48 protein-coding genes and 2 pseudogenes (1 of these 50 running past the window's edge) are annotated in these 57671 nt (G+C 37.1%); 10 read left to right on the forward strand and 40 right to left on the reverse strand.

Translation table 11 applies throughout. The annotated features are described in order from the left end of the window. Positions 1 to 113: 113 nt before the first annotated feature. The 6 genes from ACTNEP_RS08795 to ACTNEP_RS08820 form a co-directional block, all read right to left on the reverse strand. Positions 114 to 1064, reverse strand: coding sequence for a carbohydrate ABC transporter permease (locus ACTNEP_RS08795; protein ID WP_441161504.1), 951 nt, complete (start codon positions 1062 to 1064; stop codon positions 114 to 116). Positions 1065 to 1122: 58 nt separating this feature from the next. Further along, positions 1123 to 2415 carry an ABC transporter substrate-binding protein gene (locus tag ACTNEP_RS08800; RefSeq protein WP_441161505.1) on the reverse strand — a complete coding sequence of 431 codons (1293 nt, stop codon included), beginning with the start codon at positions 2413 to 2415 and terminating at the stop codon, positions 1123 to 1125. A 542-nt stretch (positions 2416 to 2957) separates the two neighbouring features. Next, positions 2958 to 4130, reverse strand: a complete 1173-nt coding sequence (locus tag ACTNEP_RS08805) for an MFS transporter (RefSeq protein ID WP_441161814.1) — start codon at positions 4128 to 4130, stop codon at positions 2958 to 2960. Positions 4131 to 4439: 309 nt separating this feature from the next. After that, positions 4440 to 5018 (reverse strand): YdcF family protein, encoded by a 579-nt coding sequence (locus ACTNEP_RS08810; protein ID WP_441161506.1) that lies wholly within the window; start codon positions 5016 to 5018, stop codon positions 4440 to 4442. Positions 5019 to 5100: 82 nt separating this feature from the next. Next, positions 5101 to 6063 carry a D-2-hydroxyacid dehydrogenase gene (locus ACTNEP_RS08815; RefSeq protein ID WP_441161816.1) on the reverse strand — a complete coding sequence of 321 codons (963 nt, stop codon included), beginning with the start codon at positions 6061 to 6063 and terminating at the stop codon, positions 5101 to 5103. A gap of 383 nt (positions 6064 to 6446) precedes the next feature. Continuing rightward, a complete protein-coding gene (locus ACTNEP_RS08820) occupies positions 6447 to 7757 on the reverse strand; it encodes an MFS transporter (RefSeq protein ID WP_441161508.1) in 1311 nt (436 codons plus the stop codon). An 800-nt stretch (positions 7758 to 8557) separates the two neighbouring features. On the opposite strand from ACTNEP_RS08820, the gene ACTNEP_RS08825 reads away from it, so the two are divergent. After that, entirely contained in the window at positions 8558 to 8878 is a 321-nt protein-coding gene (locus ACTNEP_RS08825) for a helix-turn-helix domain-containing protein (protein WP_441161509.1), read from the forward strand. Between the two features lie 79 nt (positions 8879 to 8957). On the opposite strand, the gene ACTNEP_RS08830 is transcribed toward ACTNEP_RS08825, so the two are convergent. The 3 genes from ACTNEP_RS08830 to ACTNEP_RS08840 all read right to left on the reverse strand — a co-directional run bounded on the left by ACTNEP_RS08830 (position 8958) and on the right by ACTNEP_RS08840 (position 15710). Then, entirely contained in the window at positions 8958 to 9710 is a 753-nt protein-coding gene (locus ACTNEP_RS08830) for a helix-turn-helix domain-containing protein (protein WP_441161510.1), read from the reverse strand. A gap of 868 nt (positions 9711 to 10578) precedes the next feature. Further along, positions 10579 to 12243 (reverse strand): hypothetical protein, encoded by a 1665-nt coding sequence (locus ACTNEP_RS08835; protein WP_441161511.1) that lies wholly within the window; start codon positions 12241 to 12243, stop codon positions 10579 to 10581. 128 nt (positions 12244 to 12371) lie between these two features. Next, on the reverse strand, positions 12372 to 15710 hold the full coding sequence (locus ACTNEP_RS08840; protein ID WP_441161512.1) for an adhesive domain-containing protein: 3339 nt from the start codon (positions 15708 to 15710) through the stop codon (positions 12372 to 12374). Between the two features lie 303 nt (positions 15711 to 16013). Here ACTNEP_RS08840 and sda point away from each other — a divergent pair, with 303 nt between their 5' ends. From sda to ACTNEP_RS08865, 5 genes are all read left to right on the forward strand, one after another. Beyond that, positions 16014 to 16145 carry a sporulation histidine kinase inhibitor Sda gene (sda, locus tag ACTNEP_RS08845; protein ID WP_441161513.1) on the forward strand — a complete coding sequence of 44 codons (132 nt, stop codon included), beginning with the start codon at positions 16014 to 16016 and terminating at the stop codon, positions 16143 to 16145. 622 nt (positions 16146 to 16767) lie between these two features. Continuing rightward, positions 16768 to 17607 carry a BglG family transcription antiterminator LicT gene (gene licT / locus ACTNEP_RS08850; protein WP_441161514.1) on the forward strand — a complete coding sequence of 280 codons (840 nt, stop codon included), beginning with the start codon at positions 16768 to 16770 and terminating at the stop codon, positions 17605 to 17607. 126 nt (positions 17608 to 17733) lie between these two features. Continuing rightward, entirely contained in the window at positions 17734 to 19596 is a 1863-nt protein-coding gene (locus ACTNEP_RS08855) for a beta-glucoside-specific PTS transporter subunit IIABC (RefSeq protein WP_441161515.1), read from the forward strand. A 137-nt stretch (positions 19597 to 19733) separates the two neighbouring features. Next, positions 19734 to 21155 carry a glycoside hydrolase family 1 protein gene (locus tag ACTNEP_RS08860; protein ID WP_441161516.1) on the forward strand — a complete coding sequence of 474 codons (1422 nt, stop codon included), beginning with the start codon at positions 19734 to 19736 and terminating at the stop codon, positions 21153 to 21155. A 13-nt stretch (positions 21156 to 21168) separates the two neighbouring features. Next, complete coding sequence (locus tag ACTNEP_RS08865; RefSeq protein ID WP_441161517.1) at positions 21169 to 22608, forward strand: glycoside hydrolase family 1 protein; 1440 nt, start codon at positions 21169 to 21171, stop codon at positions 22606 to 22608. Between the two features lie 453 nt (positions 22609 to 23061). Here the strand turns inward: ACTNEP_RS08865 and ACTNEP_RS08870 are convergent, their stop codons facing one another. From ACTNEP_RS08870 to ACTNEP_RS08915, 10 genes are all read right to left on the reverse strand, one after another. After that, positions 23062 to 23793 (reverse strand): hypothetical protein, encoded by a 732-nt coding sequence (locus ACTNEP_RS08870; RefSeq protein ID WP_441161519.1) that lies wholly within the window; start codon positions 23791 to 23793, stop codon positions 23062 to 23064. A gap of 205 nt (positions 23794 to 23998) precedes the next feature. Continuing rightward, positions 23999 to 24586, reverse strand: coding sequence for a class I SAM-dependent methyltransferase (locus ACTNEP_RS08875; protein WP_441161520.1), 588 nt, complete (start codon positions 24584 to 24586; stop codon positions 23999 to 24001). A gap of 23 nt (positions 24587 to 24609) precedes the next feature. Next, positions 24610 to 25521, reverse strand: coding sequence for an NAD(P)/FAD-dependent oxidoreductase (locus ACTNEP_RS08880; RefSeq protein ID WP_441161521.1), 912 nt, complete (start codon positions 25519 to 25521; stop codon positions 24610 to 24612). A 75-nt stretch (positions 25522 to 25596) separates the two neighbouring features. Continuing rightward, complete coding sequence (locus tag ACTNEP_RS08885; RefSeq protein WP_441161522.1) at positions 25597 to 26031, reverse strand: Rrf2 family transcriptional regulator; 435 nt, start codon at positions 26029 to 26031, stop codon at positions 25597 to 25599. A gap of 703 nt (positions 26032 to 26734) precedes the next feature. Further along, positions 26735 to 27733, reverse strand: coding sequence for a 4-hydroxythreonine-4-phosphate dehydrogenase PdxA (gene pdxA / locus ACTNEP_RS08890; RefSeq protein WP_441161524.1), 999 nt, complete (start codon positions 27731 to 27733; stop codon positions 26735 to 26737). Further along, a complete protein-coding gene (locus ACTNEP_RS08895; RefSeq protein WP_441161526.1) occupies positions 27726 to 29021 on the reverse strand; it encodes a four-carbon acid sugar kinase family protein in 1296 nt (431 codons plus the stop codon). The genes pdxA and ACTNEP_RS08895 overlap by 8 nt, the downstream gene beginning before the upstream one ends. A gap of 29 nt (positions 29022 to 29050) precedes the next feature. After that, a complete protein-coding gene (locus ACTNEP_RS08900) occupies positions 29051 to 30037 on the reverse strand; it encodes a 2-keto-3-deoxygluconate permease (protein ID WP_441161527.1) in 987 nt (328 codons plus the stop codon). A 204-nt stretch (positions 30038 to 30241) separates the two neighbouring features. Beyond that, complete coding sequence (locus tag ACTNEP_RS08905; protein ID WP_441161528.1) at positions 30242 to 31972, reverse strand: PrpR N-terminal domain-containing protein; 1731 nt, start codon at positions 31970 to 31972, stop codon at positions 30242 to 30244. A 141-nt stretch (positions 31973 to 32113) separates the two neighbouring features. Beyond that, on the reverse strand, positions 32114 to 33346 hold the full coding sequence (locus ACTNEP_RS08910; RefSeq protein ID WP_441161529.1) for an MFS transporter: 1233 nt from the start codon (positions 33344 to 33346) through the stop codon (positions 32114 to 32116). Between the two features lie 65 nt (positions 33347 to 33411). Then, positions 33412 to 33981: a metalloregulator ArsR/SmtB family transcription factor gene (locus tag ACTNEP_RS08915; RefSeq protein ID WP_441161531.1), complete on the reverse strand. Its 570-nt coding sequence runs from the start codon at positions 33979 to 33981 to the stop codon at positions 33412 to 33414. 257 nt (positions 33982 to 34238) lie between these two features. Here ACTNEP_RS08915 and ACTNEP_RS08920 point away from each other — a divergent pair, with 257 nt between their 5' ends. Together ACTNEP_RS08920 and ACTNEP_RS08925 are read left to right on the forward strand one after the other, a co-directional pair. Beyond that, positions 34239 to 34808: a DUF4256 domain-containing protein gene (locus ACTNEP_RS08920; protein ID WP_441161532.1), complete on the forward strand. Its 570-nt coding sequence runs from the start codon at positions 34239 to 34241 to the stop codon at positions 34806 to 34808. 171 nt (positions 34809 to 34979) lie between these two features. Further along, positions 34980 to 35399 (forward strand): VOC family protein, encoded by a 420-nt coding sequence (locus ACTNEP_RS08925; protein WP_441161533.1) that lies wholly within the window; start codon positions 34980 to 34982, stop codon positions 35397 to 35399. 586 nt (positions 35400 to 35985) lie between these two features. Here ACTNEP_RS08925 and ACTNEP_RS08930 read toward each other — a convergent pair. From ACTNEP_RS08930 to ACTNEP_RS09010, 17 genes are all read right to left on the reverse strand, one after another. After that, complete coding sequence (locus ACTNEP_RS08930; protein WP_441161818.1) at positions 35986 to 36417, reverse strand: RpiB/LacA/LacB family sugar-phosphate isomerase; 432 nt, start codon at positions 36415 to 36417, stop codon at positions 35986 to 35988. A 45-nt stretch (positions 36418 to 36462) separates the two neighbouring features. Then, complete coding sequence (locus ACTNEP_RS08935; protein WP_441161534.1) at positions 36463 to 37473, reverse strand: LacI family DNA-binding transcriptional regulator; 1011 nt, start codon at positions 37471 to 37473, stop codon at positions 36463 to 36465. A 99-nt stretch (positions 37474 to 37572) separates the two neighbouring features. Continuing rightward, entirely contained in the window at positions 37573 to 38457 is an 885-nt protein-coding gene (locus ACTNEP_RS08940) for a carbohydrate ABC transporter permease (RefSeq protein ID WP_441161536.1), read from the reverse strand. Positions 38458 to 38469: 12 nt separating this feature from the next. Beyond that, entirely contained in the window at positions 38470 to 39360 is an 891-nt protein-coding gene (locus ACTNEP_RS08945) for a carbohydrate ABC transporter permease (RefSeq protein WP_441161538.1), read from the reverse strand. A 220-nt stretch (positions 39361 to 39580) separates the two neighbouring features. Next, positions 39581 to 40909 (reverse strand): ABC transporter substrate-binding protein, encoded by a 1329-nt coding sequence (locus ACTNEP_RS08950; protein WP_441161539.1) that lies wholly within the window; start codon positions 40907 to 40909, stop codon positions 39581 to 39583. Positions 40910 to 41045: 136 nt separating this feature from the next. Further along, positions 41046 to 41909: an NAD(P)-dependent oxidoreductase gene (locus ACTNEP_RS08955; protein ID WP_441161540.1), complete on the reverse strand. Its 864-nt coding sequence runs from the start codon at positions 41907 to 41909 to the stop codon at positions 41046 to 41048. Between the two features lie 44 nt (positions 41910 to 41953). Beyond that, the gene (locus ACTNEP_RS08960) at positions 41954 to 42649 is read right to left on the reverse strand and encodes an RraA family protein (RefSeq protein ID WP_441161541.1); all 696 of its coding nucleotides are present in this window, start codon (positions 42647 to 42649) and stop codon (positions 41954 to 41956) included. A gap of 111 nt (positions 42650 to 42760) precedes the next feature. After that, positions 42761 to 43723: a 2-hydroxyacid dehydrogenase gene (locus ACTNEP_RS08965; protein ID WP_441161542.1), complete on the reverse strand. Its 963-nt coding sequence runs from the start codon at positions 43721 to 43723 to the stop codon at positions 42761 to 42763. A gap of 39 nt (positions 43724 to 43762) precedes the next feature. Next, on the reverse strand, positions 43763 to 45253 hold the full coding sequence (locus tag ACTNEP_RS08970) for an aldehyde dehydrogenase family protein (RefSeq protein ID WP_441161543.1): 1491 nt from the start codon (positions 45251 to 45253) through the stop codon (positions 43763 to 43765). Positions 45254 to 45272: 19 nt separating this feature from the next. After that, on the reverse strand, positions 45273 to 46436 hold the full coding sequence (locus ACTNEP_RS08975) for an iron-containing alcohol dehydrogenase (protein WP_441161544.1): 1164 nt from the start codon (positions 46434 to 46436) through the stop codon (positions 45273 to 45275). Positions 46437 to 46462: 26 nt separating this feature from the next. Beyond that, positions 46463 to 47530, reverse strand: a complete 1068-nt coding sequence (locus tag ACTNEP_RS08980) for an Ldh family oxidoreductase (RefSeq protein ID WP_441161545.1) — start codon at positions 47528 to 47530, stop codon at positions 46463 to 46465. Continuing rightward, positions 47527 to 48204: an RraA family protein gene (locus ACTNEP_RS08985; RefSeq protein WP_441161546.1), complete on the reverse strand. Its 678-nt coding sequence runs from the start codon at positions 48202 to 48204 to the stop codon at positions 47527 to 47529. The genes ACTNEP_RS08980 and ACTNEP_RS08985 overlap by 4 nt, the downstream gene beginning before the upstream one ends. Before the next feature lie 52 nt (positions 48205 to 48256). After that, positions 48257 to 48952, reverse strand: coding sequence for an RraA family protein (locus tag ACTNEP_RS08990; protein WP_441161541.1), 696 nt, complete (start codon positions 48950 to 48952; stop codon positions 48257 to 48259). Positions 48953 to 49164: 212 nt separating this feature from the next. After that, entirely contained in the window at positions 49165 to 49866 is a 702-nt protein-coding gene (locus tag ACTNEP_RS08995; protein WP_441161547.1) for a YesL family protein, read from the reverse strand. 342 nt (positions 49867 to 50208) lie between these two features. Further along, the gene (locus tag ACTNEP_RS09000) at positions 50209 to 50832 is read right to left on the reverse strand and encodes a nuclease-related domain-containing protein (RefSeq protein ID WP_441161548.1); all 624 of its coding nucleotides are present in this window, start codon (positions 50830 to 50832) and stop codon (positions 50209 to 50211) included. After that, on the reverse strand, positions 50816 to 51121 hold the full coding sequence (locus tag ACTNEP_RS09005; protein WP_441161549.1) for a nuclease-related domain-containing protein: 306 nt from the start codon (positions 51119 to 51121) through the stop codon (positions 50816 to 50818). Before ACTNEP_RS09005 ends, ACTNEP_RS09000 begins: the two co-directional genes overlap by 17 nt. Positions 51122 to 51231: 110 nt before the next feature. After that, positions 51232 to 52758 carry a glycine betaine uptake BCCT transporter gene (locus tag ACTNEP_RS09010; RefSeq protein ID WP_441161550.1) on the reverse strand — a complete coding sequence of 509 codons (1527 nt, stop codon included), beginning with the start codon at positions 52756 to 52758 and terminating at the stop codon, positions 51232 to 51234. 917 nt (positions 52759 to 53675) lie between these two features. On the opposite strand from ACTNEP_RS09010, the gene ACTNEP_RS09015 reads away from it, so the two are divergent. Continuing rightward, complete coding sequence (locus ACTNEP_RS09015; protein WP_441161552.1) at positions 53676 to 55517, forward strand: family 43 glycosylhydrolase; 1842 nt, start codon at positions 53676 to 53678, stop codon at positions 55515 to 55517. Between the two features lie 173 nt (positions 55518 to 55690). On the opposite strand, the pseudogene ACTNEP_RS09020 reads toward ACTNEP_RS09015, so the two are convergent. Continuing rightward, positions 55691 to 56029, reverse strand: a pseudogene (locus tag ACTNEP_RS09020) (glutaminase); the annotation flags it as partial. Here ACTNEP_RS09020 and ACTNEP_RS09025 point away from each other — a divergent pair. Next, on the forward strand, positions 56030 to 56302 hold the full coding sequence (locus tag ACTNEP_RS09025) for a hypothetical protein (protein ID WP_441161553.1): 273 nt from the start codon (positions 56030 to 56032) through the stop codon (positions 56300 to 56302). Positions 56303 to 56345: 43 nt separating this feature from the next. On the opposite strand, the pseudogene ACTNEP_RS09030 reads toward ACTNEP_RS09025, so the two are convergent. The 3 genes and pseudogenes from ACTNEP_RS09030 to ACTNEP_RS09040 all read right to left on the reverse strand — a co-directional run. Then, a pseudogene (locus ACTNEP_RS09030) lies at positions 56346 to 56549 on the reverse strand (Gfo/Idh/MocA family protein); the annotation flags it as partial. Positions 56550 to 56786: 237 nt separating this feature from the next. Continuing rightward, positions 56787 to 56978 carry a DUF2264 domain-containing protein gene (locus ACTNEP_RS09035; protein WP_441161554.1) on the reverse strand — a complete coding sequence of 64 codons (192 nt, stop codon included), beginning with the start codon at positions 56976 to 56978 and terminating at the stop codon, positions 56787 to 56789. Further along, on the reverse strand, positions 56923 to 57671 hold the 3' portion of the coding sequence (locus ACTNEP_RS09040) for a DUF2264 domain-containing protein (RefSeq protein WP_441161555.1). It continues 262 nt past the right edge of the window; 749 of the gene's 1011 nt are visible here — the last part of the coding sequence; the start codon falls outside the window, past its right edge; its stop codon occupies positions 56923 to 56925. The genes ACTNEP_RS09035 and ACTNEP_RS09040 overlap by 56 nt, the downstream gene beginning before the upstream one ends.

A 57671-nucleotide genomic window follows, 5' to 3' on the forward strand; every position in this document is an offset into this window, starting at 1 on the left:
GGTCATTGTTTCGTGACGTGACACTCTCTATACTACCAAGGAGGGCTTTTTTTGTGTAACTCCAAATAACCTCATCTAGGGTCAATTTTTCTTATTACAGGAATGCTCCTTTTTTATTTACCTTGGTAATGAACCCACCGCTTAGATGAACCGAAAATGACAGCTGTTAACAGCATGATAACGATAAATAAAATCCATGCCATTGCTGACGCATACCCCATCTTGAAATATTTAAAAGCATTGTCATACAAATACATCACATAAAAGGTTAGCGAGTTATCAGGTGTTCCCTGACCTTGTGTCATTGTATATGGCAAGGTAAATTGTTGGAAAGCCCCTATAGCACCCATTACCAAATTAAAGAAAATAACAGGTGTTAATAGTGGCAATGTTACTTTATAGGTTTTCTGCAACCAGCTTGCACCATCCACTTCGGCAGCCTCATATAATTCCTGAGGAATATCTCCGAGACCTGCTAAATAAATAATTACAGGCTGTCCAATTGCCCATAAAGACATCAATATTAAGGAAGGCTTAGACCATGTCACACTGCCTAACCAATTAGGTCCTGTAATACCAATTACGTCTAATACACCATTTACTAAACCAAATCCAGGATTTAAAAGCCACATCCACAATACTGCTAATGCTACGTGAGGAACTAAGGTTGGCAGAAAAAAAATAGTCCGATAAACCGCCATACCTTTCACTCTCATATTCAACATCATTGCTAATGCAACACCAATGATAATACTTAAAGGCACAAAATAAACAGCAAAATAAATTGTATTATAAATAGATTTCCAAAATAGTCCATCACTCATTAATTGCTTGTAATTAGCTAAACCAACGAATTCGCCAGGACTTAATATGCTGTATGTAGTAAAGCTAAAATAAATAGAAGAAAAGAGTGGGAACGCATAAAATAGAATTAAACCTATTACCCATGGCGAAGCAAATAACCAACCATTAATAGATGATTTGCTGATTTTAGATCTCTTCATAGGAACTTCCAAACTATCCTGTACTAAAGACTGATCAGATTCCTCCATCTTTATCTTCATTTGGACTACCTCCCTTATTTAAGAGATAAAGGAGAAGTGTTACCTTCTCCTTTAGTAACTATTCTTTTAACGCATCTGTAACTTGCTGGGTTACATTTTCTAAATTCTCTTTCGGTGTGCCATTTCCACGGGTTGAGGCTTCCACCGCATCTGCTAATGCATTCCAATAAAGGGAACCTTCTGTCATTACTGGACGAGAATGAGACTCAGGTAAGATATTAATAAATGCAGCAAAAATTGGATCCTCGTTATAGCCTAATGATTCATTAACAGATTCGATAACGGAGAAGTCCCTACTTGTTTCACTGAAAATCCTTTGACCTTCTTCACTTCCAAAGAATTTTAAGAATTCCCAAGCACCTTCTTGATTGTTTGCGCCTTTTGGTATAACCACGGACCATCCACCAGACCATGTCTTGAAATTGTCCCCAGTAGGAGTGGGAATTGGCGTCACACCATAGTTTAAATCTGGAGCAAATTTCTCTAAAGCTGCTACACCAAAGTTACCATCAATTTTCATACTAATTTGACCTGATACAAATGGATCCATGGCACCTGATCCTTGAGAATCTGTGAAACCTGCAATATCTTCAACACCATACTTTTGACCAAACTCTGTCATCCACTCCAGTGCTTCCACATTTTTGGGATGATCTGCAGTTACTTCCATTGTTTCTGGATCATAGAAATCCCCTCCAAATGACCAACCCCAGCTATAAAACCAACCTTGCCCAAACCAGGGAATAAAACCAATTCTTTCAAAACGATTCCCTTCTTTTATCGTTAATTTTTCTGCAGCTTCTTCCAGTTCAGCAATCGTTTTAGGAGGATTTTCTGGATCTAAACCTACTTCTTCAAAATGATCTTTATTATAAAAAAGCAATCGCGAATCGGTGGTTGTTGGAATTGCATACAAATCTCCTTCATAACTAACTTCTTCCCAAGCAAAATCATAATAATTTTCTTGACTTATCCCATCTTGTTCAGCTAGTTCTGTCAGTGGTTCTAAAGATCCCTGAGCAGCCCATGCAGCTACTTCAAATCGGTCAAAATAGGCAACATCAGGAGGATTTCCACCGGCAATGGCTGTTAATAATTTCTCATTTTGGCCCTCACCCTGATTCGCTACATAAGTTGCTTCAATGTTAATATCTGGGTTTTGCTTCTCAAATTCTTCTATAACGTATTCCACCGCCTCACCAGAGGTATCTGTCATAGAATGCCAGAATTCCACAGTGTTTTCATTACTAACACTCCCGCCACTTTCATCATCTGAAGAACAAGCAACTAAAGCCATCACAACCACTAAACAGATACTAAACATTAACTTATTTAAAATTGAATTGCTCATTTTTACCCCCCTATTTTTATGATTATTGAAGTAGAGCTAACCAAAACCAATCTCCCTCCTTCCAAAATATGTATACAATAACATATGTTATATCATTTTAATTCTTTATCATGTAACCGCTATCATCAATTATACATAATCTACCATATGTGTCAATGATATATTTATATGTTTTTATAATAAATAATATATATTCTATCAAAAAACCGTATGAATAGCTATAAATAAACTAATGAAATTATCATAAAGATTTACCACTTCATTCAAACACCATGCTTTTATATATAAAAAAATAAAATGATATATCTTTAATATATAAATATGTCATTTATTCAGAGATATGCAGTCTCTCATAGAATAATAGAAATTTTTTTTCGATAGTCTGTTTAAACAGAAAAAGTTATAAGCGAATTAATACTTGTGCAAGTTCGGAGCTACAATCGAAAAGGAAAGATTTCAGCACACAAAAATAGCTGTTGAGAAATACACTCTCAACAGCCTAAAACTTCCGATTATCTTTATTTCCCAACTTAAAACGTCTATTAAACCGCTTCTTGTTTCCTAACTTTCTTATCTTTCACCAACAAAGATACATATAGTATAATCGCGATCACAATGGATATAGCACCTGTAACATAAATGTAGTTGTAACCTAACATCGATGCAATAAAACCAAAGCCTATCGCACCAACTCCTACACCTAAGTCAAAGAAGGAAAAGAAAGTTGCATTTGCCATTCCTTTTCGGTTAGCTGGTGATTGATTGACCGCCCATGCCTGAAGTGCTGGTTGAACCGTACCAAATCCTAAACCATACAAAGCCCCAGCAACATATAAAACAAAAGAATTTGGCAGCCATGCTAATAATACCATTGCCACCAATATCATCAACGTACCAGGAATAAACACGACAATGTGCCCTTTTCGATCATACAATTGCCCAGCGAAGGCTCTTGTGATCATTAAGAAAATTGCATAAATAAAAAAATAAATCTCAATTCCTGCAATTCCTTCCTGCTCTGTATACAATGGTAAAAAGGAAGCAATTCCACCAAAACAGAACGTTATAAAGAATAACAACAGCGATGGTCGTAATGCGCTTTTCTCCAACACATCAAATCTCGGAGGAACCACTTTTTTCGCCTCAGGATCCACAGGCTTGTACGTAATCTGGCTCGACAACATTAATGCTACTATCCCTAATGACGCACAAATTAAAAACAATGTTGTAAATGAGATGTAACCATATAACGTGAGACCTAATGCCGGTCCGATTGCAAGAGCAATATTACCCGAAAGACCGAAATAACCCATTCCTTCACCACGTCTGCTCTCTGGAATCAAGTCCGTCGCAATAGTACCAGTAGCGGTTGTAGAAAATCCCCAGCCTAATCCCTGAACACAACGCATAATAAACAAAAAGACAATACTTGTAATAAACGCATAGGATCCAATAGAAATAACAAATATTCCAAGACCAATCATGTATACAAATTGTCTTCCTCTAGACTCCAACGCATGACCTGCAGTTGGTCGTAAAAGTAACGCCGAAAATGTAAAAATTCCTGTAATAATGCCAATAAACTGATCACTGCCACCCAATTCTTGGACAAACAACGGTATGGTCGGTAAGGTCATCTGAAAACCTAAAAAGATAAAAAAATTTGCCATACAAATTAAGGCAAAATCCTTTGTCCAAATCTTCTCTTTTTTCATCTGCGATTGACTCACAAGTAAGGACTCCTTTATTTCGATAGTCGAAATATATTATAACGCAAGATACACTTCGATAAAAACATTATGCACCTTCCTGGCGTATATTCATTTGATTTTTTGTAGACACTGGGATATGTAAACATCAAAAAGAGGGTTGTGCAAATATGTGGTGGATTGTCGGCGGTTTACTGTCGTTAATTACATGTATGTTATACTGCTGCCTAGTTGTAGCAGGTCAGTATGATAAAGAAATGGAAAAGTATTTAAAAGGAAAGTAGCGTCTAGAGCGCGACTTCCCTTTTTTTACTTTTATAGCCGGAAAAGCTCCCAAACAAATTTTAATACTTCACTCGCTCCATGCTTTCGCGATTCATGGTCCTTCCACCAATCCCATTCATAAACGTCTTCCCGGACAGGGACAGAAATGACTTCGATATTTTCATCTTTTAATGTTTTGGAAAAAATCCATTTCGCCCGTGCGGAGTGATATTTATTGGTTACGACAATCAAGGTGTCGACGTCCAACTGCCGTAGCAAGGGAATCGATAGTTCTGCTTCTTCTCTCGTACTCGTCACTTCTTTAAAAGAATAAATAGCATCCTCAGGGACATCCAATTCTATTAGATGTTCCGTCATAATTTCAGATGAGTAGGTTTCCCATCCAACAAGTGCCCCGGTGACAATAATGGTATCACTCCATCCCTCATGATAGAGCTTAGCTGCCTCGCTTTCTCGCTCTCCTTTTCCACCACTTAATACTAAAATCGCATCTGCTTTTTTCGGTTGTTGTTCTAATACGATGATTTTATGTAGATTGATCAAGACTATTATGCAAACTAGCAGTAAAAATAAAGGTAATGAAAGAAACAAGGCTTTTCTCCAATCCATCCAGTCACCTCCGCTCTAAAGACGAATCTGCTATTCTAGCTTATCATCCGCACATATGAAATTCCAGCGGCAGGTTGGCTATTTAATATCCCTTGTCGTAATCTACAACATTTACATTCGGTGTACCATTAGCGAGGTAATGTCTGATATTTGGAATAAATATATCACGTACTACACGCTGGTCATAATGTTCTGTTGCTCCTGCACTATGTGGTGTAACAATAACATTATCCATCTCCCATAATGGGCTTTCTACTGGTAACGGTTCCGTCGCAAACACATCAAGACCTGCCCCTGCAATCTCCTCATTTTCCAAAGCATGAATAAGCTCATCTTCGTTCACAATTGGACCTCTTCCAATGTTAATCACAAAAGCGCTATTTTTCATTTGACGAAATGCATCTTTCCCAAACATGCCAGTTGTCTCTTCTGTCAGTGGGAGTGTGATCACGACAAAGTCACATTGAGGTAAAAAGTCAGCCAATTGATCAGGAGTGTACATGTCATCAACATATTCTGCCGGCTTACCAGAATGACGGACTCCGAGAACTTTCATGCCAAAGGCCTTGGCAATTTTTGCCGTTTCTTGGCCAATAGCGCCAACACCTAAAATGCCAATTGTCTTACCATGAATTTCTAGCTTCAATCCCGCATCGTGCCAGGTTTTCTCTTGCTGTTGGCGTACATATGCATGGATTTTTCGAGTTAATCCAAGCATAAGAGCAAAAATTGTTTCAGAAATCGGATAAGCATGCACACCGGTAGCACTCGTCACTATTACATCTTTTTGCTGTAAAGCATCAAGTGGAAGGCTGTTTACCCCTGCACTCCATGTTTGAATCCACTTTAGGCGTTCATTCTTTTTAAGCAAAATCGGAGCAACTGCCCTTTTCCAGTGCAGTACTACTTCTGCCTGAGCCAATTCGTCCTTGATCTTCTCCGTATCTTTGTTTGCGATTACCTCCCAATCCGGTATTTCCTGCTGAATTTCCTTGAGCAAAATATCATCTAAATCCAAGTTAATAACTAATGTCCTTGACATAATAAAAATCCCCCTTCATTAACTAGGTATTAACGCTGCTCTGTATTTTTCCAATGTTTATTTGTAGTTTATCATTTTTTCACTAATAATCCATTGGAAAAAAGATTAAATTCGCCCCTGATTTTTATAAAAATTAGCATCCATTTGATTGTTGGGCATCTTTGTTTATGCTTTCCTAATAAGAAAGAAAAACCGGGTATCCACCCGGTTACTGGCATATTAAACCTCGAATTGCAAAGGATTTGTAGATTACATCTATTTATTCAACAAATCTTTTCTCTCTCTTCTTGAATTTGTTCATTATATCTGTTTTTTCAACAAAACTTTGCTTGCACCCAGAAGATTTGTTGATTATCCTCAAACAATCGATACTAACTTCTAGCATGTCATTGGCTAGAGATGGAAGATAAATGTGAATTTGCCTGCTCCCCATATCGTTCTTCTTCAATCTGTTCTAAAGTTTTCCCCCGTGTTTTTGGTGTGAGCGCAACACCGATCACCATATGAATGATCAAAAATCCTATCATCACAACTCCTGCAATCGCAAAGCTGAGCGTATCCATAATAATTGGTAAAATGAAAGACCAAATAGCAATACCGGTGCGTACAATAAAATACATAAAACCTTGAGCCGTTGCGCGATAACGGGTAATAAATAGCTCACTCGTCCATAATGCATAGAACGCTTGTGCACCAATCCCTGCTGCTGATCCCCATATCACCACAAAGGAGATTAAAGAAATCCAATTCATCGGCATGAAAGTTAAAATCAACCAAGCCACGATTCCCATGACAGCGCCTAAACCAAATAAGAATCTTTGACTTATCTTATCTGCCAATTTCATGAAACCAAAGAATGTTGTCAAAACCGTAAACATCCACAAAAAGGCTTGAAGTAAATTCGCTTGCCCATTCGTTAAACCACCAACATTCTCATAAATATAAGGCATGAAATATCCCATTGCTCCGGCAGTTAAGTTCCAGAACAAATAGATACCGATTAATAAAAAGAGAGCTTGACGATTTACTTTTAAAGAAAAGAGGTCTTTCAATGAGCTCTGTACTAATTTTTGTCCTTTGCGTTCCTGTTTTTTCTTCTCATTATCTTCAGACCAAATCTTCGACTCTGGTAATCCTCGTCTTAAATACCATGTTACAAATGCTACAACAAACAAGTGAAAAAAGATGAGACGCGAACCAAGTAATCCTAATGGCTCTAAGAGAACAGCTAAGAAAAAGGTAATCATTGGACCAATTGACCATGCCAATTGCGCCGCTCCCACTCGTGCTGCTCTTTGCTTAGAGGGTGCTTCCTCTGCAATATATGTCCAAGATACTGGTACTGCTACACCAACTGCTACCCCAGTAATGATGGTACCTATCAATAACATAGGAAAATTTACTGATGCCATGATCAGCAAAACACCAAACATATATACAAGTAAATCATAGTTAAAAACTATTTTTCTGCCAAATTTGTCTGTAATATAACCACCTAATAGCGCACCGACTGCTGCTCCTAGCGCATTCGCACTTAAAGCGCTTAACAAGCCGACACCAATACTGTCAATTCCTAGATATGCTTGCCAAAGTGTAAGACTGCTGGCAGCTGCGATAATTGCTCCAGCCTCGATATAATTTGCCATTGCAATAGCAATCGTTGCTTTCCAACCAGTTGTCACTTTTCCTTTCCCCATCAAAGAACCCCTCCGTTGTATTCGTTTTCATATTTGCATTTCATTAGGGATTAGTCACCGCTAATAACTAGGTGAATAATTATCGATCAATTGAGCCATCTCTAATCATGCTGTTGATCCTCCTAAGTCTCTATGTGATTTTAATATGTTCTTCACTTTATAAAATTAACACCCATATTTTTGGTAATGCTTTCATCTGAATATTACAAAAAAACAAAGGGAAAGTCAATATTATTAAAGAAAAATAAAAACAAAACAAACAATGTTATTTTGTTTTGTTTTTGAAAAAGGAAAAGATAAAAGAATTTTTCCCTCTTTTTAATTTCAAGAATATGTTACTAGCTGAAATAGATGTATATAGTTTTCATATTACTAGCCAAAATATCTATTAAGTTTTACAATATAGGTAAATAGAATTAATACTAAAGTGATAATACACCTCATTTTACAAATAAGCTTTTGCACATTATCCTTCTCCTTCATATCGTAGTATTTGGTGTCTTTTTTATGGGAGATTTAATTAACTGCTCGAAGTAAGCATGTATGTTTATACCAATGAAGGGAGTTGATCATTCTACTTACACGTTAGGAAAATAAGCTATCAGGGTAAAGTGTAATTATATAAAACCGGAGATTAACTTAATTCTTCCCATTAATGGGTGAAGTATATCTCTCAGTTAATAGGGGATAATTTAGTAAACATATAATTTATTTTAAGGAGTAGTATGTTATGAACAATTTTTATCGTGATATGTCCAATCTATATAAGCACTATAATAAAACAGAGAAAAGGGATAATGATGAATGAATTAAAAATCGGAGAACGACTAAGATTATTAAGAAAGTCCTTAAAGCTAACAACAAAGGAAGTTGCAGATCGAGTAAACGTTTCTCAATCGTATATCAGCCAATTCGAAAATAATCATGCCGTGCCTGATGTAGATATGCTATACAAGATATTAAAAGCACTTGATACAGACTTAGCAACTTTTTTTTCTTATACCGAAGAAGATTATCATATTTCAGAGGATTTAGTTCAACTTATTGAAATTAGTAAAAAATTAACACCTGAAGAAAGAGTTAAGTTAACAGAATTTCTTTCATTATTGAAAAAAAAATGAATAGAAGTAACCGTTCATTGGCCAACGAATGGTTACTCCCGCTATCATAAAAGGTGATAATCAAGTATTTTGCTTTTATTCAAATACAACGTTTTCGGTATTCCTTAGGTGTACATCCAACAATTTTCTTAAATTGAACAGTGAAATAACTTTGACTTTCAAATCCGCATAAATGAGCTATTTCGACAAACAAGTAATCCGAATGTTTGATAAGATGTTTCGCTTTTTTTATACGCTCTTCTAAGATGTATTGTTGAATATTTTTATTTGTTTCACGTTTAAATAAAGCGGATAAATAATTTGGATGGCGGCCACAATGTAAGGCCAAATCCTCCAACGCAATTTGTTGAGATAAATGTTCTTGAACATAATTAACAATCATCAATGATGGTTTGCTCAACCCTTTCACTTTATTTTGTTTTATCTTCCTAAAAATAAGTAATATTACTTTTAATTCAAGTTCAACCAATATTTCTTTGTTTATTGGAGCTTGCCGATTCTCTATTTCTCGCACTATCTTTTCTTTTAATACAGCCATTTCTTGTGGGTTACAACCTGCTTCTACTGCTGCTAGCGTTAAATTGGCTACTAAGACTATTAAATTATTTTTCACACATCTATTTTTCGATTGTGCCAATTTTTGAAAGAATTTCTCCCGATATTTTTTATAAAATTCTACTGAGCCCCAATCTCCATTTCTAAATAGCGTCAAAAACTCTACTTCTTTAGAAAAAGAATGACTTATATTACTTTCAGACAGTAAATACTCTTGCCGCAGGTTATTGTTTACTGATAGATATTTTAGATTAAAACTATCATTTATATCCTTCATTTAAGCAATCCCTTCTACTTGATGTTCTATAAGTCGCCTACACTCTATCAAATGACTTTTTAGATAGTAATGATAAAATATAATGGTTTATTTCTTCATTTCTAGTACGAAAGGAGTGACGCCTTACAAAGAAACTTCCTATTACTATTGGATATACCATATACATAGCTAATGTTAGAAAGAAATAGCTATTAACATATGAACTCTTCCGTAATCAGGGTGCTTTCTAGTAACAATTGCTTATGGAATTCAAATAATTTAATGGCTCTTTTAATAAAAATTCAAAAGTTGGATTTCTTCTTATAGAGTATGCTTCAAATTGAATAAATGGTACTAGCATGGCACAGCATATTGCACCAATTGATAACCCGATAAAAAAGGCTAAATACCATAGATAAATTATCCAGTTGGTTTGACCTGTTTTGTTCAGAATGTAGAGGAACTAGTGAGGATATGATAAATACGTGCCTTATCTATTTCTTTTATGATTCGTTTACCATTATCTAATCCTCCTGAATATAATGCATACAGACTTCTTTTATCACAAAAGTAACCTATTGTATCAAATATTATGACTTCAGTTATACTTGATTCACGTATTTAATATGTAAAATCTAGTAGACACCTCCTTGTAATCTTCAATTTGGAATAATTTCTTTATAATTGCAGAGCCTAATGCATATAAATCTAGTACTTTTGTCAAATTATCCCGAATAAGGATGTAATTATATATAAATATATAGTATTTATGGATAATTTTATGACAAATAGTAATAATATGTCAAATAATAATTACTATTTGTTATATTTAATCATGATTAAAGCCTTTCTCATCTTACTTAAGGCCTATTTAACTGTAATAAGATCATCATCCTTGATGAAAGGTTTTATAATATGCTATATACCCCGATAAATTATGCTCTACGTCATCAATACGAGCTCGAAATGAATGGTGACGAATAAAATATCCCCCTGATATTCGGTCGGGTTTCTTGTAGTACATAGCTAGTTCCGGATAAAAATAACCATTTCTTTGATACTCAGCGCGTTTGTGTATAGTATCAAGAAGCTTTTGTTCATTGAAATTTTTTAATAGGTGATCAGACTCTAATTGTTTAATTCTGTTTATCATCTGATATGCTGCTAGAGTCAATTCTAAAAAAGTTGGAAATGTAGTAATACGGTGATAAATGAAATCCAACCTATCATTCACATTTTTCAGACCAAATTCAAAATATTTATCCTCTGGACAATATTTAGTTAATTCATTTGTACAATAACTTAACCAGTGGTCATGATATTTCCAATAGTTATTCTCGAGAAAATAATCAAAAGCCTTTTTCACCATTTTTAAATACTGCTCATTTTCAGTGTGTTGATAGAGTCGCATTAATGCAAATGCTGCTTCTCCATCATAGTAAACAATCCGGTGTTTATCTTTAATGTCCAGGGTAGGAAAGTTCAATACATGATCAAAGGAGCCATCTTTATTTTGCATCCTTTTAATACCTGCAGCCAATTTTTCTGCCATTTTAATATGACGATCATCTTGAAACACGTCAGTGAATTTAGTAATAGCTAAAATTGCTGCAGCATTTCCACCTAGTTTTATCTCAACACCACCTGGAACTTTTTCCAACAGAAACGCTTCTGTATCAGTCTTGCTCGTATCTACACAATTATTAAGTAGGTACTGTAAGCCTCTTATAATTGCTAGTTTCAATTCTTTTGTTGGAAACAATTCATATGTCTCACACATAGAGTAAAGCGTACTGGCATGGCGTAATGTATTATAGTGTTGAATTTCTTTATCAAAACAAGAAAAATACCCATATATAAATACACCTGACTGTTTTGAGAGACGAACTAAATAGTCTCGTCCGCCTTTAATCAGCTCCTCTAGTTCCTTCTTATCTAATGGGGTTAATCGCCTTCCGTTATTCCATTCATCCATGTGTAGCTCATGGCAGTTTTCCCCTTCGATTATATATCCCTTAGTCATAAAGGTATAAATAGACTTCACCTCTGAAAAACTTAACGCTTTTAAATTTGGTCTGTATTTTTTTATGTAAAATTGGAGATTTCTCTCGTCGATATAGCCCCGTTTACTTTTGGGGTCAATTCGGATAATGGCGTTTCCGTTCAATTCCTGTTCTATAAAAGCATACTGAAATTGATTGTCAAAGCTAATTCCATATCTAAAATAATTTTTTTTCGTTTTTGTAATAGATTCTGCAAATTCTATATTATTTTCCTTTTTAATGTGCTTGACTATATCCACTTTCAAAAGTGACGGTTCCCTTGATTTAGCTTGAACATATGTGAAACCTTTGCGCTGAAGTGCTTTCCATGTATTCTGGAAAGAAGTATTTTTTTCCACTAAAACAGAAGCACGTTCACCCTTGTAGCCAATCGATAAAAACAGAATGGTATCTTCTAATTCGTGTAAATCCTCTTTCTCTAGGATAAACTGATATAATTGTTCCATCTGTATGTTGTATTGATTTTTTACATTAGCTTTCAATTTTACCATTATACTTTTCCTCCCTTTTCAGATGAATGTGACTTATATCGTCTAAGAAGCTTTCCTAAATAGTTATATACCATAGTTTTAAAGCAGGGGAGCAAATGCACCAAAGCATTTGCTCCCTAGCTCTTTAATTATGATTGTTTGCGACGTCCAAATATTCTAGCAGCAATACCTGCTAATAGAGCACCAAGTCCTCCTGCAAAGTAAGCCCATGTATTGGTAGCTGTATCTGGAAGTTTGTTACCCCCTGATCCATCACCTTTTGATACAGAAGAGCCTCCTTTGGAAGAACCGCTTTCTACCTCTAGATTGGTATCAGTATCGTCATCCGCTTCAGCGTCTGCGTCGGCATCTGCATCTGCATCTGCATCACCATCAGTAGGATCTTCTGGTACAATAACTGATTCTAGATCATTTACATTTCCAGCTTCATCTACTGCAATGATAGTCAGTATGTCTCCTACTTCAACAGCATCGGCTGAAACAAGGAGTGTATATTTACCAATTTCAGCATCGTAAGCAACCTCAGCAAGAGTTACTATTTCTCCATCACTATTTTCAATATAAATGTCAGCCAATTGCTCACTAGTTTCAAATGAAATTTTATAACCAGTTTGACTGTCACCTTCGATAGTAATATTCTCTATTACTGGTACTTCTATTTCTGGTTCAGTCGGGTCATCACTTCCATCCGATACTGTTACAAATACGGACTCACCTTGATTTCCATCTTCATTTACTTGATATAATTCTACAATCGTACCTGCTAACAAAGGTTCATCTAATTCAAGGGTAAATGGTGTACCATCGTTTGGAATTACTGTAGCAAATGTCTGGAAATCGGGATCTACCACTTCAACTTTACCAATTATTTCGCCATCAACTACCGCATAAATAGTTGCTCCCTCTAATCCAACACCGGTAATAACATCATCACCATCATAGATGTCATTCACCTCTGGAGCAGCTGGATAAATATCGATATCCGCATCCGCGTCGGCATCGGCGTCTGCATCCGCATCTGCATCTGCATCGGCGTCAGCATCCGCATCAGCGTCGGCATCTGCATCGGCGTCGGCATCCGCGTCGGCATCCGCGTCGGCATCCGCATCCGCATCCGCATCAGCGTCCGCATCGGCGTCTGCGTCGGCATCCGCATCAGCGTCCGCATCGGCGTCAGCGTCAGCATCCGCATCCGCATCCGCATCGGCATCCGCATCGGCATCGGCATCGGCGTCAGCGTCAGCGTCAGCGTCAGCATCCGCATCGGCATCGGCGTCTGCGTCGGCATCAGCATCAGCGTCCGCATCGGCGTCTGCGTCGGCATCCGCATCAGCGTCCGCATCGGCGTCAGCATCTGCATCTGCATCTGCATCAGCGTCCGCATCTGCATCAGCGTCGGCGTCGGCATCAGCATCAGCGTCCGCATCTGCATCAGCATCCGCATCGGCATCGGCGTCGGCATCCGCATCCGCATCGGCATCCGCATCCGCATCCGCATCGGCATCGGCATCCGCATCGGCATCCGCGTCGGCATCTGCATCCGCATCGGCGTCGGCATCCGCATCCGCGTCGGCATCGGCATCGGCGTCAGCATCCGCATCCGCATCGGCATCCGCATCGGCATCGGCGTCTGCATCGGCATCAGCGTCAGCATCCGCGTCCGCATCGGCGTCAGCGTCTGCATCGGCATCCGCATCGGCATCGGCATCCGCGTCGGCATCAGCGTCTGCATCGGCGTCAGCGTCCGCATCGGCATCCGCATCGGCATCGGCGTCGGCATCCGCATCCGCATCGGCATCGGCGTCTGCGTCCGCATCGGCATCGGCGTCCGCATCTGCATCCGCATCGGCATCCGCATCAGCGTCCGCATCGGCATCCGCATCTGCATCGGCATCGGCATCGGCATCGGCATCGGCGTCAGCATCCGCATCAGCGTCGGCATCAGCGTCGGCATCAGCGTCGGCATCAGCATCGGCGTCAGCATCCGCATCGGCATCGGCATCGGCGTCAGCATCAGCGTCGGCATCAGCATCGGCGTCAGCATCCGCATCGGCATCGGCATCGGCGTCAGCATCGGCATCTGCATCGGCGTCTGTATCATCAGGATCTTCAGGTAGAATAACAGTGATTGGATCACTTTCATTCTCCGCTTCATCTCTAGCAATAATTACTAGTTCATCACCAATCTCAACTGCATCTGCAGGCACGCTTAATGTAAATGTTCCATCTTCTTCAATAGCAACTGTACCTATTTCATTTCCGTCTGTGTCATATACTGTTACTGTATCTCCTATTTCACCTTCTCCAGACACAACATACCCATCCGTACTGTTTCCATCAATTTCTACAGATCTAACTTCTGGAACTGTTACATCTTCATTAAATGTGATAGTATCGGAATCCTCTAAACTACTTAATAATGCTGTATCAATAACTGAATCACTAATTCCTGCACCATATATAGTAACATCACCGTTGCTAATTCCAGTAGGTTTTGCAATAGTTGCTGATACATTAACTGTTGTAGTACCTAATACTTGAGCACTAGCCAAATCATTAGCAATGTTTACAGTACCATCTGCTAAACCATTTGCCAAATTACTAACTAAAGAAATCGCTTCCTCTTTGAAAGGATCTACTACTATTGTGATTAATTGATTTAAAATGGTACCTACTAATGGAGCGTCTGATGTTACACTAATATTATCGATAGCAGTTAATACGTCTTGTATTGCTGCATTTACTATGTCTTGTACTGCAGTTTCTAAATGATTGCCTAAACCATCAGAGAAAGACACAACAATTGTGCCATCTTCATTCACTGTTGCAGTCACTTGATCCTGATAGTTTAATAGATCTGCTAATGCATTGTTTAGGTTATTGAGATTTTCAATAGCATTACTTAATTCGGCTACTCCATTAACTTCAATAAGACCTGAGAATGGTCCACCACTTACGAAACTATCAATTTCTTCAAGTAACGAAGACGTTAAACTAGTTAGTACCCCAGTTAATCCACCGATAGCATCATCTAATAGAGGTAAATCATCCATTGTTAACGGTAAAACTTCAACAGAAACATCTGCATAATCCTCAACAGTTAGCAAGCCTGCTAATTCTTCTGCATAAAATATAACTGTGCGTTCAGGTCCAATAACTTCAGCATTTATGCCTGTACCAGTAAGTCCTAAATCCAACGTATAATCATCAGCGTTTTCTATTAATTCAGCTGTAACTTCAACATCAGATAATAATTGGACTTCAGCTAAACTAGCAGCATGCACTTCTGATTGAGAGCTTGAAAAATATTTTCCTAAGTACCCATCAATCGTTACCGGTGTTGTAGAAGCTATAAGTACAGCAACTGCAGAAGTAGCAATCATTTTTTTGGTGCTAGACATTCTTTGTCGGTGACGATTATTCATTTTTTTACAAAAATCAATATTCTTTTTACCTTTTGGACGCATCGCTTTTCCTCCTTAAGTAATTTAGATTATGGGTATTTCTTTCTCCTCCCTGTAATTTTTCTTACTTTTAAATAACCCATATCTAAATACTAAAGGGACAATTAATTAGTTAATTTCATTTTTTTAACATTTTTTTAAGTATATTAATACAAATTGAATTTTCTGATTATTTTTTATTTATTTCTACAAAAAATGCAGGTATATTTTTTATAGTAGTACTTTTTAATTATAGTTTCGACATTTTCAGTTAATTGTGGTTGAGATAGAACGACGATAAAAGATAAAACAACAGGAGGAATTGTAATGAGTATGAATATTCTTACAAATGAAATGTTAATTGAACTTTATTATGCCGCAAAAAAGCATAAAGTTAATAAGGAATTTATTAAATTATTAGAAGTTGAACTGAGTAATAGACGAATAAGAATTGATTGAAAAGCTTAATAACATTTTCTATTTCCGTATCAAGGTTCATAAGTAAATTCACCTTAATTTGTTCTCCTTTCTCATTTTATAAATAATGGTTTCCTACACAAATACAATTTAACTTGTCCAAGTTGAATCATGGCTGGATTTTCTTTATCCAGATAGAAAAGGCGATAGCGTTAGTTAAAAAAGCCTAATTAATGATCTCGCTAGATTGCTGGTGTCGAAACGATAACATGGTGACTTAACTGGTGCTAACTCATTGCTTGGCATAGTACTTCAATATGCCTCCTAAGATTCAAATCCTTCTTCTTCTATTCTGAGGGATTAATTAGCACAAATAAATAGCTTCCATTTTGTTTAACCTGTCCAATCACCTTTCAGTGCAATTTATAATGTGAATAAAAAATAATTGACGAAATGAGTCTAATATATTACAATGCTAATTAAGAAAACGTTTTTATTACAATTTAATTATTTCAGGGTGTTACTGAAAAGGCATAACCTGAGTTACTTTTTATTTCGACAAGGTAAAAATCCTTGGAGGGTAAATAGTAGTCTCAGGTTTTTTATTTTGAATAATTTATCTTAAGTGCACTTAACCTAAGGTCACCGCTGAAGGAGTGATTACATGAAACTAAAAAAATCATTAAACAATAATGTTGTCTTGGCCAAGACAGATAAGCATCAAGAAGTGGTTGTTTTTGGAAAAGGTATCTCCTTTAACCTAAAACCAGGTGATGAAATCGATTCAAATAAAATCAGTAAGATTTTCACATTACAAACGAGAGATTTATCCATGCAAATGGCAAACCTATTAAAGGAAGTGCCAGTAGAATATGTGGAAATTGCGCAAAACATTATTGCCTATGCAAGAGAGAAATTAAATATCATGATTAGTGATTATACTTTACTAACGTTAACTGATCATATTAACTTTGCTATTTCCAGATATAAAAAAGGCGAGGAAATACGAAATGTTTTGTTATGGGAGGCTAAGAAATTCTATAAGGCTGAGTTTGAAGTTGGCCTAAAAGCCCTTGAAATAATCAAAGAAAAAACTGGCATAATCTTTAATGAAGATGAGGCTGGATTTATTGCTATGCACCTTGTCAATACCCAAATTGAAGGCAATGAAATTAATAAGACAATTAAGATTACCAAAATCGTCCAAGATATTTTAGGCATTATTAAATATCATTTTAAAATGGAATTTAACGAAGATTCCTGGAATTACGGTAGACTTGTGACACATCTAAAATTTTTTGCTCAAAGAATTTTAGCAAAGGACCGTATGGATAACGATGATGACTTATTCTCACAAGTAAGACAGAAATATCCAGAGGCATTTGCTTGTGTGAAGAAAATCGAAACATATGTATTAAATGGTTATAACAGACAAATCGCTGATGCTGAAATGGTTTATTTAGTGCTACACATCTCTCGTGTTACAAGTCGTGGAAACAATTAAATAGAACAGGGTGTTACCTTAGGGGCATAACCTGTGGTGGTAAAAGATGACCATGTGTAAATGTACATTCATCTTTTACTCCCTCGGTTATGCCTTTTTCATTTTATAAGCTTAGGAGGAAATAATATGGCTGATTATCGTCAATTAGCAGAAGCTATCGTCCAAGGTGTCGGTGGTGAAGAAAATATTGAAAGCCTTTATCATTGTATGACTAGACTTCGATTTAAATTAAAAAATGGAAATAAGTTTAATCAGAGTGAATTAGAGCAATTAGATGGGGTAGTTTCTGCCTTAATAAGTAATGGGCAGTATCAAATCGTAATCGGTAATGCCGTAAAAGAAGTTCATGATACGATTATGAGCTCTTATCAGATTAAAAGTGAGGGCTCTTCCAAACAGAAGGAAGAAGGTAAAAAAGGGAACATTATTGCCAAATTATTTAATGTCATGTCTAGTATTATTACACCAATTGTTCCAGTATTAGCTGGTTCCGGTATGTTAAAAGCCTTACTGGTTATTTTTACTACCTATTTTGGAATGTCGGAAGAAGGCAGTACCTATTTAATCTTAAACGCAGCTTCCAATGCTGTTTTCTACTTCTTCCCGCTCGCTTTAGCAGTTTCCGCTGCAAAAACCTTTGGAGTTAATACGTTTGTAGCCTTGGCAATTATGGCTGCATTATTAGAGCCGAATTTCACTGGGTTAATGAATGAAGTAGGCGACATTGTTGATTTTGCAGGTCTGCCAATCGTTTTAATGGAATATAACGGCCAAATAATTCCCGCAATTTTAGCCATTTGGTTATTCTCTTATTTGGAACGCTTTTTAAACAAATATATACCTTCAGTTATACAAATGTTTGCTGTTCCAATGATTTCATTGTTAATCATGGTTCCTTTAACTGCAGGGATTATTGGACCATTTGGTGTATATACAGGTAATGCAATAGCCGATTTTATTGATTTCATGAGTAGTACAAGTGGCATGTTAACAGGTGCCATAATTGGAGCAGGATGGACATTTCTTGTTATGTTTGGTATTCACTGGGGAATTGTTCCGGCAATGCTTCAAAACCTTAGTACCACAGGGTATGATACGATTCGTCCGCCAGTTGCTGCTGCAACCTTTGCCCAAGCTGGTGTGGCCTTCGGGGTTTTCTTGAAAGCAAAAGATAAAAAATTAAAAAGCTTAGCAATTTCATCTTTAGCACCGGCACTTTTAGCTGGTATAACTGAACCAATCGTCTATGGATTATCAGTCAAATATAAACGACCAATGATTGCCGCAGTCATTGGGGGAACCATAGGTGGTGGTTTTGCCGGAGCGATGAATACTACTGTAATGGCATATGTATTCCCAGCATTAACAACATTGCCAGCATTTATGACAGATACTTTTGGATTCTATATTATTAGTATCTCACTTGCCTTTATCATTACTGCTGTTCTCACCTATATTCTAGGATTTGATGAAGGTGGAACAAAAGAAACGAAACAAACTACTTCATCCAAAGAACAAAAGATAGAGGTAAGTCGTTCAACTGTTCTAGCACCGATTACTGGGGAAGTCGTTCCATTAAATCAAGTAAAAGATCAAGCATTTTCAACAGAAGCAATGGGGAAAGGTATTGCTATCATTCCTGCAGATGGAAAGGTTTATGCACCAGTCTCAGGTGAAGTAACAACATTGTTCCATACCAAGCATGCTATTGGTCTAACCTCAGACGAAAAAACGGAAGTGCTTATTCATGTCGGTCTTGATACGGTCAAATTAGATGGAGAATTTTTTAAAGCACACGTAAAGCAAAACGATCATGTAGAACAAGGACAATTACTATTAGAATTTGATATAAAGGCTATTGAAAAAGCCGGATATGACATCACTACACCGATAGTCATTACGAACAGTGGAGATTACACTGATGTCATCGAGACAGATAAAACATCCATCAACAGCAAAGAAGTTTTATTAACTACTGTTTCTTTATAGTTCTAAAAAAATGGTTATACGGATTCCTACTATATTAGTATGAATCCGTTCCATATTTATAAAGTAAGACGATAAACAGTGGGGTTTTTTGCCCCCACTGATCGATCATTAGTGAAACTAAAAAGGTGGGGAACGAGATGAGCAAAGCTATTAATAATCAGTTTCCAGACGATTTTTTATGGGGAGGTGCTATTGCTGCTAACCAAGCGGAGGGCGCATGGAATCTAGATGGCAAAGGAACAGCGATTAGTGATGTTATTAGGGAAGGAATTGTAGGTGGTACTTTTGACGGTGAAGTATTAGATAATCATTTTTATCCTAGTCATGAAGCGATTGACTTCTATCACCGCTACAAAGAAGATATTGCACTATTTGCCGAAGCTGGATTAAAATGCTTCCGAACATCTATCGCTTGGTCACGAATTTTTCCAAATGGTGATGATGAACAACCTAATGAAGCTGGGCTGCAATTTTATGATGATCTATTTGATGAATTATTAAAGCATGATATTGAACCTGTTATCACTATTTCACATTTTGAAATGCCTTTACACCTAATTACAGAATATGGTGGCTGGACTAACAGAAAATTAATTGGCTTTTATGAAAAGTACGCTAAAACTATTTTCAATAGATATAAAATGAAAGTGAAATATTGGATGAATTTTAATGAAATCAACCATTTCCATACAATCCCCCTAGCAGCTGGAGGAATTCTAATAAAAAATGAAGAAACGAAACTACAAGATATCTATCAAGCATCTCACCATGTCTTTGTTGCAAGTGCTAAAGCAAAAAAATTACTAAAAGAAATTAGCCCTGAAGCCAAGATGGGTGCCATGCTCTCATTAAGTCCCATTTATCCGCACACATGTGATCCGGATACCATATTTGAATCCTATCAATTAAGAAGGCGTTCCTTATTTTATTCAGATGTGATGATTCGCGGACAATATCCTGCCTATGTCAATCGCATCTGGCGAGAACATGATATCGATGTAAAGATGGAATCTGATGACTTACCAATCATCAAAGAGCATACCGTTGACTATTTAGGTTTCAGTTATTATCGCAGTTCCACTCATCTTGCTGGAATGCCTATTTTAGGAAACACTGGTGGCATTATTGGTAAAGATAATCCTTATTTAGAAAAAACCGAATGGGGATGGCCAATTGACCCAAAAGGTCTGAGATATGTTTGTAACGAGATATATGACCGTTATCAAATACCTTTGTTTATTGTAGAAAATGGCTATGGCGGACTAGATACAATCAATGATAATGGAGAAATTATCGATGAAGAGAGAATCGACTATATAAAAAAGCACTTACTACAAGTTCATGAAGCAATCCAAGATGGATGTGAGGTTATAGGCTATACTTGGTGGGGACCGATTGATATCGTAAGTGCGGGTACAGGCGAAATGAAGAAACGTTATGGTTTTATCCATGTCGATAAAGATAATGATGGTAATGGCACCTTAAATCGAACGAAGAAGAAAAGCTTTGAATGGTATAAACAAGTAATTAAAACAAATGGTAAAATCTTATTTGAATAAAGGAGAAGATAATATGGAACATCGAACTAAGTCAGCATTTCCTAATAACTTTCTATGGGGAGCTGCTTCTGCCGCATATCAAGTAGAAGGTGCTTGGAATGAAGATGGCAAAGGGCCTTCTGTTTGGGATATTTTTGTCAGAAAAGAAGGTACCACATATAAAGGAACGAACGGTAATGTCGCTGTCGATCATTATCATCGTTATAAAGAAGACGTTCGTTTGATGGCCGAGCAAGGATTAAAAACTTACCGCTTTTCGATTGCATGGAGCCGTATTTATCCAACTGGGAATGGTGAAGTGAACGAAAAAGGGTTACAGTTTTATGATAATTTGATCGATGAATTGATAAAGTACGACATTGAACCGATGATTACTTTATATCATTGGGATATTCCCCAAGCATTAATGGATCAATACGGAGGATGGGAATCAAGACAAATTATCGAAGACTTTGATCATTATGCGGTAACACTGTTTAAACGCTATGGTGATCGTGTTAAATACTGGATATCTCTTAATGAACAAAATTATTTTGTCAGTTACGGGTATGAAACTGCCTTACACCCACCTGCAGTGAAAGACCGTAAGCGAATGTATGAGGCTAATCATATTGCTAACCTTGCAAATGCGAAGGTTATACAATCTTTTAGAAAATGGGTACCAGATGGTAAGATAGGTCCTAGCTTTGCTTATAAGCCATACTATCCTATCGATTCCAAGCCTGAGAATATCCTTGCTTTCGAAAACAGTGAGGATCTAAACAACTATTTTTGGATGGATATCTATGCTTGGGGCCAGTATCCTATCACCGCATGGAGATACCTAGAAGAAAATAATTTAGCACCAACTATTTATGACGGTGATTTTGAACTATTAAAATCTGCTAAGCCTGATTTTATGGGCGTAAACTATTATCGAACAACAACCGTAGAAAAAAATCCACTTGTAGGTGGAGTAGACATCGGTGTAAAAAATACAACTGGTAAGAAAGGATCTTCTAAGGACTCTGGAGTGCCTGGAATGTTTAAGACAACTCCTAACCCGCATTTAGAAGCGACAAACTGGGATTGGGAGATTGATCCACAAGGATTACGGATAGGCTTACGCAGAATTGCCACACGTTATCAGCTACCAGTCCTTATTACAGAAAACGGACTTGGTGAATTTGATCAATTAGAAGAAGGGAAGATTGTCAATGACGATTACCGAATTGATTATTTAAAATCACATATCCAAGCTATACAAGACGCCATTTCAGATGGTGTAGAGGTTCTTGGTTACTGTGCATGGTCATTTACAGATCTGTTGAGCTGGTTAAACGGATATCAAAAACGCTATGGTTTTGTTTATGTTGATAGAGAAGAAGACGATGAAAAAGATCTGGAAAGAATTAAAAAGAAAAGTTATTACTGGTATAAAGAAGTCATTAAATCTAATGGCGAATTTCTGTAATGATTAGTGGCACTATTTTATAACAAAAAGGACACCAAATTTCGTTTTTGGTGTCCTTTTTATCTACCTAGTACTTGCTGATTTAACGGCATTTGATGATTTGGCTCCATTGGAAGATATGTTTATTATCCTTTTTTATTATACAAATCTTTCTGTTTCCTTCTTGGATTTGTTGATTATCTCGTTTTATTCAACAAATCACTCCGCTTCCCTCAAGGATTTGTTGATTATCTTCTTTTATTATACAAATCCGCCTGCTCACCCATTCGATTTGTCGATTATCTCCATTTATTCAACAAACCACTCCGCTTCCGTCTTAGATTTGTCGATTATCTTAATAGATAATGTCTACCTTTTTCATTAAGTACATAAAGTAAATTTATGATTAGTAGGGGCGTTGAGCACCATAATAAAAAAAGCAAGAGAAAAATCTCCTGCTTTTACCGCGACCTATTAAAATGTAGAAATATCAAATCCGTTTAAGAAGTATGTCACAACGATTAATATTAATAGATATCCTGCAATCGTCCAGTACAGGTCAAATCTAGGTTGCTTCAGATGAACAAAGTAAAGATAGATATGAATAACACCGTATAGCATTAATGCAAATACGTAGGTAATCACAAATATATCTACCATTAAAAATCCGAAAAATAGAATTACCAAGCAAAAGACAAGCGCAAAAGGAATATTGACGATCGCATATTTTGTCAGCAATTCCTTGTGCTCCATTTTTCTATTACCGGTATAAAGTAACAACAGGTAGACAGAAAAATAACCGATAGCAAAAGTAGTAATCCAAGAGAAAATACTCCTGATCATAAACATGAAGCCAATATCAGAAAACATACTTAAAAGTCCATCAAAGCCAAATCTGTAAAAAAGGAAGGTACAAATACCTATTAATAATGATAAAACTAGTAAAATTAATGCACTTGTTTGAATGTTGATTGTTCTACTACTTGAGCTCACAATTGCATGTGGCCTTAAGATCGCATCCTTCAAAATACCTTTTGTCTCTTTTACACTTTCTCCAAAATCGAAGTTTATCGATGAGTTGTCTTTCTTCTTTTTCTCAGTTGAAACGGCTACAGCCTCTCCCGTTTCCTGTTCTACTATTACCTCTTCGTTTATTTCTTCTGTCTGATCTTTTTGCTCCGGTTCTTGAGTATGATTATTTTCCACTTCTTCACCTCTTCATTCAAATTTCTTATCAAAATAAAACCTACCATTAATAGGTAATAACTTCAATAGGTCTTTTCCACCATTTAGTATAAAAGGGAATAGCTAGCCATTTTCCCAATAATGGTCTATTCTGTTTGAATAAAAAACTTACCACAGATCAGATAGATCAAATATGTGGTAAGTCTTATTGTGTTCGTTCATACGCCTATTCATTTTTTGCTATGATAATGTATAGATCATCAGTAGGATGTAGTTTTTTCGTTTCGCGAAAGCCCGCACTCGTTATTTCCTGCTCCATGACTGATGACGAAATTCTAGGATGGTTTACATTGCCTTCCTTCTTTTCAAATTCCACACATACGAAAAATCCTTCAGATTTGAGAACCCTTTTTATTTGATTTAATGCAGTAGACAAATCCTTCAGCTCATGTAAAACAATCGATGCTAATACCATGTCAATCGAGTTATCATTTATCGGCATATCCTCGATCCTGCCTTTCAATGTTTTAACATTTGGTATCTTTTCTTTTGCTACCTTGGAACTTATTAAATCTAACATTTTAGCATCTATATCTAATGCATACACTAAACCATCATGAACGATTTTAGCGGCCGGGATCGTAATATACCCAGTGCCTGCTCCTACATCTAAGATATGATCATCCTTATTAATAGGGAGCATGCGAAGTAGCTGTTCAGGTGGTATATCTCCTCTTTTATTCGGATTATCAAGAAATTCCACTTTTTTGGCGAAATGTAGCATTCCATCAGGACCATACTGATCTTTATTCATATAAACTAACCTCCTTATTATAGTTAAAGAAATGACTGTTCAAAATCTTCATTTATTAAATCAAATACTACCCCACTAGCAACTTTACTTCCCTCACTAGCTGCAACAATTAATTGAGGGAGGGTGAAGGTAGTATCTCCACTTGCATAGAGCCCATCAATATTTGTACGGCCAAAATCGTCTGTTTCAATTCCACCTATCTTATTCATGGTACATCCTAGCGTTTCAGCTAAGGAAGATGCTTGTTCTAGTTTTCCAGCGACAAAACCTCCTTCTCTTTCTATTTCTTTCCCATTTGCAAACGTCACTTTTTGCAAGTGACCATTTTCACCATGTAAGGCTTCTATTTCGTCTTCCATGATCTTGATTTTTTTCTTTGTAAGTATTTCCTTCTCCTCTTTAGAAAAGGGCGTTCTCCCATTTGTACAAACAACTAGGTCTTTACTCCAGTTAGAAACCATTTTGGTTAAATGCCTAGCACGATCACTATCTGCAATTACAACTAGACGGCGATCTTTTAATTCCCACCCATCACAAAATGGACAAATGAATAAGCTCGTTCCGTAAAAGTCGTGAATTCCTGCGATATCTGGTAATACATCCTTGAGACCAGTAGCTAAAATAACCTTTCTTGCATGATAAATCTTCCTGTCATCTATTTCAATCATAAAAGTTCCATTGTCTTTTCTTAAATTTATCACACGCTGATTTTCTATTGATAGATTTGCGTATTTTTTTAAATCTTGCTTAGCCAATTGTTTAAATTCTGAAGGTTTGATACCATCTCTCGTGATAAAACCATGAGATTCCTGGGTAACTGCATTTCTAGGTTTATTATCATCAAATAAAATCACATTCTTTTTAGCTCTCGCAAGTACTAAAGCAGCGTTAAGTCCTGAAGGCCCTCCACCGATAACGACACAATCTACTAACATATTAGTTTTCCTCCTTTAAAATTAAATACATTAAAGACTCATAATATCCATAATTAAGGTAAAAAAATAATGTAATCAGTCAGAAATTATTTCATGATTTTTGACCGCTTCAATTTGCTTTGCGATATCAATAATATAGGTTTTGGCTAATTCATTTTTCATCTTTCTTTCTGCTTCAATCATGACATTTTCTATTAGGCATTCTCCATTGGAATTATCCTGATGTTCCAGTGAACAGCTAAATAAAGTTGTTTCCCCTTCAATAGCATGTATCACATCTAAAAAGGAAATTTCTCGAGAACGTCTTATAATACTATATCCTCCATTAACACCAGGAGTAGATTCAATTAATCCTGCTTTGACAAGCTTCGTCAAAATCTTCGAAAGATATGTCGGCGAAAGGTTTTGGATTTTTGCTATTTGATCTACCCCTACTGTTTTTCCTTTTGGTACTAACGTTAAATAGGCGATTGTGTGTAATGCATAGTTTGTAGCTCTGGAATATTTCATTATTTTTCACCTCATAAAGTATGACTTCTCTCAGCCGTTTTTTTATCACTGTGATGGATATATTAGAGATCTCTAATGTCTATAATTGATTGTAGACTAGAATCATATATATCACAAGTTATTTACTCAAATGCGAATAATTATTACTTTCTATCTTCCTAACTGATCAAAAAAAATTGAGGGTTTCTGATAATTTCCGAGGAAATAATTTAAAAATGGCAAACCTACCTGAACATTGATGACATACTTATTCTGAATTATTCTTTTTGCTGTTTCTAAAGTAGTATTAGGTTCTGTTTCGTGACATTTCTTGCTAATTTTTGGCTACTCTCCACTAATTGGTGTACCTCTATGCTATTATCATATAGTTAAATTTAATAGTTCCTTATACCAAAAAGCTGAGGCTGGGACATAACTAAATAGGTAGAACGAGAGTCCGGACACTCTGAACGAAGCGTAGGCAACATACGCAGACTCCTGTGGGTCAGCTAACTTCGGTCACGTCCTGTGGCCAACGTCGACACTAAATCGTCCTGATCTTCGAAACTCACAAGAGAGCTGAAGATCCACTGTGTGAAGTGTTAGTTAGCTAAGGACGTGCCTACGGAAAGCGAAGTATTTTGCCAAAGCGATATGTGTACTTAGACTTTAATGTTCGGATTTCTCCTATCTAATTACTCTATATTCCAGCCTCAGTTGCACTTTATTTCTCTGGTGATAACTCTATTGCTTGGCGTAACGCTTCGATCATGCTCCCGTCATCGACAATTCCTTTGCCTGCTATGTCGAATGCCGTACCATGATCAACGCTTGTACGAATAATAGGTAAACCAACAGTGATATTCACACCTGCTTCAAGTCCTAAAACTTTAATTGGACCGTGCCCCTGATCATGATACATCGCCACTACGATATCAAAGTCACCCCGTTGCGCTCGGAAGAATAGCGTATCTGCTGGAAGAGCTCCTTCCACATCAATGCCTTCCTGCTTCGCACGTTGGATTGCTGGATCAATTTTCTCTTCTTCTTCCCCATTACCAAATAGGCCGTTTTCTCCTGCGTGCGGATTAATGCCACATACCCCAATCTTCGGCTGTTTAATTCCTGATTTTGAAAGGGTATCATGGGCCAAACGAATGACTTTATATACACGTTCAGGTTCAATACGATTGATTGCATCAATAAGTCCGATATGGGTAGTGACATGAATCACTTTTAACTTAGGAGAAGATAACATCATTGAAAAATCTTTTGTATCAGTTAGTTCGGCTAAAATCTCCGTGTGACCAGGGTATAGATGGCCACCTTTGTGTAGTGCTTCTTTATTTAGTGGCGCTGTACAAATAGCATCAATTCTCTCATTATTCGCTAGTTCAATAGCTGTTTTCAAATATTGAAATGCTGCATTTCCTGCTTCAGCTGAAACTTCTCCAAACGGAAGATCAGCTGGAAGCATATCTAAATCTACACATGTAATTTCACCAAAAGTAGTTTCTGTAAAAGCTGCTTGTTGGTCAATCGTTTTCACTGTTACCTCAGCATGTAATAGTTCTGCAGCACGTTTTAGCATTTTTGCATCACCAATCACGATTGGGTGTGCTTGTTCATAAACCTCTTCATGTTGGAGACTTTTCACAATAACTTCAGGTCCTACACCTGCTGCGTCTCCCATTGTAATTCCGATAATTGGTTTTTTACTCATTACTTAAAACTCCCTTCAATACTTGCATCGCTTGATAAATAGACTGTTGGTTACCAAATGCGCCTGCTTTTGTTACGACTTTAAATTCTTTCTCAGTACCTAGTAGTGTTCCGAGTGGGATTCCTGCTTCCAATTGCTTAATCAAACGAAAACCAATTCCACCTAACTGACGAGCGACATCTTTCGCGGTATCGCCACCTGTTAAAACAAGAGCAGATAGATGTTTACTTTTTGCGGTCACTTCAACAACAATCTCACCAATCGCTTGTGATATTTGTTCCCCGATTTGATAACCAGACAAGTTCCATTCTATTCCGATTTGTTTAACGTGGTCACGCACTTGATCGTTTGAAGGAACATAGACAACAATGTCATTTCCTGATTGAATCCCTTTCACACAGTCTGTGATATATCCTTCTCTTAACGTTTCCCATTTATCCGTAAACATTTGAACGGGATCCAATTCGATAGCAGTAACATCAGCCTGTTCCGCTGCAAACCTCACTTGACGTTGTGTTACTTGCGACAAACTTCCACAGACCGTCATTACATGTTCAGATATAGTATGCGAACGTGCTTCCACCTGTTGGCCAATCCCTAACACCTCTGGAAGAGCCTCAGCTAAACCTGCTGAACCTGCCCAAATAATGTTCTCAGCAATACTTACTATCTTTTGCGCCATCTCAAGTAATTCTGCTTGTGATTCCGCGTCACAAACAACATACTGAATATTTTCCTGGTTAAATGATTGTAATTTTTCAAATAAGGCTGAGCCTTTTATATCTTCTTTTGTTAATAAACCTACTGTTTCACCAATCTCGTTTTCTATCAATCTTGGTATAAACGATTCTTTAACTGGATGTTTTGGATCTTTGGCAGCTTCTGTGTCTGATAGTTTTACACCGTTGACAAAATGAATCCCGTCCTTTGTCGTTCTCCCATATGCAGGAAAGGCAGGAGCAATAATAACAAACTCTGGAGCAAACACTTCTGATAGCACTTTTAGCTCGGTGCCAATATGTCCCCTTAAGGTCGAATCCATTTTTTTGTACACATAGCGATAACCAGCTTCTTTCAGAAATAAAGCGGCTTGTTTGGTTATCGACTCTGCTTCCTGATTCGATAAAGCTCGGGAATTAGTATCAATGACTAATCCATCATCTAAATCATGTGTGTCACTAGGAATATCAAACAAAACAGAAGTATTAATCCCTTTTTCCGTTAATTGTACGCCACTATCATTTGCACCTGTCAAATCATCTGCAATAATTCCAATTAATCTATTCATGTTGATCCCTCATTCTTTCCATTTTAAACTTATTCTTTAATGGCATAATCTTCTGGTAGACGTACTCCTTTTTTCTCTAAGCGTTTTACTAAAAAGGCTATATATAAAGGTAAAAGAACGGCTGATGTTACGGTTGATGCTGCTACCTGCACAGTTGCAATATCCACATTCGTTGCAAAACTAGCACTTGCAGCTGCTATTGCTGCAGGTGTTGCCACCGCATTACCAGCTGTAGAGCCTTCTGCTGCACCAGTAATTGGGTTCCATTTTAATGCTTTAAAGACAAAGTAGCCAACAGTTCCTGTAACAAATACAGTTAACAAACCAAGAATAACTCCTGATAATCCACCATCGATAATGCTTGCAAAGTCAATTCCCATACCTAATGAGAATGCAAAGAATGGAATTAACATGGAACTTCCTTTATCTAAAAACGCTCTCATCTCTTCATCTAAATTACCAAGCACCATACCAACAATGATTGGTAGTAAAACCGAAATAAAGGAGATGAATGAGAACATTCCATCAACAAATCCCATTGCACCAAATATAGCTAACGCTACCATGGTAAAAAATGGTCCATCATTTAAAGCAAGTAATGAATAGGCTGCTCTATCTGTCTTATCTCCATATTGACCTACCATTGCTACGTAAAGTCCTCCGTTACTATTGGTCATCGCTGCAATAATTGCAATTGGGGCCAGACCTAACCATAACCCGTTGTCCCCAGCGAACATGTAAGCGATTAATCCTACTGCAGCACCTACTACCCATTTAGTTGCTAATAATGTTGCACCTTTTCCAAGACTTACTCCTACGCTTCTAAAATTAATTTGAGCACCTGTACATAGTAAGAATAGCGCGATTAATGTACTCGATCCATCCACAAATAATGCTTGTGTAAAGTTACCAATTCTTAATAAATCAGGTACAAATGTGTTTAATATTGCAGCAAGCAATAATGGAACAACCATCATACCTCCTGGTATTTTCTCTAAAGTTGCTTTTATTCGCATTGTATTTCCCCCTCTAGTTAAATATTCAAGCTCTATTTTGCAACACAATACCTAATGTAAACCGTTTACAATTTTGATTATATAAAACATCAATAAAAAACGCAACACTTTTTCTACAAAAACCGACTTATTTTTATCCGTATTAATAAAATGTTTTATTTTGCGACACAAAAAAAAGACTTGGTATTGTTACCAAGTCCTTTACTATGATTTTAATTTTCTCCATAACGTCGATCGATTGATCCCTAGGCGATTAGCTGCCTTAGATTGATTATGATTTTCTTCTACTAAGACGGCCTTTATTATTTTTTGTTCAATCTCCTTTAATGTTCCTTGCAGGGATAGTTCGTTCTTCTCTTCTTTTGCATATTGTGTCAACAATTGTTTGACTTGAGGCTGTTCAATATAATTTCCGTCTGATAGCATCGTTAATTCACGAACAACCTGTTTTAATTGACTGAGATTACCTTTCCAAGTAAATTGTTGCATTTGTTCCACAGCATCTTCTTTCATTCCCAATGTCTCCAGCCCTTCACGGGTATGGAACTCTGTAGTGAAGTAATCGATATATGCTTGAATATCTTCTTTTCTTTCCCTTAACGGTGGAATATGTAACGGATATTTCCCAACCTTTTGATAAAGCACATCTGAAAAGTTGTTCTCTGTAACTAAATGATCCAAAGTCTGATTAGTCAATGCAATTACTTTTAAATGGGTTAAAGAAGAAACGACTAACTCAATAGCTATCGATAACTCTCCAGTCAATTTGTCGATATCTTTTATTACCAGTGTCCCTTTATCTAATCGATTTATTTTACTAGTGATCGTTGTTATTTCCTTATCCTTTAGCTTTCCACTGTCGATTAACATAAGAGGGGCATCTTGTCCAAATCGCTGAAAATGTATTTCTTTAGCAAGGGTAAGCTTTCCTACACCAGGTTCACCTACTATACACATTGGCTCATCTGTATATACATAATGGCCAAGTTTTTCTCTTAAACGATAAGCAAAGGGACTTTCCCCAAGAATTGGTGCATGACCTAGATTATCATAGATGGTAATCGATTGTATTTCTTTATCCAATACAGAGGAGTGAAAAATCAAGCCGACAATTCCTTCACGTTGATTAACAACAAATGCTTGCACATCATAGTGAAAATCCTCTTCTCTTAATTCTGTCCAATGTGTACCTTCTCCTACTAGTACACGCTGCATTAATTGGGTAATAATGGGAGATTTAACGATTTGTCGAAATTCGATATCCTCTTCAAATTTAACATTTTTTTCGATAATATTTTGTTGTTGATCCAATAACACAATTGGAAATGGAGTATTCGTGAAAGCATGTTGAAGGTAACTGAAATGACGGTTTACTTTATGAAAAAAATGATAAACACGCTTGCCTTCCTCGATGGCATCCAACAGTGCTTCCCTTCCAGATGCTATTAATACACCACGCAATCCAATTTCCTCGGCAACGTTAACCGTGATAACATCACCAATCACAACAGAATAGTTGTCTTGCTTCAATTGTTGTAAATGGCCTCTAACTTCTTTTCTATCTTTAATCGTAATCATTTTTACATCAAAATCTAAAATGTTGCAAATAGTATTAGCTCCTTCTGAGATATTAGAATAACCAACTAATGCAACGCCACCTTCTAGCCCGCGCAAGAGAGTGAACACTCGAAGCATATCATAACCAGTAATATCGATATGAACGACAGGTATGGAGATTTCATCCTGAATCATTGTCGCTGTTCCACCTCGACTAATCACTAATTGATATCCTTGTCTTTCAGCTTGTTTTGCTTTTCTAACACCTTCTTCTAAATTTCCTATGACAACATCTAATTGAACATCATCTGGAAGAGCTACTTTTTTCGCTATTTCAGCTAAACCTGAGTACGGTGCAATCAACAGTGCTTTAATCATTTCTAACCCCTCACTTGTTGCAAATTTCAACACTATAATTATGCCACAGATTTTCAAAAATGTCATCTTTGGACTTAAGCCTAACTTGAGAGTACAAGTAAGGCAAAGAAAATTGGCGAGAAACAACCTCCACTAATTTATTTATCTGTTTTCTTCTAATTGCTTCATTTTACGTAAAGATCCCCTAAAATCGACAGTGTTAAATCCTAATAAAAAGATTAGTGCAAACAAAATATAAATAACCCCGACAAGAAACGAGCCTTGCAAGGGAGAAAGCCATTCCATTAAAAATCCAGATCCTATCATAGCGATACCCATCGAGCTGTTCTGGAACATGGATAAAGTTCCAAAAAGAAAACCTCTTTTGGAAGCAGGGAGTATTCTCATCAGCATCGAATCAAAGCAAATATTACTTATACCCCCGACAAAAGTAATGAAAATGGCGATCAGCAATGCTTGCCAAAAAAAGAAGGATTGGCTAAGTAATAGATGACCTACTCCCTCCAGTAAAATCATCCAAACTCCAATCGCAATGTACTTGCCTCGAATCCATTGTACGATCCAGGAACTTAGTACAAACCCTAGCCCTAAAGCAGCATAAATAAGGCCAACTCCTATATCACCTTTGTCAAAAATATCTAATGCAATTAAATTAAATATCACGTTATCAACACCATTGGCCAGTGGCATAAGAAGCATGACTATCAAGAACATACGTACAAGTGCAATGGTAACTATCCAAAACCCACTTTCTTTAAAAGAAGGTTTTAGCGCATTATTGTAAGAGCTAGAACTAATGTTGCTTTTGGTTAAGCACCACATTATTATGGCTGCCCATAAAAGTAATAGTGCATGAAAACAAAACAGTACCTTCACATCAGTAACAAAAGCAATAACACCTCCTAAAAGGGAGCCAAAAACCAATGTTATACCAACGATATTTTGCTCCAACCCATTTACAGCAGATATATTTTTCTTTTGCACAATATCAGGAATAATCGCAAAACGTACAGGTCTATAAACAGCCTCGCCACTAGCGATAACGAAAGTACTGAGATACAATAATGATAATTGTTCTGTAGATGCTGCCCATAATGGAAGCAAGGCAAATGGCGTTCTGAAGGCATCTACCCAAAATAAGAGCTTTGCCTTATGAAAACGGTCAGCTAAATAACCACTTAGCGGAGCGAATACGATGGTGGGTAAGACAAGGAAAGCCATTAATATCCCTAGAGCAATTCCTGACTCCGTTAAGAGGTAAAGCAGTGCAAACGAGCCGACTTGAGCGAATCGCCCTCCCATTCGGTTCAACACCGAGCTCCAGAAAATAATCTGATATGTAGGCTCTCTATTTAATAATGAATATCCAAACATAACTTGTCCCCCACAAACAAAGATTAGATGCTTATCTAATTAGTTTCGCGAAAATAAGGACCTGATTACACAGGCCACATTTCTTTTGGATTAAGCTCATAAACACCATCTTGCCGATACATAAATTGAGTCATCACAAATTCACGTCTGATCGTAGCAAAATCATCATGAAATTGTTGAATATGTTCATTGATATCTTTCTCTGAGTACAAAGTCCCGTGCTTTAATCCACGAACCATATACTCTAAAAGAATGTTTTTCTTTTTCCTTTGTGCTGGTATCGTCTTTAATCTGCCAGTATTGTCGATAAAATTTCGAATAACCTTTGTCTTTTCTTCTTCACTAACCTGTAGACTCTCATTTGGGTCTTCACCTATTCGGGTGATTGCTTCAGCCATTCGTGTAAGCTTCTGTTCATTCAAATAAAAATAAATCGTATTCTTATCACGCCGTTGATATACAACATCAATTTCTTTAAGCTTTGCTAAATGATGAGATATTGTAGGAGGCTTCAACCCTAATTTTCCTGCGATTGCTTGACCGTGAAGCGGCCCTGATTTTAATAAGTAAATAATACGGATACGAGTTTTATCTCCAATGGTTTTATGAAAATGGACAATTCTACCTAACTGCATACATATCCCTCCGATCTAATTAGATTATAATCTAATTAGATATATATTAAAAGAGTTTTGTTAAAATATTCTTTTAAAGGTGTGAAATAAAGTGATTCAGTGTATACAGTTACTCGATAGATTCTAATTTTAAACCCCTTTTCTTTTATAAATCTTTCCTTCCATGTATATTCTAATGATATACTCGAAAAAAAGACTTACATATATTAAATGAGCTATCAAAGAGAACAGTCGAATAACAAAGGAGGAAGCTAGCCATGACAAAAAACGACAAAAAGGAATTATCACTGGAACAACGTGATGAATTACTCGAAGTGTTAAAAACACGTTTTGAGAAAAACATGGATCGCCATGAAAGTCTCGAATGGGCGAAAATCCAAGCAAAGCTAGAAGCTAATACCGAAAAACTGTGGTCACTTAATGAAATGGAAAGAACAGGCGGTGAGCCAGATGTTATCGGTTATGACAAAAAGAAGGACGAGTACATTTTTTATGATTGTTCAGCGGAAAGTCCTAAGGGGCGCAGAAGTGTTTGTTACGACCGTGAAGCACTGGAGTCAAGAAAAAAGCATAAACCAGAAAATAGTGCTGTTGATATGGCAGCTGCCATGGGTATTGAACTTTTAACAGAGGAACAATATCGAGCATTACAGCAACTGGGGACTTTCGATTTAAAAACATCAACATGGGTGCAAACCCCTTCTAAAATAAGAGAACTTGGCGGGGCTCTTTTTTGTGACTGTCGCTATGATCATGTCTTCGTATATCATAACGGCGCTTCCTCTTACTATGCTTCCAGAGGGTTTCGTGGATCACTAAGGGTTTAGTTATGATCCGTGAGCGTCTTACAGACGTTTAGCACCTTGATAAACAATATCACTAAGTAAATGTGTCCGTTTTTTTCGCTCCCAAAAGCTACATGCATAATACGATCTATTTATCCCACTGAACAAGAATTGCAAGTTGCTTTGGTTGGAAAATCAATAGGAGGAATGATGATGAAACCACGAATTACTGTAATTACATTAGGTGTAGATGATTTGGAAAGATCCTTAACATTCTATCGAGACGGATTGGGGCTGCCGACAGAAGGGATAGTTGGTAAAGAATTCGAGCATGGTGCTGTGGCCTTTTTCGACTTATTATCAGGTATAAAGCTGGCTATTTTTCAGCGAAAAGATATTGCACATGACGCTCAAATTAATCAGACCGCCCCTAGTCCTACTGAATTTACTATTGGCCACAATGTCGAAAGTAAAGAAGAAGTTGACAAAGTAATGGAACAGGCAAGGAATGCCAATGCAGTTATAACTGTCCAACCACATGAAACTTTTTGGGGTGGTTACTCTGGTTACTTTCAAGATCCAGATGGCCATTTGTGGGAAGTAGTATGGAATCCACATTTGGAGATAGAGTGAGACTATATCAGTGGGAGTTCTGGTCCCCGCTGATCATTAGCAAAACTGATCAGAGGGTTAGCGTTGTAAACGAATGACTCATGTGTGATTGTGAAGGTGTGGATAAAGAGTACAACACTTTTTTAAACATACAGATTCTTTTTGAACAAATCTTTGAGGAACCGTAGGGATTTGTTGTTTATCTCTGGTTATTAAACAAATCCTCTCGCTTCCTTCTTCGATTTGTTGTTTATCTTCTTCTAATCAACAAATCTTTTCTGTCTCAGTTAGATTTGTTGATTATCCTATTTAATTAACATCTTCTTGCTACCAATTACTTTCTCCTCTAGCGCTTGCTGTCAGATAAGTTTTTAATTGATTCTTGGGTAAAAAAATTTATAGAAAGACGTCATCAGGCCTGGTTATGTTGAAAGCACAGAATGCCCCACCATCATTAGGCGATGACAATGAAGCAATTTAATAAGATTACTGATAGGCAGGCAGCCATTCTTAATTTAGTGTGAAATCGTCACCGAGAATTTATATTGGTGCATGAAAATCTATAGTCTAGAGAGAGTTGTTGATTTCTGATCCTTAAATACTAAAATCAATTCTCCAACTCATCCAATTTTGCTACTCTTCTTCTAAAATCTTCATCAGTACTAAAATTCGCTTTTAAAAAGGAACGAATTAAGTCTTCTACTAACCATTCCGAGACGATCTTCCCGCCAAGACACATCAGGTTCACATTGTCATGTTCAACAGATTGATGTGCAGAATAAGTATCATGACATACAGCTGCCCTAATTCCATTTATTTTATTACCAGCTATAGCAGCTCCAACCCCTGTACCACAAAAAGCTATACCTCGGTCACATTCTCTCGTAATTATTTTTCTACCCATGCTTCTAACTATATCCGGAAAATCTACTTTTTCTTCTGTGTAACACCCTATATCTACTATTTCACAGCCCAAACTTTCTAAAAAAGGAATCATCCGTTTTTTCAGTTGAAAACCACAATGATCACTTCCAATCACAATATTCAAGCTAACATCACCTGCCTAAAAGGGAATCTCATTCTATTATTCTATTTCCTTTGATGACTCTCTAACTACAAGCTCAGGTTGAAAAATAATATTTTTAATAGTAGATAATTCTTTTGATTTTATCTCTTTAATGAGAAGCTTTGCTGATTCTTTTCCTATATCATATGAAGGTTGCTTAATAGTAGTTAACGGAGGGTAAATATGCTTTGCCCAGATCGTCTCATCATAGCCTACAATCCCGATTTCACTGGGTACTTTTTTATCCAGTTTTTTCAATGCCTCTATTAATTCAAGCGTTAACATGTTGTTAGTAGAAAAGACTCCATCTATCTTTGGATGATTTAATAAAAATTGCTTAATCTGCTTGTTTGCTCTTCTTAGGTTTTCAATCTCTAATATATAAAAAGAATCATCCGTTAAACCATAAGAAACAATAGCCTCTTGATAACCTCTAATTCTTTCTTGCCAAGTACTAATATTTTCATTCTTATAGGTAATCGCCAATATATGCTCCCGACCGCTTTCTAGCAGGTGATTAACTGCCAAATAGCCACCTTTCACATTATCAACCACTACATTGTTTGCATGGAGGCCAGGGATTTTACGATTAATGACAACCAGCGGGTATTTATCTGTAACTAATTTATTATACAGGGATTGATTTCTAACTGTTGGGTTAATAACTATTCCATCAACTTGTCTCATCTGAAACTCTCTAATATATTGTTCTTCAAGCTTTGGGTCACCATCTGAATTGCATATCATTAAGTTATATCCTTCATCTTTACAAGTATCTTCAACACCCTCTAATACCTTAAACCAAAATTCGTTACGAAAATTAGATAATACGATACCAATTACGTTTGTTTTCATAGATTTTAAACCTTTTGCTAGTGCATTGGGGCGATACTCTAATTCCTCTACAACTTTTAATACTTTTTTAATTGTTTCAGGAGTGTTGTGATCATAGTTACCATTTAAAATCCTTGAAACAGTCGTTTTCGATACTCTGGCTTTTTCAGCAACGTCAGCTATTGTCACTTTCATAGCTATCACCATTTTCCAATTTTATAAATTCTATTCTATTTTTACCATAATAATGCACACATAGGTTTATCATATCATATTAAATATATTCCTTCTAAATTATCCCTTTAGCCCACCAGTGGTAATTCCTTCGATTAAATACTTCTGGAAAAATATAAACACACCAAACAAAGGAATTAATGATAATGTAGACATTGCAAACATCGGTCCCCATGCACTCTCACCGGCGGAGTCCAAGAACATTCTAAGCCCAAGTGCCACTGTATATAACTTAATATCGCTAATGTATAATAATTGACCAAAGAAGTCATTCCATGTCCAAATAAATGTAAAGATCATGGTGGTTACTAAAGCTGGAATAGATAATGGCAAGATTAGGTACCAATATGTCTTTATCCTTCCGCAACCATCTATCTCTGCTGCTTGCACTAGCTCATTTGGAATTCCACGCATAAATTGCACCATTAGAAAAACAAAGAAACCTTCTACCGCAAAGAACTTTGGTAGTATCAGCGGATAATACGTATTTACCCAGTCTAAATAGTTAAACATTATATACTGAGGGATGATGGTGACATGAAAAGGTAGCATGAGGGTTATAAGCATTAACGCAAATAAAATAGGTTTAAATGTAAATTCTAATTTCGCAAAGGCATATGCTGCCATTGAACATGCCACTACATTGCCAATGATCGCTAAAATCACAATCAATAGAGTATTGCTAAAAAATAGGCCGAAAGTATATCCAGATATTCCTGCCCAGCCTTGGGTGTAATTATCAAATGTCCATTCTGATGGGAGAAAAGATACCGAGTTAAAAATTTCAGTAGGATACTTAAATGAACTGCTTACCATCCAAAGCAAAGGATAGATCATCACGATCCCCAACATAATGACAAAGCAATGAATAGCTAATTTACTTATCTTCCTTTTTTGCTTGGATTTACTATTAGCTTTTAGTGTATCTCTCGCACTAATTTCCATTTTTCATCACCTCTAGCCCTCATAATATACCCACTTTTTAGATGTAGCAAAGACGATAGCAGTTGCAATTGCAATAGCTATTAATAATACCCAAGCCATAGCTGATGCATACCCCATTGCAAACTGTGTAAATCCTTTTTGGTAAAGATATAACGTATAAAACAAGGTTGAATTTAGTGGTCCACCTGTTCCACCACTGACAATATAGGCCGGTGTAAAGGCCTGAAATGCTCCAATAATTCCCATTACTAAATTAAAAAAGACAACGGGTGTAATCAAAGGTAAGGTTATCTTAAAGAATTGCTTCAATGCACCTGCACCGTCAATTTTCGCAGATTCATAAAGTTCTATTGGCACTTGTTTCAATCCTGCTAGAAAAATCACCATTGAGGCACCAAATTGCCAAATCATTAAAATTATCAAGGTGTAAAGAGCAGTGCTTGGTGTTGATATCCAGTTTATTCCCTCAAACCCGAACTTATCTAAAATATTATTAACTAAGCCGTTTCCTCCAAAAATCTGTCTCCAAAGAATCGCAATAGCTACACTGCCACCAAATAGTGATGGGACATAGTAAACAGCTCGATACACCCTCAATCCACTAATTCCTTTATTTAACAGAACCGCTATAAATAAGGCAAATGCCAACTGTAAAGGGACTCCTAAAAACACATAGGTTATGGTAACTTTTACACTTTCTAGCCACTTTGGATCTGAGAAAAGCGACACGTAATTATTAAACCCAATCCAAGTCGGCGCATTGAACATATCATAACTAGTAAATGAAAAGTAAAGAGATGCTCCCATTGGTATAGCAGTTAATGTTAATATTCCAATTAACCAAGGAGTTAAAAACAGATAACCTATCCCATTGTCTTTCCAAAACAATTTGAATTTTCCCATAGTGGATACTCCTTATTGTAAAAATTCTAATAGCAAATAAGAAAAGTATGTGCCCGCTAAACGTAAGCTCACGTTTTTGACGCAGCGTAGACAACCCTTTATAGAATTCCTTTCCATGTTATTACATGTGATATAGAAGAAGCAGATTCAATAAAGGTTTTTTTCTCGTCCATTCGCTTTTTGACTTAATTGAACCTGCTTTTTCCCACGTAAAAGGAATTTATTCTCCCAGTATGCTTTTTGCCTCAGTCATAAAGTCTGTTACAGCCTGCTCTACCGACTTTTGTCCAAATGCTATGGCTTCTGCATTATCAGCGAATAGAGTTTCTACTTCATTGATACCTTCCGGAGCATACGAAGCTGGTTCTGATAACTCCACCGTATTTTGAATATGTTCTACTGCCCTTTGCTCAGGAGGCGTAAGTTCTTCTATTACTAGGTTTGAAGCTTTCGTACCTGCCGGAGGTCCTTGTTCTGTTTTAAATATTTTGACAGCTTCTTCATTATTTATAAAAAAATCAACAAATTTTGCTGCTGCATCTTTATGAGGAGAAGCTTCCGTAATACTTAAATAAGCACCTTCGATATATTCCCCATTAGGTCCACCTTCAATTTGTGGATGACGTACAATGTTAATTTCACCTTCACCCATTTGTTCTTCATACAAGTACATTTGGTTAGCCGGCAATCCAAGTAATGCTACTTTTTTCGTTGCAAACATGTTTGCTTCTAACGGTAAACCTTCATATTCATTACTTGTAGCCGCATCAGGAATGACACCATCCTGTCTCATTTGATCCCACATTGTCCACCAATCTGTCAATACTTTCTCATCAAACCCTAATTTTCCATCTCCGGTGAAAACATCTTGACCACTTTGACGTGCAAAGTATCTAAACCTTGGTTGTAGCTGTCCACCACTCCCATCCTCAACAGCCCAACCATCTTCACCCATTGCGTCTTTAATTTCATATGCTTTCTCGACAAATTCTTCCCAAGTCCAATCATAGTCAGGATAATCAACACCTAATTCATCAAATACGGCTGTATTATAAACATATCCCGGCATCGTAATACCTTTGGCTACCATGACAATTTCTTCACCAACTTTACCACTATCTAGAGCTGCATCAGGAAAATCAGATAAATCTACCTCTCCGTTCTCCACCATATCATTCAAAACATGTAATGCACCTCTACGGGCATAGTCTGATACATAAAATTGATGCATACTTACAACATCTGGAGCATTTCCACCTGACACCTGTGTGGTTAGTCGATCCCAATAATCATTCCACCCTCCAAATTGTCTATCCACTTTTATATTTGGATACGCTTCTTCAAATAAATCAATAATTTCATTGTATTTTTCATGTCGTCCCGTATCTCCCCACCAAGAAAAACTTATCTCTATTTGCTCATCAGACGCATTTTCTGAGCCATCAGATTTACCCTCATCGGTTTCTCCCGCATCTTGATTACTTGAACAACCAATTAGCAACAAAAAGGCAAGCGCTATCATTGAAAACAACAATAAACTTCTTTTCATTGTTTTGACCTCCCCTTTTTCATTAATAGCTAGTAACAAAGGTAACTTTTAATAAAAGAATGGTAGACTTTCAACCACCTCCTTCTTTAGTACATACAAAGAATCTTTTTTAATCCACGATACAGAATCGTTTCACTTAGAACTTTATCTGAACAATACTTTTACTAATTGCCGAAAAATCTAATTCACCATTTTCTTGTTGGACTGATTTATATAATTGTAATGACAAAGATGCTAATGGTAACACCGATATTCTCCCCTCGTCTACCGCTATCTGTACGTCTTTCTTCATTAGATTCAACTTAAAACCGGGCTCAAATTGTTCGTTCATGATAGAATCAAGCTTATTCATAAACATCCACGATGCTCCTGAACTATTCCCGATTACTTCCTTCAGCATGTTTATATCAACTTCCAGTTCCTTTGCTAGACTAATAGCTTCAGAAGTGGCAATCATATGAATGCCCGCCAACATTTGATTGATCGCTTTGATCGCATTCCCCGCTCCAACTTCACCAACTAAATATACATGCTCCGCTAGGACATCTATAACTTCTTCTACCTCAATCAATGTTGACTGATCACCACCTGCCATTACGGTTAATGCACCTTGTTCTGCCCCAATTGTTCCGCCACTGACAGGCGCGTCTAACACACGTACTCCGTGTTCTTGATAGACGGCGTTAAGCTTTTTGATAGCTTCAGGTGATCCAGAGGTCATTTCTATTAAAATAGCATTCTTTTGGAATGCAGCTACCACATTTTCAGCAAGTAATACATCATTCAATTCTCTATCTGTTGGCAAAATCGAAATAACTACTTCGCTGTTCCGAATTACTTCCTCCACACTAGAATGAACGTTTGCACCTTGATTCTCTAGTAATGCTACGGGTTTTGGAGTTCTGTGTTGTGTTACATGTAGCGTAAACCCTTGTTTCAATAGGTTCTGCGCCATTGGTAATCCCATAGCTCCTAGACCAATAAATCCTATGTTTTGCATGATTATTACCTCCGCATTCAAAAGCAATTTACGATAAAAAACCATTACTTAACAGTATCGTCTAACTCCCAACCTAATTTTTCATATAATCTTTTCCGTCCTGCTTTATCACCTGTTAACTCTTGGTGTGCATATTTCGCTACTTCTTTGGCGTACTTACTCGGTACAACCACTACCCCATCGCCATCTGCAACAACTACATCATTTGGATAAATTGCAACGCCTCCGATCGCAACCGGAATATCTTTCTCATAGTAGCGAATTCGCGTTTGGTCCATCCCTTGCGAGACAAACTTCGACCAGACCGGAATTTTCTGCATGATTACTTCATCTGTATCACGAATACCTCCACCATTGGTTAGGTAGCCTACCACTCCTTTATGGAGATGATCCAACGTATTATTCGAGCCCAAGATACCAACATCTGTACCCGCTACATCCATGACAATAAAGTCGCCTTTTTCAATATCATTGGCCCATTCATCGTTACAAACTTCGCTGTAATACCACTTCACCCACTTCGTATATTCATCCCCTGTAACATTTGGAACTGGTCCTTCAAAAGGTAAATATCGTGCTGTTCTTGCAATACCTACCACTTTTGTCCGGAACAATGGGCGAATACTATGGTCAACTGTTCCATAGCCATGCAGTCCAACCCAATCCATCCCGTCACGTACATCTGTCACGCGTAAATCTTTATACAACTCCAAAATTTCCTCTCGGTTTACTTCACTCATCTTTTATTCGCTCCTTTTTATTTAAGAATGTTTTATTAAACATGTAGCAATACCTCGAAAAAACAACCTTTATTCTCTTGGAAATCGATACACTACTTACCATCAAAAATCTCAGACCACTCGATACAAAGGTGGCTTATTCTGTAATACGTTCAACAAATTTTCTGCGGCGACTTTCTCCATTTTTAGACGCGTTTCTACACTGGCACTCCCGATATGCGGTAAAGTGATCACATTAGGTAACGAAACAAACCGGTTTGATTTGTCTATTGGCTCTTCTTCAAAAACATCCAGACCTGCTGCACAAATTTCCCCGTTGGTTAATGCATGATAGAGAGCGTCCTCGTTTACAATGCCACCTCTCGACGTGTTGACTAAAATACAGCTATCTTTCATTAACAGAAATTCTCTTTCTGAAATTAGATTTTTTGTCTCTTCACTATAAGGAACCATCACACAGATAAAATCTGAAGTTTTCAGTAATTCCTGAAATTCTACGTATTGCACACCTAATTCACGTTCATGTTCCAGAGACCGTTTACGATTATGGTAAAGAATGTTCATATTAAATCCATTTGCTCGTCGGGCTACTGCAGATCCAATCCTACCCATTCCGATAATCCCTAAGGTAGCTCCATATACATCTCTTCCTGTTAATTGCATTGGTGACCATGTTATCCATCTGTTGCTTTTAATATAATCGACAGCTTCAACAATCCGACGGGCGGTGGCCATTAACAAAGCAAAGGTTAAATCAGCGGTTGTTTCTGTTAATATGTCAGGTGTGTTCGTGACAATAATATTGTGTTTCTTAGCTTCTTCAATCCCAATATTGTTATAGCCAACAGCCATATTACTGATTACCTTTAGATGAGGTGCTGATTTTATTACTTCTTTATCAATGGTTTCAGTCAGCAAACAATAAAGGCCATCTACCTTACCAATCTCTTCAATTAATAACTTTCTTGGAACAGGGACATCTTCCTTATCCCACATCGACACTTCACAGTACCTTTTCAACGTTTCTAACACACTATCTTCGATCTTTCTTGTTATATAAATTCTCGGTTTCATGCAGGGCTCTCCTTTTCTTAACAAGCATGATGACAGGTTTTAATACTCTACATATACCGTTTTTAATTCTGTGAAAAATTCAATATTCGAACTCCCTATAGAGAATGCACCAAACCCTGAACTTTTAGTACCTCCGAATGGTAAATGTGCGGCACTTGCTGTTCCATGATTGATATGAACCATGCCTGATTCGATTTTGTCAGCAAATTGATGAGCCACGGAAAGATCACGACTGAATACGGAAGCAGCCAAGCCGTAATCTACATCATTTGCAGCAGATAATGCTTCTTCGGTACTGTCTACCTCTGTAATGGTAATAACAGGACCAAAAATTTCTTCCTTCGCTATTCTCATAGAAGGTGTTACATGATCTAATAATGTTGGCTTCATATAAGCACCATGGCTATATTGATCCCCCTCTAATTTCTCTCCGCCATAAATAAGGTTCGCACCTTCTTTAACACCGATTTCTATATAATTTTGTACACTATCTAAATGTCCTTTATTTACTAATGGCCCCATATTTGCTTTGTCGTCCCAGGCAGGACCGATTTGTATCTTTTCTAATTGATTGATTAATGCTCTGACTAGCTCATCTTTTTTGTCTTTTAGTACAATCACTCTACTGATGGAGGTACATCGTTGTCCGCTGCACGTACAGGCAGCCTGGATAATTTGACTAGCTACCTCATCTACATTGGCATAGTCCAATACAACAGCAGGGTTTTTACCGCCTAATTCTAGTTGTGTTTTCGCCAATCGTTTACAAGCTAATTGATTAATTCGTTGTCCTAATCCAGTAGAACCAGTAAAGCTAATCCCTTTCACATCTGGATGTGCAACTAGTGAATCACCTACAGTTGCTCCACTGCCAACAACTAGATTTACCACGCCATCTGGTACACCAGCTTCTGTCAGTAATTCCATGATTCTGGCAGATGTCCACGGTGTAGCTGTTGCCGGCTTGTAAACAACTGTACATCCATAAGCTAAGGCAGGTGCAATTTTGCGAATTGGTGTAACCATCGGGAAATTCCAAGGAGCAATACCAGCGATGACACCAATAGGTTTCCTCACAGTAGAATTCCAGACACTTGGTCTTTCGGCAGGAAGTGTTTTTCCTTCCATTCGAAATGCTTCCCCTGCACAAAAACGTGTTTCCTTGGCAGCACGTAATACTTCTCCGATCGATTCATTTAATACTTTCCCTTGCTCGGCAGATACAATGAAAGCGAGCTCCTGTAGGTTTTCTTCTAACAGGTCTGCAACTTTATACAAAATAGCTCCTCTGTCAGGTCCTGGTAGCACTGACCATGTTTCAAATGCATCTTTTGCTTCTGAGACAGCTTGATTAACGTCTTCCTTAGTGGATATAGGAAAATGGGCTAATGCTTGCTTCTCATTGGCGGCATTGTAAATGGTATAGTTTTTGCCACCGTTACTGTTTATCCACCGACCATTAATATAATTTCCATATGAAGGAGGCTGGTGATTTTCAAGAAACTGCAGCATTTCTTCTCCATTGATCATGACACGTTTCACTCCTTACTTAATTCATGACGGCTCTACATATATTTTTAAAATCTTCTATCGTTGGTTTAACAGGGTTAATAGGTGTGTTGCCAGATAACATCGCTTCCTTAGCTACTTCTTCGAGGTCTTCTTCCGTTACATGAAAATCAGACAAATGGTGTCTTATCCCAATGTCTTCATTGAGTCTCCTAACAGCATCAACTGCTTTTTGAGCAGCCTCCAAGTCAGATAGTCCATCTACTTTCTCGCCAAAGATTTTAGCAATTTCGATGAACTTTTGCGTATTACCAATCAAGTTAAATTGCATGACTTCCGGTAACAAAATCGCATTCACAACGCCATGTGGAATATTAAACTTTGCCCCAAGCGGAATGGCCAAAGAATGCGCTAAACCTAGTCTAGTTGTGTTAAATGCCATAGCCGCCATTGTACTTGCCAATAACATGTCTTTTCGAGCATTTAAATTCTCACCTTGCACAACAGCTAGCCTTAAACTTCTGGAAATAAGTTTCATAGCCTCTCTTGATAAAGCTTCCGATATAGGCTGTGTTTCTTTATTGACAAAAGACTCTAATGCATGTGTTAAAGCATCCATTCCTGTTGCAGCTGTAAGATGGGGTGGTAACGTAAGTGTTAATTTCGGATCTACCAATGCAATTGTAGGGCAATTAAACATACTGCCGACACTTAATTTTGCTTTTGCCTTCTTATCTGATAAAACGGAAAATCTCGTTATTTCACTACCAGTCCCCGCTGTAGTTGGAATTGCTATAACTGGTTTAGCTTGTGAAGGTACTTTGTCTAAACCAACGTAATCGCGAATGTCTCCCCCATTTCCAAGTAAAAGTCCAACAGCTTTGGCAATATCAAGTGAACTTCCACCCCCAACTCCTACCACCACATCACATTGATTTTCTCTTGCAAGACGGTAAGCTTTATCTACAGACTCTATTGTTGCTTCTGTTCCAATATCGCTAAAAATCTGATAGACGAAATTAGCCTTCTTTAACGAATTTTCAACTTTTTCGATAATCCCAGCATTTAACACCCCTGGATCGCCTACAATAAGCACATTATTTCCTTTTACCTCATCCACGAATTTTGCCAGATTATCCACTTTACCAGTACCAAACTCTATCTTGGTAGGCATTTCATATCGAAATTCTTCACTAACAAGCATTATTACACACCTTCACTTTCTTCTTCTTAGTTTGGCATTCGTGCATCTTTTAGCGATACGCCATATTTCAAGCCGATTTCTTTCAATTCTTTTTCCACTTTTAATGGCAAAATGATTCCATTCTTTTTCCTCTGTTCCGAAACTCTATTTTCAATCTCACCAGGAATGAAGATTTCATCCACATCTTCAGCCTTTGGCTCTGCTTTAATATCGTTAATATATAAGTCCATCCTATATTTAAATTCATCGATGTCGATAAATTTATTAACATCGATCGTTATAAAAAAGTGACCAACATTCTGTGGTTTCTCCCAATTTTCGTACATATTGTTGACATACTTGCCAAAGCCCGCACCTGTCAATACACCTGATAAAATATCGATAAACATGGAAATGCCATAACCCTTTGGTCCTCCTAAGGGTAATACTGAACCTTCCAGCGCTTCCTCTGCATTTGTTGTTGGCTTACCATTTTTGTCAATCGCCCAACCGTTTGGTATGCTTTCGCCTTTTTGGGCAGCCACAATAATTTTGCCTCTTGCTACAACACTTGTTGCCATGTCTAAAAGGAATGGCTGATATTCACCGCATGGAATGCCAACAGCTAAGGGATTCGTCCCGATAAAAGGCCTCACACCTCCAGTTGGTGGCATGGTTTGAGATGCGTTCGACATAATAATCGTTACTAAATCTTCCTTTAAAGCTTCTAAAGCATAATAAGCACCTGTTCCAAAATGATTAGAGTTCTTTACTCCAACAACCCCAACACCATTTGCTTTAGCCTTTTCCATGGCTAGCTTCAACGCCTTATCTCCTACTACAGCTCCAAAGTGGTTGCCTCCATCTATTAAAGCAGTGGATTCATTTTCCTTTTCAATAAGGATCTCTGCTGAAGGGTTAATCATTTGCTGTTCCACTCTTTTTAAATAAATGGCTGTTCGCACGACCCCATGGGAATCTACACCACGCAAATCAGCTTGAACTAGCGATGCAGCTACAATTTCAGCTTGTTCCTTCCTCACTCCTACGTTGACAAAAATAGTGGAGCAAAATTCCTGCAGCTTTTTGTAGTTATATTTATTGAGGGAGGTCATCTCCATTCACACCCTTTATTTTTTAAAGCTGCATCGATCCAACTTCTGTCTATAGAATTATTTTCTATCGCTTGAAAGGTTTCTAATTCTTTTTTCTCTTGTGATTTCACTTGTTCCAGGATGTCTTCCGTTAGTGCTTGTGGAATGGAAACAACTCCATCTTCATCTCCTAACACCAAATCTCCTGGATTAATCACCATTCCATCTATCGATACAGGGACATTTATTTCTCCAGGCCCATCTTTGTATGGTCCTCTGTGTGTTACTCCTTTGGCATAAACAGGGAAATCACCACTTAGAAAGGCGGCAGCATCTCGAATTGCGCCATTTATCACAAAGCCTTTTATCTCTTTTTTCTTTGATAATTCCAACATAATTTCTCCAACAACCGCATTGGTTATATCACCACCAGCATCCACAACGAGCACATCACCAGGTTCTGCTATGTCGATTGCTTTGTGCACCATTAAATTATCTCCTGGCCTTGTTTTTACAGTTAATGCTGCCCCCAGGAGCTTTCCAGTCTTGTAAAACGGTTTCAATTCTGATCCACCAGAAAACATCCTATTCATGTTATCGCTGACATGTGGTGTCACCACATTCTCGAACTTTTTGATCATTGCAGGACTTACCTTTGCTTCTCTATTTAAAATTCGAAACCCTAAATTCTCCAAACATCCTTCACCTCTTTGTCTACTACAGTTTAGAAAGGAAACGAATTGCAGATTACTTAACAGTATCGTCTAACTCCCAGCCTAATTTTTCATATAATCTTTTCCGTCCTGCTTTATCACCTGTTAACTCTTGGTGTGCATATTTCGCTACTTCTTTGGCGTACTTACTCGGTACAACCACTACTCCATCGCCATCTGCTACCACCACATCATTTGGATAAATTGCAACGCCTCCGATCGCAACCGGAATATCTTTCTCATAGTAGCGAATTCGCGTTTGGTCCATCCCTTGCGAGACAAACTTCGACCAGACCGGAATTTTCTGCATGATTACTTCATCTGTATCACGGATACCTCCACCATTGGTTAGGTAGCCTACCACTCCTTTATGGAGATGATCCAACGTATTATTCGAGCCCAAAATACCCACATCTGTACCCGCTACATCCATGACAATAAAGTCGCCTTTTTCGATATCATTGGCCCATTCATCATTGCAAACCTCGCTGTAATACCACTTCACCCACTTCGTATATTCATCCCCTGTAACATTTGGAACTGGTCCTTCAAAAGGTAAATATCGTGCTGTTCTTGCAATACCTACCACTTTTGTCCGGAACAATGGGCGAATACTATGGTCAACTGTTCCATAGCCATGCAGTCCAACCCAATCCATCCCGTCACGTACATCTGTCACGCGTAAATCTTTGTACAATTCCAAAATTTCTTCGCGGTTTACTTCACTCATCTTTTATTCGCTCCTTTTAAAATTAATAAAACGATTTCCAAAAGCCCTTAAATTTATCATTTGGGAAGAAGTTATCTGTTGGGAAAAAGCTAAGTTATTCAGCTTTATTAATAAAAATAAGAACCTGCTACATTTTTTGATGTTGTAATTTTTGGAAATCGATTTCTAAAATGTGATAAAAAAACAACCCATTTTTTTAGGTTATATTTCATTTATATGGATCGATTTTTGATTAATTCCACTTTTCTATAAATTTTATAAAAACCACTGAAAGTGACAAACGCGATAGATGATCCTAGGAAAAGAATGAGCAAATATGGTGCATACATAAAGCTGATATAAACAATTGAGAGGTTAAAGACACCTATTGATACAGTAAGAAACGGATGACTGATGACCATTATGGTAGAATTTTTCAGCAATTTTTTTATAGGGAGATCGGAATGAGCAAGTGAGCACATAAAAAATAGTGTGATCATTAGAAATACGACGCCGAGTATAATTAAAACGAGTGCTAAAGATGGGCTAATATTTGTAGTAAAAAAATAGTAATCAGCTGCATAAATAAGCCAAAAACCCTCGATAATAAATCCAGCAATTATGCTGTTCTTATAATTTTCCTTCCAGTACTTTCTATAAGATTGAAATACAGGAATGGTTGTATCTTCCATTGTCCATCTCCTTACTACGGTAAACAGAGCAACTGTGGCAGGAAACGTAATAAAAGGTGCAATAAGAAGCAATATAACTATAATACTAGTAAGCTGATGTCTACTATCGGCAAAAGCTACATTAACACTAAACAAAATAACAGGTAAGTTGAAAAGCAGCCAAATAATATTGGCAGAAAACAATCTAGTAATCCACTCGGTAATGACTAGAATGGCCTTCGTCAGTCCACCCTCTACATTCATTTAGTATTCCTCCTATCTACTTTTCATTTACATTTGCTAGGTACTAGATAACATATGATGGTGTTCAGAATTTATTCGTCCATTAGCTAGCAATAAAAAATCCCGACTATTTAAAATGCAGTCAGGATTTTTTATAAATTTTTATTACAAATCTTTGGGTAACGTAGATGAATTTGTTGTTTATCCCTGTTTAATCAACAAATCTTCTTGCTACCTTCTTTGATTTGTTGTTTATCTGTATATTTTCAACAAATCCTCATGTCACCTTTCTCGTTTTGTTGATTATCCTCTTATATTTAACAAATCCTGAAGACTCCCTTTTCAATTTGTTGTATATCCTATTTACTGATAATAGCTTCCCTTTTTATCTCCTTGCTTGGTCAAGTACTTGTTCAAAGCATATTGAATTCTTCTTCGGGATTCTACCCCTAGCCATTCTTGAGCAACTGCTGTTGTGATTTTCAATAGCGGGAATAACAATTGCAATTCTTCCACATTCCGCAATATGGCGTTTTGAGCTTGTTCTTTTGCACCACAGTGGTGGCATAGACATGTCTTACCTACTATCATTGTTTCTAATCGTCTGCATGATTGACAGCGGACACCTTTGTTTAACTCGGTAAATGTGAAATCTGGTAGTTGTTGGTAAGGGGATTGTGTTAATGCTAATTGTGTTAATTTATCCGCTATTTGATAACACGTCGGATCAAGGCTAGAATCAATGCTTAGTTGTTGGAAATATCGTTTTAATTGATTTGGTAGTATAATAGTGGGGTTTCTTGGAGCTTGTAGTAATGTGAATTGCGGGTTAACAAAGACGACTTTAGACTGGATGGGAATTTGAAGGCTTAAGTCTTGAAGTAACTGATGTAATAAGGAGTCTGCTCTTGCTAGTTGTATTAGCGGGTCATCAATCTCTTTACCAGATGTGAGATATAGCTTCTCTTTTTCATAAAAAAAAATCACCTTTATAATTTTTCAATTCATATAAGAAAAAAGTATTGTTGATAATCAAACCATAATCTATTTGGAAAATTTTATTACGATGAGGTAACCAGAGGTCCTGGAGGATTAAATATTCGCCGGAGAGATTTTCGACATAGCGATCAAAAAGAAGCTCGCCCTCATAGCCTTTCTGTAATACTTTGCATTTCTTCACTTCATCAGACGAAAGTTCTTTTCGGTACAAGAGTGCTTCATAAATTTGTAATTCATATGGCTTTGCCCTTTGCTTCATATCACGCCAACCTTTCATTAAAATATTATTCCTACTATTCCATCATACTTTATTGATAGATTCTCGCAACCCTTTTTAAAAAAATAATCCCGCAACACTTTTCCTAGTGTCACGAGATTATCACTTTCCTATTGCTCGGTTGATTTTTTCTTTCTCGGTTTAGGTTTTAAATAAAGGCCTAGTTCCTTCTTTTCCTTAGTCAACGATCTGTAAAGCGAAAGCAGCATTAAACACATTACTACCGAGAAAGGGAGCGCTGCTATGATCAGAATATTTTGTAAGGCTTGAAGTCCTCCGCTATATAGAAGCACTACAGCTACCGCGGATTGAGCTATCCCCCATGTTAATTTAACATTGTTTGGAGGGGTTAATGACCCATAAGTTGTCTGCATCCCCAATACGAATGTTGCTGAATCTGCTGATGTAATGAAGAATGTACTAATCAATACAATGGCAACAATAGACAATACTATCGCTCCTGGATATTCATTAAAAACAGCAAATAATACTTCCTCTGTCGCAAATGAAGATAAATCGATATTGCCACTATTTTGTACCCCAATGGCAGATGTACCAAAAGTGGTGAACCATAGAAAACTAACTACAGCTGGTAATAATAATACACCTATCATAAATTCGCGTATTGTTCTACCACGTGATACTCGAGCAATAAATATACCTACAAATGGTGACCATGAAATCCACCATGCCCAATAAAAAATCGTCCAATCGTTAATCCAAGTACGGTGTTCCTCATCAAGCGGAGCAATTCGAAAACTCATTTGAACAAGGTTTTGTACGTATCCGCCTAAAGAATCTGTGAACATATTTAAAATTAAAATAGTTGGCCCAATAAAAAACATTAAGGCAAACAGACCAATTCCTAATACCATATTTGTATTACTTAAGTATTTGATACCTTTCCCTAAACCTGTAGAAGCAGATATCATAAATAAAATTGTAACAATGATAATAATAATCAGCTGTACGATAAAACTATTCGGGATTCCTGTTAAATAGGAAAGACCACCGTTTATCTGTGCGGCGCCAAATCCTAATGTAGTTGCTACCCCTATTACAGTAGCAAACACCGCTAATACGTCTACTACTTTTCCAAATGGTCCATCCATTTTTGAGCCAAATACCGGCTTCAGTGTAGCAGAAATTAATCCAGGTTCATTTTTCCGGAATTTAAAATAAGCTAAGGCTAAAGCTACAATGGCATATATTGCCCAGGCATGAATGCCCCAATGGAAATATACATATCTCATTGATTCTTTTTGAGCAGCATTTGTGCCACCTTCCGCTAGAGGAGGAGTGAGGTAATGTGATAGAGGCTCTGCAGCACCCCAGAAAACTAGGCCAATTCCCATACCTGCACTAAAGAGCATCGCAAACCATGTCCCTTTTGAATATTCAGGCTTCTCATCTGGCTTCCCTAGTTTAATGGCACCAACAGGACTAAAAATCAAAAATATACAAAAAATCAATATAACTGTTACTAAAATCAGGTAATACCATCCAAACGTTGAAGTAATCATGGCTTGAATGTTAGCAGTCAGTTCTTCGAAACTACTTGGAGCAACAATTCCAAAGATAACTGCTGCTAAAACGATCGCAACCGTTATCCAAAATACACTTGATATCTTTTTCATTATTTTCCAACCTCTCGTATAACTAATCAACTATATTAAAATACCATTATTAGGTTCTTAAGTAAACAGTAGAAGCCATATTCTTTGTTACTGTAATACATCAAAATAGAGTATTTCACTACCATTTAAGTTCAAAAGAACCTTGTTCCATTACCGATTTTCACCTGATAAATATACCCGTTATTACCTTTTACTAAACACTCTTATTTTTGTATAGCATAGGATACCAATTATGTCTAATAGATAAGCCACTACGACTTCCCCCATCTTTTAAAAACCAAACGGTACTCAAAAAAGTTAAAATTTTCAATAAATGACCTTGAATAATATTAAAAAGTTTTGTATGGTTATATTAATAATTCATATGATGAATATCATTAATAATTAAATACATCATATGAATCATTCGAAACTAATGTGGTCCCTAAGCTATATATGGCATAAAAGATTCTCTAAACTAACACAAATCCTGTCTACCATTTTCATAGAAATTTTACTTCTCTCCCCCTAAAGGCAGGATTCATCAAATAAAGTAAGAAATACATTCTATCACTGATCTCTTAACCACCCCACGAGAAGCAAATATAAAGATATTATTCGTATAATCGTAACCTTTTCATCACAGACTTACCTCTTATAATTTAAGTAATTTTCCTAGGAGTATCATATTAACATCAAAAAATTAAGACAGTTTAACAGGGCGTTAGATTAAGAAGGATCTTCCATTTTAAGAATGGATGTTTTAATTGCTCTTCATACTAATATCCAACCTTTTCCCAAAATAGCTTTAGCAAGGAATTTTCACTTCTCTTTATGAAAGGGGGAATGCGATTAGAGGTAAAAAGTACAAAATATTGGCAGCAACTTTTTATTAGGGATGAATTATATGAGAGAAACGGAAAGGAGTTTAAGGTATAATGACCTACAACGAAAAAACTGCGAAACAGATATTAGGGCTAGTTTCAGTTTCTATTTTAGTATTGTTAGCACTATCGATTTTTCCATCTACTGTCTTTTCAGAGGAAAACCAAGAAAAGGATAACAATAATGTAAGCGTTGTCTCTGAGGGAGGGGAACTTCTACATCCTCAAACAGATAAAATTCCTCTTACTGGACAACTTAGTACCCATGACCCTACTCTATTTAAAGATGGAGACACATACTATGCATTTTCAACACATCAGGGGGCTTTCCGTTCTGAAGATGGAATGGAAGGACCTTGGGAAAGTTTTGGTAGATTGGATAAACCAGAATGGACTTACGAGGTATCAAACGGAACAACTTGGGCTCCTCACGTGCATAAAGTAGATGATATGTTCTACATGTACTACTCGATATCAAACTTCGGGACTAATAATTCAGCAATTGGTGTTGCCTATACGGAAACACCCGGTGATTTAGACAGTTGGGTGGATCATGGAGAAGCTATTATTAGTTCAGGAGAAGCCGGTGATGGCGAAACTCATAATGCTATTGATCCGGCAATACTTCAAGATAATGAAGGGCAATGGTGGATTGTGTGGGGATCTCACTTCGATGGAATAATGATTCAACGACTTAAGGATAATATGGTGGAAACAACAGGAGAAATATACCCTATTGCACATCGTGGTAGCGAGCGCTTTCCAGTTACCAATCCGAGCTATAATCGTATAGAAGGACCAGCTATTTTTAAGAGGGGAGACTACTATTACTTATTATCTGGTTGGGACTGGTGCTGTAGGGCTGATCCCAGTGACAATACCTATAAAATTGTTGTAGGTCGCTCAGAAAATATAAACGGTCCATACGTCGATAAAACAGGCACTCCTCTTACAGAAGGCGGAGGGAATATTATCTTAAATCATCGCTATACTGCTCCAGGAATTACACCTGATGGTCTTTATCAAGCTCCGGGAGGACCTGATGTTTATGTGGAAAATGATTCGTACTACATGATTTATCACGGCTATATGCCACAAACGAGAATGGGGATCAGGGAAATGCAATGGCATGATGATTGGCCTTATTTTTCTGACCCAGGAAATTACAACTTACAAGATGGACTCCATTATCAAATTAAAAATGAAGAAAGTAATAAATGTCTAGCAGTTGCAACAGATGGCAATGTTATTCAAACAGAATGTGATAATTCTTTTGAACAGACATGGAAATTAAATAAGGAGCACGATGGGTTCTATCAGTTAGAAAGTATGGCAAATGGTGGACAATATTGCTTAGAACTGGAGAATAATTCAGGTGTTGATAGAACGAACATCCATACTTCACCTTGTAAAGACACTGATAATGACTTACAACAATGGTATTTCGATGACATGGGCTATGGTTACCATAGAATTGGTATGAAAGATATTAATTTAGCACTTGAAATAGATCATGTAGAGGAAGGTGAATATTTAACAAATGTTGCAGGTTGGTACCCGAGAAATGGTGATCATAGTTTTGGAAGTGCCACTCAAGCAGGTAAATGGCCGCCTCAACATTGGATGCTAACTATTATGGATTCAAATAATATTATAAGCCTAATCGATTATTATACGAAGTCAAATGATATTACGGGCCCATTTAAAAGACAACTTACCAATAGTGCAAAACAGGCACAACACCATTTCGAGAACGGAAATAATAAACAAGCAAGCAAACATTTAGAGAACTTTCTAAAGAGAATAGATAATGAGGATTTACAGGATCAAATCTCTCCTCATGCTAAGGCAATATTAAGAGAAGAAGTAAATGAGTTTATTCAAGTTCTACACTAATTAAAAACTAAAAATTTATATTCAACTATTCTAATAAGAGTTCAATATTTATGGGGGCATTCTAACCCGAAAGCCCCCTTACTTAAATACCGTGAAATTCTTTTTCTGTTAACAGTTGGGGTTTTCTTTAACGGTATATAACGTGGATCTTCCAAAATTTATTTACTCTTTTTGACTCCAATTCCACACTCTTCAAGGAAAGGAAGGCCTTCTTGCCTTGCTCTTGGAGGAGCAACGGCAACAATACCACCAGAAACACCACTTTTTGCTGGAATCCCGACATACGCAACAAACTTTCCAGAAGCATCATACATGCCGCAAGTCAGCATCAACGATTTTGCTAAACGGGCAACTTGCTTTGGAATAATTTCTACCTCCGTCTTTGGATCCTTACCGTCATTTGCTAATATCGTTCCTAAATGAGCCAAATCCTTAAGGGAAATTTCGATTGAACATTGTTTAAAATACGTTTCCAATGTCAGTTCCAGCTCTGATTCCAGATAGTCAGTTTCGTGTTACCTTTATCAGTTCCAGCAATTGTCTCTACTGGTATCTACGCATTAGTACATGCATGGAGTGAATTTGTATTGACATTCACCTTTGTATCAGCTGATTCGATGAGAACCTTATCTACTGGTGTTTTTAATTTTATGGGGTTATGGATTGTTGACTGGGGGCGTTTAATGGCAGCTGCTATCTTAATTATTATACCAATTGCCATCGTGTTTACCTTTATCCAAAAGTATCTAGTTAGTGGACTTACTATTGGATCAACAAAAGGGTAATGATACTAAATAAGGGGCTTTTCATGTCCAATTTTTAAAATGAAAAGTCCCTTATTAAATATTCATCCATATTATCACCCCAGAACTCGCACTCCGTCCCATTGTCATAATATATATCTGTTTTCTGAGCAAAGGCATCTACACTCAATGTTCCTTTTGTCCCTATTATTTCTAAAGTTACATCTCTCCATGTTGGATAACCTTTATTTCGAGACCAGCTACAATCTAGTGAAGCGAATACATTATTATTCTGGAAAGTAAGCATTTTTACTTTCCCAGTTAATATTAAACTACCCTCGAAAAATTTAATTTTCTAGTCTATTACAATTCAAAAATTCTTTGAATCAGACGAAAAATATAAAAAGTGATTAGTGTCCTCCATTTTCAACCTTAATCCCTACAGGAGTAACCCTGCATATATACCTTCTCACTTACACCTTTCAAATGATAGATTTAAGGTAAAGCATCTGCCCCTCGTTCCACATTATAAAGCGTGGTCGATTGGGATAGTTTTTCCTGACCATACTCGTTTTGATGTCCATTCCATTGATGGCTCACTCCAAAACGGATCAGACTCTTGTAATCCCAATGGCAGGAAAGCTGCAGAACATAAATAAACACTACCTGTAGAAATATATGCTTCCCCTATCTCTGGTTGGTATCCGCAAAAATCCAATCGTTAGCCATCCCGATTCGGTAAAAGTTCCAGGTGCTTCCATAGTTCTCTTAATAAGTGCAGTTAAAGCACTTCTCACTTGTGCAGGCTTTAATTCACTAGGTAAATCACCACGTAGTGCATGTTGAGCTAAACATTGAAATACACCAAAACGATAGGCTAAAGACCTACCGACAGGAGGAAAGGTTCCCTCTGGTGAAATCGTTCTCTCCTGAATCACGGCATATCGCTGCGATCTTTTGATAATTAATTCTCTTAATACCTCCCATTCTCTATACTCTGCCCCAACTGTATCTATCAAATCTACTAACATCGGATGTATGACAAAACTATTGTAGTAATCATGGTGGTATTCCGTGCCATCACTGTAAACTCCATCCCCTAAATACCATTGTTCAAATTGCTTAATAGCATAATCTATCCGCATTGGATCCCAATCTTTTTCATCGACTTTATATAAAAACGCTTCAATAATCGCGGAAAACAATAGCCAGTTTGAAAATATCGGTTTTCTTGTTCTCGTAGCTTTTAACGCACGTATCACATTTTGCTTTACTCGATCATCAAGCTTTTCCCATAATTCATTCGGTCCTCTTAACAATGCGTGCGCTAAAAAAGCGGTATCAACAATTGGTTGATAATCATCTGAAAAATTCATCTGATCCGGTGAGTGTGGATCTGTTCCTGCATCAA

Origin of the sequence: Gracilibacillus sp. HCP3S3_G5_2, assembly GCF_052063305.1 — a bacterium.
Taxonomy (GTDB): Bacteria; Bacillota; Bacilli; order Bacillales; family Amphibacillaceae; genus Gracilibacillus.

What these genes read in the sequence shown, in the direction of transcription:
- ACTNEP_RS08795 (WP_441161504.1), bottom strand. Translation starts at nt 1,064, where the DNA reads ATGAAGATAAAGATGGAGGAATCTGATCAGTCTTTAGTACAGGATAGT.
- ACTNEP_RS08800 (WP_441161505.1), bottom strand. Translation starts at nt 2,415, where the DNA reads ATGAGCAATTCAATTTTAAATAAGTTAATGTTTAGTATCTGTTTAGTG.
- ACTNEP_RS08805 (WP_441161814.1), bottom strand. Translation starts at nt 4,130, where the DNA reads ATGAAAAAAGAGAAGATTTGGACAAAGGATTTTGCCTTAATTTGTATG.
- ACTNEP_RS08810 (WP_441161506.1), bottom strand. Translation starts at nt 5,018, where the DNA reads ATGGATTGGAGAAAAGCCTTGTTTCTTTCATTACCTTTATTTTTACTG.
- ACTNEP_RS08820 (WP_441161508.1), bottom strand. Translation starts at nt 7,757, where the DNA reads ATGGGGAAAGGAAAAGTGACAACTGGTTGGAAAGCAACGATTGCTATT.
- ACTNEP_RS08825 (WP_441161509.1), top strand. Translation starts at nt 8,558, where the DNA reads ATGAATGAATTAAAAATCGGAGAACGACTAAGATTATTAAGAAAGTCC.
- ACTNEP_RS08830 (WP_441161510.1), bottom strand. Translation starts at nt 9,710, where the DNA reads ATGAAGGATATAAATGATAGTTTTAATCTAAAATATCTATCAGTAAAC.
- ACTNEP_RS08835 (WP_441161511.1), bottom strand. Translation starts at nt 12,243, where the DNA reads ATGGTAAAATTGAAAGCTAATGTAAAAAATCAATACAACATACAGATG.
- ACTNEP_RS08840 (WP_441161512.1), bottom strand. Translation starts at nt 15,710, where the DNA reads ATGCGTCCAAAAGGTAAAAAGAATATTGATTTTTGTAAAAAAATGAAT.
- sda (WP_441161513.1), top strand. Translation starts at nt 16,014, where the DNA reads ATGAGTATGAATATTCTTACAAATGAAATGTTAATTGAACTTTATTAT.
- licT (WP_441161514.1), top strand. Translation starts at nt 16,768, where the DNA reads ATGAAACTAAAAAAATCATTAAACAATAATGTTGTCTTGGCCAAGACA.
- ACTNEP_RS08855 (WP_441161515.1), top strand. Translation starts at nt 17,734, where the DNA reads ATGGCTGATTATCGTCAATTAGCAGAAGCTATCGTCCAAGGTGTCGGT.
- ACTNEP_RS08860 (WP_441161516.1), top strand. Translation starts at nt 19,734, where the DNA reads ATGAGCAAAGCTATTAATAATCAGTTTCCAGACGATTTTTTATGGGGA.
- ACTNEP_RS08865 (WP_441161517.1), top strand. Translation starts at nt 21,169, where the DNA reads ATGGAACATCGAACTAAGTCAGCATTTCCTAATAACTTTCTATGGGGA.
- ACTNEP_RS08875 (WP_441161520.1), bottom strand. Translation starts at nt 24,586, where the DNA reads ATGAATAAAGATCAGTATGGTCCTGATGGAATGCTACATTTCGCCAAA.
- ACTNEP_RS08880 (WP_441161521.1), bottom strand. Translation starts at nt 25,521, where the DNA reads ATGTTAGTAGATTGTGTCGTTATCGGTGGAGGGCCTTCAGGACTTAAC.
- ACTNEP_RS08885 (WP_441161522.1), bottom strand. Translation starts at nt 26,031, where the DNA reads ATGAAATATTCCAGAGCTACAAACTATGCATTACACACAATCGCCTAT.
- pdxA (WP_441161524.1), bottom strand. Translation starts at nt 27,733, where the DNA reads ATGAGTAAAAAACCAATTATCGGAATTACAATGGGAGACGCAGCAGGT.
- ACTNEP_RS08895 (WP_441161526.1), bottom strand. Translation starts at nt 29,021, where the DNA reads ATGAATAGATTAATTGGAATTATTGCAGATGATTTGACAGGTGCAAAT.
- ACTNEP_RS08900 (WP_441161527.1), bottom strand. Translation starts at nt 30,037, where the DNA reads ATGCGAATAAAAGCAACTTTAGAGAAAATACCAGGAGGTATGATGGTT.
- ACTNEP_RS08905 (WP_441161528.1), bottom strand. Translation starts at nt 31,972, where the DNA reads ATGATTAAAGCACTGTTGATTGCACCGTACTCAGGTTTAGCTGAAATA.
- ACTNEP_RS08910 (WP_441161529.1), bottom strand. Translation starts at nt 33,346, where the DNA reads ATGTTTGGATATTCATTATTAAATAGAGAGCCTACATATCAGATTATT.
- ACTNEP_RS08915 (WP_441161531.1), bottom strand. Translation starts at nt 33,981, where the DNA reads ATGCAGTTAGGTAGAATTGTCCATTTTCATAAAACCATTGGAGATAAA.
- ACTNEP_RS08920 (WP_441161532.1), top strand. Translation starts at nt 34,239, where the DNA reads ATGACAAAAAACGACAAAAAGGAATTATCACTGGAACAACGTGATGAA.
- ACTNEP_RS08925 (WP_441161533.1), top strand. Translation starts at nt 34,980, where the DNA reads ATGAAACCACGAATTACTGTAATTACATTAGGTGTAGATGATTTGGAA.
- ACTNEP_RS08935 (WP_441161534.1), bottom strand. Translation starts at nt 37,473, where the DNA reads ATGAAAGTGACAATAGCTGACGTTGCTGAAAAAGCCAGAGTATCGAAA.
- ACTNEP_RS08940 (WP_441161536.1), bottom strand. Translation starts at nt 38,457, where the DNA reads ATGGAAATTAGTGCGAGAGATACACTAAAAGCTAATAGTAAATCCAAG.
- ACTNEP_RS08945 (WP_441161538.1), bottom strand. Translation starts at nt 39,360, where the DNA reads ATGGGAAAATTCAAATTGTTTTGGAAAGACAATGGGATAGGTTATCTG.
- ACTNEP_RS08950 (WP_441161539.1), bottom strand. Translation starts at nt 40,909, where the DNA reads ATGAAAAGAAGTTTATTGTTGTTTTCAATGATAGCGCTTGCCTTTTTG.
- ACTNEP_RS08955 (WP_441161540.1), bottom strand. Translation starts at nt 41,909, where the DNA reads ATGCAAAACATAGGATTTATTGGTCTAGGAGCTATGGGATTACCAATG.
- ACTNEP_RS08960 (WP_441161541.1), bottom strand. Translation starts at nt 42,649, where the DNA reads ATGAGTGAAGTAAACCGAGAGGAAATTTTGGAGTTGTATAAAGATTTA.
- ACTNEP_RS08965 (WP_441161542.1), bottom strand. Translation starts at nt 43,723, where the DNA reads ATGAAACCGAGAATTTATATAACAAGAAAGATCGAAGATAGTGTGTTA.
- ACTNEP_RS08970 (WP_441161543.1), bottom strand. Translation starts at nt 45,253, where the DNA reads ATGATCAATGGAGAAGAAATGCTGCAGTTTCTTGAAAATCACCAGCCT.
- ACTNEP_RS08975 (WP_441161544.1), bottom strand. Translation starts at nt 46,436, where the DNA reads ATGCTTGTTAGTGAAGAATTTCGATATGAAATGCCTACCAAGATAGAG.
- ACTNEP_RS08980 (WP_441161545.1), bottom strand. Translation starts at nt 47,530, where the DNA reads ATGACCTCCCTCAATAAATATAACTACAAAAAGCTGCAGGAATTTTGC.
- ACTNEP_RS08990 (WP_441161541.1), bottom strand. Translation starts at nt 48,952, where the DNA reads ATGAGTGAAGTAAACCGCGAAGAAATTTTGGAATTGTACAAAGATTTA.
- ACTNEP_RS08995 (WP_441161547.1), bottom strand. Translation starts at nt 49,866, where the DNA reads ATGAATGTAGAGGGTGGACTGACGAAGGCCATTCTAGTCATTACCGAG.
- ACTNEP_RS09005 (WP_441161549.1), bottom strand. Translation starts at nt 51,121, where the DNA reads ATGAAAGGTTGGCGTGATATGAAGCAAAGGGCAAAGCCATATGAATTA.
- ACTNEP_RS09010 (WP_441161550.1), bottom strand. Translation starts at nt 52,758, where the DNA reads ATGAAAAAGATATCAAGTGTATTTTGGATAACGGTTGCGATCGTTTTA.
- ACTNEP_RS09015 (WP_441161552.1), top strand. Translation starts at nt 53,676, where the DNA reads ATGACCTACAACGAAAAAACTGCGAAACAGATATTAGGGCTAGTTTCA.